Origin of the sequence: Legionella jordanis (assembly GCF_900637635.1) — a bacterium.
Lineage (GTDB): Bacteria > Pseudomonadota > Gammaproteobacteria > Legionellales > Legionellaceae > Tatlockia > Tatlockia jordanis.
The window spans coordinates 2725343-2783013 of sequence record NZ_LR134383.1 but is presented as its reverse complement, the minus strand read 5'-3'; the positions used below and the strand labels follow the sequence as shown (position 1 = coordinate 2783013).

Sequence of the window (57671 nt, the reverse complement as noted above, 5' to 3'; positions counted from 1 at the left end):
GTATTTAGAGTCTTGTCAAACACTTTTATTAGCTGAATCGCTCTTTTCTATAAAATAATTAAAGTTACAGATTGAAGCCAAGCTTAAGTCTTTCGGATAGAGTAGACGTTTAGGACTATTTACGTCAAGTCAAGTATTCAGATGCGACTATTTCAATAGGATTAATTGCAGGAATTGACAATCAATTCCCGCAAAATCCAAAGTGGCTAGATTTTCCAACGTTTAATAACCAACTTAATAAAAACCCCATTACCTTGCAGCTTAATATGTGTAGGTAAAACAGCATTGCCGACACGAGTGTATTGGCCATATTCAACCAGGTAGCCCCCTTGTTTCAGAAGTCTTAGGTGATTGGTCTCATCTCGTTGTGCGAGCTGAACATTGCCTGGTGCGGGCAATCCTCTGACCCAGTAATAAAGATTGTTAACTGGCAGGCGGATCCCGGTTTGCCTTTTGAGCAGTTCTTCAGCATTTGAAGAGGACGCCGTTTTAGGGCCATCGCGGAATGTGACGACACCCCCTTGTTTATTAATCAATACAGTGCCACTGCCTAGAGGACCAAACAAACGAATTTGATAAGCGCCAAGACCTCTCTGTGCCCAATTGATGGCAGCATTCCAGCCTTTATTTTTATTCCTTGCCGCCATGGCACCGGAAATTTCCCAGGAAGAAATGGCGCTGGCAGAGGCTGTGGCTGCATTTTTAGCTGTATCACTGCCTAAACTATTTTTGCTTGCTTTATTCTTTATTTTTGAACCAGCAATAGCCATGGTATTGTCATTAGACAAGTTTTCTTCAGACATCGAGAGTGCTTTCTTGGATGATTTAGACTTTCCTTCTGCTAACGGCACGTTTGTCATGCTGTTATTGCTAAAACCAGATTTGGCGGTGGGCATGGTCATTGATGAAGGCGGGGCATAACCCCTTTTTCCAGGATAGCTATCAGGTACATCCATTGAGGGGCGCGGTGCACAAGCCGTGAGTAAGAGAAAAGATCCCATTAAAGTCGTTTTTATTGCAGTCATCGCATCTCCTAATTCCATTTAAGGTAGGGTTTCATTTTATAATAGTCCAGAAAAAGAAAAATTCCTGCCTAAGGGAAAAAAGCTTTTGTCGCCGCTGTCATTTTCGCAGTACAATAGGCAAGACTGCTAAAGTTTGCAAATAATAGTTAATAATAATGAAACAAAAAGCAATTTATCCTGGTACCTTCGATCCGGTAACCAACGGGCATGTAGATATCATCAAACGCGCTTCGAACATATTTCCGGAGCTGGTGGTGGCCGTAGCCAGCAACGCTACAAAGCAACCTTTTTTTCCTTTGGAAACGAGAATAGAACTTATTAAAGATTCTTTGGGGAGTTTACCTGGAGTTTCGGTAATTGGTTTTGACTGTTTACTCATTGATTTCGTTCATCAACAGAAAGCAGGCATTATTTTAAGAGGGCTCAGAGCCGTTAATGATTTTGAATACGAATTCCAGTTAGCTGGAATGAACCGCAAGTTATCACAAGAAGTAGAAACATTATTTTTAACTCCATCCGAACATCTACTATTCATTTCCTCCACACTGGTGCGTGAAATTGCCCAACTTTCTGGGGATGTGTCTCAATTTGTTCCATTAGCTGTGGTGAATGCATTTGAAGAACGAAAAAATAAAAAATTATGAAAAAATTTGTTATCTTATTTTTTTCAATTATTTCTTCTATTAATGCACAAACAAATCAGATTTTTCCTCCCGGTTATGCGGTAGCAACGGCTCATCCCCTGGCAACCAATGCAGGATTAGAAATACTTGCCGCCGGCGGTAATGCATTTGATGCAGCAGTAGCAGTGAGTGCTGTTTTGGCTGTGGTTGAACCTTATCACTCGGGGTTGGGTGGCGGCGGTTTTTGGTTATTGCACCTTGAACGGGAGCAGCAAGACATTTTAGTCGATGGTCGCGAGGTTGCCCCTTTGGCTGCTCATAAGGATATGTTTCTTGATGCAAATGGAAAACCTGTTCCTGGCTTATCTTTAAATGGTGGATTGGCAGCAGCAATCCCAGGAGAACCTGCAGCTTTAAGCTATATTGCAAAACATTATGGTCGTCTTCCTTTAGCAACCACATTAGCCCCGGCTATACGCTTGGCAGAGAATGGTTTCATTGTTGATGAGCAATTTCATTATTTTTCAACCATGGCCGATAGGCTATCCATGTTGAAACGGTTTCCAGCCACAGCAGCAGTATTCTTGAACAAAGGTAAACCCTATGAGATTGGCCAAAGGCTAAAACAGCCGGACTTAGCCAATACATTAAAACTGCTAGCAAACCAGGGCCATGATGGCTTTTATCGTGGAAAAGTAGCTGAGCAACTGGTTAAAGCAGTAGCCGATGCAGGAGGGGTTTGGTCTCTTAATGATTTGGCCCAATACCAGGTTAAACTCAGAACGCCGTTACACGCCAGTTATCATAATGTACTCATCACTACAGCACCACCTCCTTCAGGCGGGGGTGTGGCGTTAATTACGATGTTAAATATTCTTTCTCCTTATCCTCTAGAACAATTTACAGAGGCAAAACGAGTGCATTTTATAACGGAAGCCATGAGGCTTGCTTATTGGCAGCGAGAGAGGATTGGTGATCCAGATTTTAGCGAAGTCCCTCTAGAGCAGTTGCTTTCTGCTGAAAACGCAGGGAAGTTGAGGCAATACATTCGTGAAGACAAAGCAACAGCAAGCATAAAGCTCCCTAAAAAGTCTGCAATCAGTGAACCGCAACATACTACCCATATTTCCATTCTGGATAAGGAAGGCAATCGTGTGTCTGCAACAATGACCGTCAATTTTATATTCGGTTCAAGTGTTGTGGCCGCGGGCACAGGGGTCTTACTGAATGATGAAATGGATGATTTCTCAAGCAAAGTTGGTGAGAAAAATGTTTTTGGTGTGGTAGGCAGTCAGAAAAACAGTATTGCTCCTGGGAAAAGGCCAGTTTCTAGTATGACCCCTACATTTCTGGAAACGCCAAATCGTCTTGCCATTGTGGGAACCCCTGGAGGTAGTCGCATACCGACAATGATTCTGCTAGCTACCCTGGTTTTTGAGCAATTTAAAGGAGCAATTTCCATGGTTTCGGCGATGCGCTTTCACCATCAATACTTGCCGGATGTGTTGCAATTTGAACCCGAAACATTTTCTCCTGCTGTGCAAGAGGAGCTTAAACGAATGGGCTATCAATTAATGGCATTGACGGAGTATTTTGGGGACATGCAAGCCATAAGCTGGGATAAGAACAACAATGTCCTTACCGCAGCGTCTGATCCAAGGCATATGGGACTGGCTGCAGTCCTATCGAATCAATCCGGTGGGTATGGAGTGAATTACTAAATTTGAGACGGTGTATGACGAAGTGTTCTTCTACTGCCCCTCACCTATCAAAATTTGGATGGCATCATGCACACGCTGAACCAGTTCTTCCCGATTTTCCATGCTGTATTTGGAAGCATCGATAGGTTCGCCTATATGGATTTCAGCTGTTTGATTTAGATTGAGTCGAGTGGTTCTGGCAGGTAAAATATTGTAAGCGCCACGAATACCAATGGGAATAATGGTCGCTTTGGAACTAATTGCAGTGATAAATGCCCCTTTTTTAAAAGGCGCAAGTTTCCCATCCTTTGAACGTGTGCCTTCTGGCGCAATCCAAATTACAATACCGCTTTCCATCAATTTTCGTGCAGATTCCAAATCTCTAATGGCTTGGTGGCGATTTTTACGATCTATAAAAGGAAATTCTGCCGCTTCCATTCCTTTTCCTAAAAGAGGGATCCTGGATAATTCAACTTTGGCAAGCATCCTTATGGAATGATGGGGAAAGGCTTTAAAGCTAATTGGAATATCATAGAGGCTGCTATGATTACACATAATAAGGGTAGCTTGTCCAGGTTGGGGTTCAACCCCATAGGGATTAACAATTTTGCATTTTACGCCAACCAGATTCAATAATTTATCGGTCCAGCGATGAATCATCATATTGACCCAGGTTCGGTTTGTTTTACCCGTCATGGATTTAAGAATTGAGCGGATGCTAATATAGGCCGTATATGAAACGGATAGAAAAATAATCCACTGGGTGCGAATCTTACTGATTTTCATAAAAGTGATTGTTAAATAAATATGCGAAATAATACTTCATGTTTCTTGCCTTTCACAGCATAAAGTCAAAGGCTTTCAGCTGGATTGTTGTTAAGACTAAAAAACGCAGGTTGGCAAATTGGGCAAAAAGCTGAACTCCGCCCAGCTATAATTAGGGTTTGGATCCGATTGCGACATTGGTAGCACAGTAAATTTTTTCTGCCATAGACTTGTAAATTATGGGTAAAGTAACCCGGCTTACCATCTGCAGCATAAAAATCTCGCAATGTAGTGCCTCCCGAATGGATGGCTGCCAGCAAAACCTGCTTTATCGCTGTAACCAATTTATCAAAATGAATTTTTTGCAGCATTCCTGCAGGAGTAAGAGGATGAAGACCTGCTAAAAATAGGCTTTCTGTTGCATAAATATTGCCAACTCCAACAACAATCTCATTGCGCATGATCAATGATTTGATATTTTGTTGTTTTTTATAAGCTTGTTTCTCAAGATATTCGGCGTTGAATTCTTCAGATAATGGCTCAGGCCCTAAATGCATTAATAGCTGATGCTGAAAGGGGGCATTAACAAACAGCCAAAGCCCGAAGCGTCTAGGATCGTTGTAGCGCAGCATCGTTTCATTCTCTAGCAAAACATCAATGTGATCGTGTTTTCCTGCTGGTGTATCCGTTGAAACGAGACGAAGATGTCCAGACATCCCTAAATGTATAAGCAGGCAGCCTGTGCTCAGCTGAATCAGCAAGTACTTGGCACGTCTGGATATGGACAAAATTGTCTTTCCGGAGCAAAGCTCATCCAAGGGGGGGACAGGATAACGCAATCTAGCCTGCCTTATAATGATCCTTGTAATGGTTTTATCAGTTAAAAAAGGGGTTATGCCTCTCTTTATCGTTTCAACTTCGGGTAATTCTGGCATTAGTCTTTGTCATTGTGGTCAATAATGCGTCCCTTTGTCGTCATTGATTTACTGGAACGCGAGAAAAAATAACTTTTAATAAACGCGATTAACCAAAGAATAGCACCAATGATCACTCCCCAGACAAACACATATGAGAATAATATAAACAGTCCAATTATTAGTGCAATGGCAATTCCGATCATCAGAAAAGGAATTAGCTGTTGCAATAGACGCTCGAGTTTCTGGTTCATGGGCAGTTCCTAGTTTGCAAAAATTTTTAACACAATTTATCCTGAGAACAACCTAAAGTGGCTGAAGTCTGGATTTATTTAAAATTATCGTCCACAACCACGGTTGATGCAATGTGAATTGTTCAATTTATGTTATGATATAAACAAGGCATCCTACGAATCGTCGTAAGAGCCTTTGTCGTAATCTATCTGGAGTAACCATATGATCTATGGGATTCTTAACTTGTCCTTTTGGGGTTATGTTATAGCAACTATCGTACTAACCCAAATTACTATTGCTGCTGTTACTATTTATTTACATCGTCATCAAACGCACCGTGCATTAACTTTACACCCAATCGTTAGTCATTTTTTCCGATTCTGGTTATGGTTAACTACCGGTATGATTACTGGGGAATGGGTGGCCATTCATCGCAAACACCATGCCTACAGTGATGCTGAAGGCGATCCTCACAGTCCAAAAGTATTTGGCTTGAAGAAAGTATTTTGGGAAGGTGCAGAACTTTATCGAGCAGCCACAAAAGATAAAGAGATGATTGCCAAATATTCCCATGGCACACCAAATGATTGGATTGAGAGAAATCTCTATTCTCGCTTCTCCTCAAAAGGGATTTTATTAATGCTCCTGCTGGACCTGCTGTTCTTTGGCTTGCCAGGGATTAGCATTTGGGCCATTCAAATGATGTGGATACCCATCCATGCGGCGGGTGTTATCAATGGAATAGGTCACTTCTGGGGCTATCGCAATTTTGAATGTCCAGATGCTGCAACCAATATCTTGCCCTGGGGTTTTTGGATTGGCGGTGAAGAACTTCACAACAACCATCACACCTTTGCGTCTTCGGCTAAATTCTCCATTAAATGGTGGGAGTTTGATATTGGTTGGTTTTACATTCGCTGTCTTTCTCTTCTGGGATTGGCCAAAGTTAAGAAATTGCCCCCTAAACTGGCGAGGGAAGAAGGCAAACTGCAGGTCGACCTTGATACGGTTAGAGCGGTAGTCAGTAATCGTTTTCAAGTGATGTCACACTATTATAAAAATGTGATCCGCCCCATTCTCAAACATGAAAAACGACAGGCCATTGAAACCAATCAAGGCAAGGCGCTCTTCCTGCGCGCAGGTCGATTAATGCGTATGCAAGACAGTTTGTTATCACCTCGTGCCAAGGCTAAATTGCAGGCTTTGTTAGCAAGTAGAGAACAGCTTCGTACGGTTTACACTTTTCGCCAATCCTTGCAAAACATTTGGCTAAAAACTGCCAGCTCACAAAAAGAATTGGTTGAATCATTGCAGCAATGGTGTAAACAAGCCGAAGAATCTGGACTTGAGGTACTAAGACAGTTTGCTCAGCAAATTAAGGCTTACGTGCCGAAACCGGTGAAAGTATAAAAAACGGGCTTCGCCCGTTTTTTTTTATTCTAAATTCAGACACAATGAAAATTCTTAAACACTCTTTGATTAAGCCTTATGCGGAGTGGTACTGCTACAATATAAATGTAGAACATGCACTAGGTTGACAATCATCTCCTTTTGCTTTGAAGTAATAGTTTCCAATCACATATTTTAGGAGATGTTATTTATGGAAAAAATGACGGCCGTGGTAACCGGTGGAACAGGTGGGATTGGTACAGCCATTTGTCAGCGCTTAGCTTCTGACTATCAAGTCATTGCCTGCTATTTTAAGGATGGTAATCATGAAGAAGCAAAGCGATGGCAAACTGAGCAGCAAGCTGCAGGCTATGAAATCGATATCGTTTATGCTGACATTGTGCATTTCGCAGACTGTGAGAAATTAACCTCCCTCATTTTGGAAAAATACAATCGCATTGATGTATTGGTGAATAATGCAGGCATTACAGCCGACACCAGCTTAAAAAAAATGAGTCCTGAGCAGTGGCAGCAAGTGATAGATGCGAATTTGACCAGCGTTTTTAACGTGACCAGGAATGTTTTGCCGGCTATGTTGGAAAAAGGCTATGGGCGGATCATCAGCATTTCGTCCATCAATGGCCGTAAAGGACAGTTTGGACAGTGCAACTACGCAGCTTCGAAGGCAGCACTGTTTGGTTTTAGCAAAAGCTTGGCACAAGAAGTGGCTGCCAAGGGCATCACAGTCAATACAATTTCTCCTGGCTATATTGAAACAGCAATGCTTACTGGTATGAAAGAGGAAATTCTAAAAAGTATTATCGCCAATATTCCAGTTGGTCGTCTTGGTAAGCCTCAAGAAATTGCGGATGCGGTTGCTTTTCTCGCAAGTCCGTCGTCAGGCTTTATCACAGGTGCTAATTTGGATATTAATGGCGGTCAATATATGTAATACTTTTCTTAGGCAATGACGCCCTTCAATCAATTAGGGAAAATGATGCGAAGAGAAAAAGTTGTGTTAATTACAGGCGGTACCGGTGATATAGGTACTGCCATTGCTAAACAATTAAACCCCCTTTACGGACCTATTATTGCTTTGGATATAATCTCTGAGGCAAAGGCTTCCGAATGGGAGGCACAAGTCAATGAAGGAGAGCAGCAAAATATCCTTTACCGCCGAATGGATGTAGCTGATTTTGAACAATGTAAAGAAGCCATTGGCAACATCATTGCAGAATTTGGCCGTGTTGATGTATTGATTAATAATGCCGGCATTACTCGAGATGCCGTATTCACGAAGATGACCAAACAACAGTGGGATGAAGTGTTAACAGTGAATCTGGATAGCATGTTTAATGTGACTCACCAGGTAGCTGAGCAAATGCGCAATCAGGAGAGTGGTCGAATTATTAACATCTCATCCGTCAACGCGCAGAAGGGACAATTCTCGCAAACCAATTATGCTGCCTCCAAAGCCGGGATTTATGGTTTTACTAAAAGTCTTGCACAGGAGTTGATGTCGAAAAATATTACTGTGAATAGCATTTCTCCTGGTTATGTGAATACGCGCCTTATGAAAGGAATTCGTCCTGATATTTTAGAAGAAATCATTCAACACATCCCGGCAAAGCGTTTGGCAGAACCAGAGGAAGTGGCTTGGGTTGTTGAATTTTTGATAGATGAAAGAAGCCGTTACATCACGGGTGCTAACTTAAGTATCAATGGTGGCCTGCATATGTATTAGAATGCTTTCAAATTTTCGATCTCTGGCAGGATAAAGTGACCATACTGATTAAAAAATATAAAAATCGGCGATTATATGACACTGAAAAGAGTCAATATATTACTATTGAGGAATTACAACACTATGTTGTAGATGGTGTGTCATTTAAAGTAGAAGATGCTGCAAGTGGTAAAGATCTAACCAATGCTACCCTGCTGCAAATTCTGGTTGAAATGGAAAGTGGCGCAACGCAGTTCTTGTCACCTTCGGTATTGCGCCAATTAATCATTTTTGCCGATCACCCAATGAGTCAATCTTTTAAAGCGGTTTTTGAAGAAATGTTCGCCAACATGACTAAATTTCTTCAGTCCAATCCTTATTTAAATGATTATAAAAAAGCCAGCCACTTATGGAATCAGCAAATGGAGCAGTTTTTTAGGCAATGGGAAAATTTTTTTAAACCCTAGGATTTGCTGCACCGCAAAATAATTTCTAAAACTCCTTGACAATATAGGTTGAAGAATAATATTCTTAAATTGTGCAGTGCAACAATTTTAGGGAGAGGTTAAAATGACTCAAGAATATTTCGAAAAGTGGAATGATGTGGCCAAAAGAATGCAAGAGCCTTTTCAAGCTATGGCTGAATTGAATGTTAAGACCTTACAAAGCATGCATTTTTTAAAACCAGATGAGCTCAGCAATGTTAAGAAACCTGAAGAGTTAATTGAAAAACAAATTCATATCGCAATTGAAAATGGCCATAAGGCACTTGATTATCTTCAAAAATCCTTTCAAATTATTGAAAAAACAATGTTATCTTTGGTGCAAGAAGTAAAAAATAAAAGCGATATTAAAAAGTAAATCTCTTTTAGTTTGCCCTTGCCAAGTGACAAGGGCAAAATTTTGCTCCGCAAGAGAAACAAACCGATTTGAACGACCGTAGCATTCATATTTCCAACTAACTTTTGCATACAAAGCGAAGCTAAAGCCATGATTCACCGCTTGAGTTACTTTGAACCTGCGGCAGTGGTGTTTTCAGACGCTGGAACCGGTTTTGATTCCGAATCGTTTAAATCCTTTAAAAACAATACTTCAGCCGGCTGCTCATTATTCTGCATTACATCTTTGTACACTTTACGAACGTATTCACCAGGGGCATCCATAATCCCCTTTAATGGAAGCTGTTTAAAATCGGGGGCAGGGATCACTTCACCCGCTTGTTTTTCAAGCCAGTTTAGCCATTCAGGCCACCAGGAGCCAGGTTGATGCTTCGCATTGGCAAGCCATTCCTCGGCAGACTGATTGCTGCTGCTATTACGGTAAAACCCATATTTCCCACTTGTAGGAGGGTTAACAATACCAGCGATATGTCCAGAGCCTCCCAGCAAGAAACGCTTTTTGCCCTTCATTAATTGAAAGCCCATATAGGTTGTTTTCCAGGGGGCAATGTGATCCTTTTGGGTGGAGACAAAAAAAGTAGGAATATCAATTTGGGTTACGTCAAGGGGGACATGATTTAAATGGATCTTCCCGGGTTTCACCAAATGATTATGTAGATACATCCAGCGCAAATATTGGGAATGCATTTTAGCAGGCATATTGGTGGCATCCGCATTCCAATATAATATGTCAAAGGGTACCGGATTTTTACCTTGTAAATAATTCTTCACGAAGAACGACCAGACTAGGTCATTGGCCCTTAATGAGTTAAACGTGCTGGCCATAAAACGCCCGTCAAGAAAGCCTTTGGCGTGCATTTCTTCTTCAATACGGACGATTTGTTGCTCATCAATAAACACCGAAATATCCCCAGGATCACTAAAATCAATCATGGAAGCGAGAAAAGTAGCCGTACGAATGGGTTTTTCCCCAAGTGCTTTGAGGTAAGCAAGCAAGCAGGCCACCAGAGTTCCGCCAATGCAAAACCCTAAAATGTTGACTTGCTTAACCCCTAATTGCCTTTGAATGGTTTTAATCGCCGTAAGGGGACCTTCATTTAAATAATCAAAAATCCCTTTCCTTGCGTAGCTCGCATCAGGATTAACCCAGGAAATCATGAACACCGTGATGCCTTGTTGGACCAACCATTTCACGAAAGAGTTGTGCGGACTTAGATCGAGGATGTAATACTTGTTTATCCAAGGCGGCACTATCAGTAATGGAATACTCCGCACGCTTTCAGTTTGAGGACTGTATTGAATCAATTCCATCATGTCATTGCGAAATATGATCTTACCCGGTGTCGTTGCAATATTACTGCCGATTTTAAACGCATCGGTATCCGTCATTTTGATAATTAATCTTGAGGAGCCACTTTCCATGTCCGTGAGCAAATTTTTAAGCCCGCGCAACAAATTTTTACCATGGCTTTGGATGGTTTCGGCCATTAATTGGGGATTGGTGTGGAGAAAATTGGCAGGAGAGAGGGCATCCAGATATTGTCTGGTAAAAAATTGAACACGTTTGGCCAGTTGCTTATCACCATAGTCTAAATTTTCAAGGAGACAATTCAGATGTTCACTGGCTAATAGATAATGTTGGCTTAACAAGTTGAAAAAGGGATTATTAACCCACTCATCGCCATTAAAACGCTTGTCTTCAATGGGCATGGGTTTGCCTTCCAGCCAATGCTTAAACTGTTCTTGAGCCAAACTCATGGCATCTTGAAGGTAAGCTAGCTGCATTTGCCAAAGCTTTTCAGGATTTTTTAAAATAATGGTTAACAAATCTTGAAAAGAGGTAGTTAAGTCAAAGAACTGTTTTAACAGAGCTGGAGTTTGGGCGGGTTGTTGTTTAAAGCTGTCGATAAGCTGCAAACTCTTCAGTGCAACGGATTGCATGAGATCGCTAAGTTCGGTGTCCTGGGTCATCCTAGCTCCTACAGGTGAATTCTCAATATTTTTATAGTTATTACTTAAGATTAGCAAGTAAGTCATCAACTCGCTATGTTCCTTGGCATTAATGCATCTAAATTGCTGTTCTTCTCCTTAAGACTATTTGTAAGGTACAATTCCAGCACTTTATTCTTATCGCCTTAGCATGCAACTAAAAGAGTTAAAACTGGCAGGATTTAAATCCTTTGTCGATCCGACAGTAATTCCATTTCCAAGTCAATTGGTGGCTGTTGTTGGTCCAAATGGTTGCGGGAAATCCAATGTCATTGATGCCGTTCGCTGGGTCATGGGCGAAAGCTCTGCAAAGAATTTACGCGGCGAATCCATGAGCGACGTCATATTTAATGGCTCTACCAACCGCAAGGCAGTTGGTCAGGCCTCCGTGGAACTGGTGTTTGATAACAGCCTTGGTCGTTTAACGGGGCAATTTGGCAGCTACCAGGAAATTTCAGTAAAACGAGTAGTCAGTCGTGATGGTGAATCCAGCTATTATTTAAACGGTACTCGTTGCCGTCGCAAAGACATTACGGATATTTTTTTAGGTACAGGAGCCGGTGCTCGCGGATACTCCATCATTGGTCAAGGAACAATTTCCCGGATTGTTGAGGCACGTCCAGAGGAGTTGAGAACTTATCTTGAAGAAGCCGCAGGGGTCTCCAAATACAAGGAGCGCCGGCGAGAGACACTGCTTCGCATTTCCCATACACGCGAAAATTTAGCACGGGTGGCTGACATACGCGATGAGCTGGATAAGCAATTGCAACGCTTGGAGCGCCAGGCAAAAGCTGCCGAGCGCTATAAAATTTTAAAAACGGAAGAGCGCTTGTATAAAGCACAAATTATGGCCTTGAAATGGCGAGATTACAGTGCAGAGCAAGCAATTAAAAAACAAGAAATTGCTGAACTTTTGGCCGCTTATGAACAACATCAAGCCAATGCCGCTGAAACTTATAAACAAAGCATCATATTTCGTGAGAAATTGCATGAGGACAATGAAGGATTTCAGCAGATTCAGAGTCATTTTTATCACTTGGCCACTGAAATTGCGCGACAAGAAGAAGCCATTCAACAAAATCAACGAGAAAAAATACGCCTGCAAAAAGACCAACAGCAAATTCAAAACGATTGGCAGGCCGCACACTACCAAATTGCCCAAGACAGTGAATTTCTAAATCATAGTGAAACAACCATTCGAGAGTTGGGGGGAAATTTACTGAGCTTGCAAGAGGAATTACTTGCACAGGAAAAGAGCTTACAGGCCTTTGAAGCAGAAAAAGCCAATTGGAACTCGAAAAATGAAGCACTACAAGCGCATTTGAATCAATCTGTAAGGGAGCTCCAACTTAAGGAGATGCGCTCCAGGCACCTTGCTGAGCGCCGCCAACAGATCCTCCTTCGGCTTGAAAAAATAAATGAAGAAGACAAGGTGGCTGAGTTGGATTTACTGACTGAGCGCCTAAATGGCCAAAAAGATCTACTCTCTTCTTTAGTTGAACAGCTGAAGCAAAAAGAAAACAATTATCAGATCAGTTTTCAGGAACTCGAAAGCACACGGCAAAAGCTTAGCGAGGTTCAAGTAAATCTTCATCAAATGCAAGATGAATTATATGAGTTAAGTACAAAACAAGCTTCAATTTCCGCATTGCAGCAAGCTGCTTTAGGCCAGGTTAACCAACAAGAAGATCTCACCGAGTGGCCTGAAGCGAAACGCGTTATTGAAAGCCTGCAAGTCGATAAAGAATGGCAATATGCTTGCGAATTGTTACTAGGGGAGGTGCTTCAAGGATTGCTTTTCGATTCCCTGGATGAAATATGGCCCCAACTTAAAAATATTGAACTGAACACAGCATTGTTTCTAAGCCCAACGAGCAGGCAAGAAAATCAAGGAAGCTTTCCTCGCCTATTGGATAAAATTTCAGGAAGTTATCCAGCTTGCTGGCATCATCTCGAACATGTATATGCCGCAATGGATTTAACGCAAGCCCTTTCCTGGCTCCCTCAGTTAAATGAACAGGAATCCATCATTACGCCTGATGGTTATTGGTTGGCCAAAAACTGGATTAAGATTGCCAAATCAAACCAGCAAAACCCATCTGGATTGTTAGTGCGCCAGGAGGAATTAATTCAGCTGAATGAAAAATTGTCCGTTACCCAAGCCCGTCTCGATGAGCTTAAGAGCAGTCGTGATCGATTGCAGGCTCAATTGCAAGAGAGCGAACAAATTCTGGAAAAACAAAAACAAGAACTCTCAAAGGCTCGCGAAGAATTTCGTATCCTTGAGCTGGATATTGGCAACAAGGAACAGGCTTTCCGCCAAGCTCAACAAAGAAGAACTCTATTATTAGAGGAAAAGCAGGCACTACTGTCTGATTTAGAGGCATTGGCCGAAGAAGATGAAGAACTGGCGCAAGAGTTGCAATCTCTGCAAGAGAGCAGCCAAGGGTATGAAGTAGAACATCAACGTATGTTGGTGGAAAAAAAAAGCTGGGAAGACTCTTTGCACGAGCAGCAACAGCGAGTGCGTGAGAACCGTGCTCTTCTTCATCAAACCCAATTAAATTTCGATCGCGAAAAAATTAAAATTCAACAGCTCAGTGAGAATATAAAACGAGATCGCCTGCGCTTAAACACTTTGGAAGAGCGCCTGGAAGAACTGAGCCAACAATTAACGTCCATTGATGAGCCGGCAGAACGTTTAGTGCAAAATTTGAACGATAAAATTGCAAAACACCGGGAACTGGATGAACATTTGAATCATGCCCGAGACAACCTCAATGCATTAAACAAGCAAGTCGAAGAGTTTGAGGCGTTATCCAGAGCAGAGGAAAAAAGAGCTCATGCCCTCCAAGAGAAAATCCAGCAAATTCAAATGCAAGAGCAGGCACTCGCTGTACGTGCCAATGGAGTCATTGAATCATTAACTGAGTTAGGGCTAAGTCTTAAGGAGGTTCTAGACCATTTGCCAGAACAGATGACTACTCTCGTGCGTGAACAAGATTTAGCAGAAATCAATGAAAAAATTAAACGGCTCGGTGCAATTAATCTTGCCGCCATTGAAGAGTATGAGGTTGAATCGAAACGCAAACAGCACCTGGATGAACAATACCGGGACTTAACAGAAGCGTTGGCCACGTTGGATGCCGCCATCGAGAAAATGGATAAAGAAACACTGCAGCTCCTTAAAACAACTTTTAATGACGTTAATGCAGCCTTCCAGGCGCTTTTCCCTCGTCTTTTTGGCGGGGGGCGTGCCATGTTAGAGTTAACTTGTGATAATCTTTTGGAAGCTGGAATTGTTGTGATGGCACAACCTCCTGGTAAAAGAAATAGCACCATTCATTTGCTGTCTGGTGGCGAGAAAGCCATGACTGCAGTGGCTTTAGTTTTTGCAATATTTCAGCTAAACCCTTCGCCTTTCTGTATGCTGGATGAGGTGGATGCGCCGCTCGACGACGTAAATGTTGGCCGATTTTGTACTTTGGTCAAGGAAATGTCACAATTCGTACAATTCCTGTTTATCACGCATAATAAGGTAACCATGGAATTGGCTGATCATTTAATTGGAGTGACTATGCGTGAACCAGGGGTTTCGCGTATTGTTGCAGTTGATGTTGAACAAGCCTTGTCAATGAGCTCGTCTTAAACCAGAGCTCGAAATAGAGGAGTTAAAAATGCAGGCAAACTGGAGTCTTATCCTTAATGTTCTGTTACTCATTGGAGTAGTTGTTGCCATTGGACGGCTTATGAAAGCAAGGCGTCAAAGTTTAAACCCGATTAACTATCAACCTTCACTAGGTTCGCAAAATCCTCTCGGACCGCAAGTTGAAAGCAAAAATTTTGACGACATCATTGCTATTCGCAAGGTCAATCACGGTCATGCAGAACAACAGGAATCCCCCTTTGAGCCAATTTCAAGGCCTGTAAAAAACAGTTCCAATCCGAATGAGAATGAGGAGGCGCAACTACCGGTGGAAAAAAAAGGGGCAGCCAAATCATTAATGATTTTTTTATTAGCTAAAGGAAATCGGCAATTGGCCGGTTATGAATTACTGCAAACAGTTCTTGCTGCTGGTTTGCGCTTTGGCGATGGTCAATTGTTCCATCGACATCAACATGCCAATGGCCAAGGTCCCGTGTTGTGCAGTTTGGCTGCGGCTACCGCAACGGGTGTGTTTGACTTACAAAATATTGGCGCTTTCAGTGTTCGAGGACTATGTCTTTTTATGCATTCTTCAGGTAATCCAACCATTGATGCGGAACGATTAACCATCATGCATGAGACGGCTAAACAACTTGCCGATGGTTTAGACAGCCATTTATTGGATGATCAGCGACAGCCATTTACCGATGCCAGTTTGTCGCGTTATTACCAATTGCTAAATATTCCTGAACAGCATGAATTGTCTGCCTTGGCTTAGACAAAATCCAACTGAAATCAGGTTGGAAGTTAAAGTAAAGCCTGGTGCAAAACAAAACAAAATCAACCTGGTTGATGAAGCTGGCTTGCAAATTAGTTTACAAGCCAGCCCACAAGAAGGTAAGGCCAATAAAATGCTGATTCAGTATTTATCCAAATTGTTGGCTGTTCCGCAAAAACGTATTCTTATTCTTCGCGGTAATACATCACGAAATAAGCTTCTTAGCATTGAAGTAGAGGGACGAGAACAGGAAAGGGTAAGGGCTATCCTTCTCGGCAATGTTGAAGATTAGCTGCCATTTTGCATAAATTGAAAGTTTTTTGGCCAATTTCATCCGGCTAACCATATCTTCAACCGTTCTCAAACAGTCGCAGCAGATATGCATTCAAATGACATGTATATAATTAGATCACTTACTGGTGAGTTGCTGTAATAATCAGTACACTAAGCTTTTGAACCGCAATAATTGACTATGAACCTAAATCAAATCGCAAAATTATTGGATACCGACTGCTCAAAAAATGATTCTATTTCAGGCGTTTGCATTGACAGTCGCAAAGTTCAGCCTGGAAATTTATTTATTGCTTTAAAAGGGGAGCGTTTCGATGGGCATGATTTCATGGAGGAAGCTGCCAGCAAAGGAGCGATAGCTATTGTTTGTAGTCAGGCAAAAAATAATATCACTATTCCACAATTCGAAGTAGCCGAACCAATACAAGCTTTGGCGATTATTGCAAAGAAACATCGGCAAGGGATCCATTGTCCAATCATTGCTCTTACCGGAAGCAATGGCAAAACCACAGTCAAGGAAATGATAGCTTCCATTCTTCCCAAGCCCTCCCATGCGACGCCTGGAAATTTAAACAACCATATTGGAGCTCCTCTTAGTGTACTGCAGTTAAATTCCGAGCACCGCTACGCTGTGTTTGAATTAGGTGCCAATCACATCGGAGAAATTGCCTATACATCGGCTATTGTTCAGCCTGAGGTTGCTCTGATTAATAACATTGCTCCAGCACATATTGGAGAATTCGGCTCAATTGATGGCGTTGCCAGAGCAAAAGGTGAGATATATCAATCACTTTCGACAGATGGCATCGCAGTAGTTAATGACGATGATGACTATGCCCATTTTTGGGACGGTAGTCTGATTAATAAAAAGGTACTGCGTTTCTCATTAAATAAACCCAGGGACGTGTATGCCTATAATGTATCGTTCAATGAAAATGGTTGTGCGAGCTTTACTCTGGTTCTGCCTTCCGGTGAAGCCAACCTCATTTTGCAAGTACCAGGAGAGCATAGCATTCGTAATGCTTTGGCGGCGGCAAGTTGCTGCTATGCAGTAGGCATTCCCTTGGCTGATATCGTTGAAGGCTTATCGCGGTTTCACGGTGTTCCTGGTCGGATGACTTTTTTAATGGGTAAAAATCATTCCCTGGTGATTGATGACACCTACAACGCCAATTTGCGCTCGGTACTTACGGCTGTTGCTGTTTTATCAAAGCGTCCTGGCCGTCGCATTTTAGTTCTAGGGGATATGGGGGAGTTGGGAGATTGGACTAAGGAACACCATGAAGAGGTTGGTCACGCGGCTTTGCGTCAGGGAATTGATATGTTATTTACCTGTGGCCATCATAGTGAGCATAGCAGCAAGACTTTTGGTTCCAGCGCCAAACATTATAAAAACCAAGAGGAGTTGGCCCAAGATTTGCTCAATAAACTCGATAAGAATACAACAGTTTTGGTGAAAGGATCGCGTTCGGCGGCAATGGAAAAAATTGTGCGTCAACTGGTGGGTTGATGCAAGCAGAATATGGTATGCTTGGCAACTTTTTGCTCGACCCTGGGAGTTGGAGTAACCCCAACTCGTGGTTTTATCTCTGTTTGAGAGCGGCTGATTAGATGTTTTCCTTGGGTCATTGAGTAAAAGAACTTTAGAAATAACCTTTAACATTACGGGGTATAGAAAACATGCTTTACTGGTTAACGCAGCTATTACAGGGACAATATCATGCGTTTAGAGTATTCCAATACTTAACCTTTCGTTCCATTTTAGCTTCTTTAACTGCTTTATTGGTTGGCCTATTTTGCGGTCCCATTATGATTCGTTGGTTGCGAAATCTTCAAATAGGTCAAATGGTTCGCGACGATGGGCCTAAAACTCATTTATCCAAGGCTGGCACCCCAACCATGGGTGGCGTTTTAATCCTTTTGGCCATTATGGTGAGTTGTTTGCTCTGGGGAGATTTGCGACAGCCAGCTCTGTGGTTGGTTCTTCTGGTGACCAGTGGATTTGGTATCATTGGCTGGGTGGATGACTACCGCAAGCTGGTGCGTAAAAACAGCAAGGGCTTGCCTGCACGCTGGAAATATTTCTGGCAATCCATCATTGCACTAACTGCTGTATTTTCTCTTTATTGGACGGCTGCTGGTGTTCCTGTGCAAACTCAACTGACTGTGCCGTTTTTCAAAGACTTATTGATTGAGCTGGGGCCATTCTTTCCAGTGCTTGCCTATTTCGTTATCGTCGGAAGCAGCAATGCAGTCAACCTAACCGATGGCTTGGATGGCTTGGCTATTGTGCCAATTATTATGGTGGCAGGAGCGCTCGGTATTTTTGCCTACGCCAGTTCCAATGCCATTTATGCTCATTATCTGGCTATCCCTTTTGTGCCAAATACCGGTGAATTAACTATTTTTTGCTCAGCCATTGTTGGAGCAGGACTTGGCTTTCTTTGGTACAACAGTTACCCGGCTCAGGTTTTTATGGGCGATGTGGGCTCTTTAGCCTTAGGTGCGGCTTTGGGGATGGTCGCTGTCATGATAAGACAGGAACTGGTTTTGCTCATTATGGGTGGATTATTTGTCCTTGAGACCATTTCTGTTATTTTGCAAGTTGGATATTTTAAATACACTGGGGGTAAGCGGCTATTCCGTATGGCACCGTTACATCATCATTTTGAGCTGAAAGGATGGTCTGAGCCCAAGGTAATTGTTCGATTTTGGATTATGACGGTTGTGTTTGTGCTTTGTGGTTTGGCAACCTTAAAACTACGTTAGGGCATCACTATGAATCAAGCACTCTATTTGGTCGCAGGATTAGGTAAAACGGGTCATTCCATCGCCGGATATTTACACCGGCGCAATCAACCGTTTGTAGTCTTTGACACTCGCAAGGAAGTTGCCGGACTTGCCCATTTTCAAACCGAATTTCCTGGAGTTGATGTATTTCTAGGGGAGTTGCCTAAAACCATCTATAGCCAATTGACCGCCATTATTGCGAGTCCGGGCGTTTCGCTTGATGAACCATTCACGCAAGAAGCGTTTAGGCAGAATATTCCGGTTTATGGAGACATTGAATGTCTGGCACGTGAAATCACTAGCCCAGTCATTGCCATCACCGGCACGAACGGCAAATCCACAGTCACCACTTTAGTGGGTGAAATGGCCAAAATGGCGGGCTTATCAGTTGCTGTTGCAGGTAATATTGGGTCACCCGTTCTGGATTTGTTAGACGATGGTTACCAATATGATCTCTGGGTCTTAGAACTGTCCAGCTTCCAATTGGACTTAATCCAATCCTTAAAACCGATTGCATCCACCATTTTGAATATTACCCCAGATCACCTGGATAGGCATCACAGCCTTGAAGCTTATGCCGAGTCCAAACAACGAATTTACCGAAATGCCGCTTTTCTTTTGTACAACCGCGAGGATCAACTCACTTACCCTGCGGCATCATCAATAACTGCGGTCAGCTATGGTTTGGATGCTCCACAAGCAGGCCAATGGGGAATTATTGAAAAAAATGGCATTTATTACCTTGCTCATGGGCAGGATTGCTTTTTAGATATTGAGAAAATGCGCCTAAAGGGCAAGCACAATTGGCAAAATGCCTTAGCCGCCTGTGCCTTGGCTTTTGCAGCGAATATCCCTAGGGATTGTATGATAAAAGTATTGCAGTCATTTCAAGGCTTGGCGCATCGATGTCAATGGGTTAGAACATTGGAAGGGGTTGAGTGGATTAATGATTCAAAGGGAACAAACATTGGCGCAACCATTTCTGCCATTTCTGGAATAGGAGGTTCCATGCAAGGCAAAATAGTTTTAATCGCAGGCGGACAAGGTAAAGGTGCCGATTTTAATGAATTGCGTAAGCCTGTGGCTGATTATGTTCGTTCCGTTGTGCTCATTGGTGAGGACGCGGACAAAATTGAAAGGGCGCTCGCGGATGTTGTGCCTGTGCTGCGAGCTCCTTCGCTGGATGGCGCCGTTTTGTTGGCTAAACAACAGGCAAAGCCAGGCGATGTGGTTTTGCTATCTCCTGCTTGTGCAAGTCTTGACATGTTTCGCGATTTTAATCATCGCGGTGAGGTATTTGGCAATTTAGTAGGAAAATTGTGAGTACTATGCATCCACGTCATTACAATTTGCGAGGCAAGCCTGTTAGCAAGCCCATTGCCTTATATGATAAATGGCTTATGGGCGCTGTGCTGGGTTTAATCATCATCGGCTTGATGATGGTGGCATCCAGTTCCGTTATGGTTTCCACCAAATACTATCATCAACCATTTCATTTCCTAATTAGGCAAATTTGCTATTTGATGGCGGGTTTTGCCGCTGCTTTAGTGGTCATGCGAATTGACAGCAGTACCTGGGAGCGTTTAAGTGTCCCTTTATTACTCATTTGTTTGCTCATGCTAATGCTGGTATTAGTCCCAGGCATAGGGCGCGTGGTTAATGGCTCTCGACGCTGGCTTGCTTTGGGACCGATTGGTATTCAAGTGTCCGAATTGGCTAAATTAACTATGATTTTCTATATGTCGGGTTATTTGGTGCGGCAGGAGGAAAGCGTTCGCCACAGTATTTTTGGCTTTGTTAAGCCAATGATTGTACTTGGCCTAGTTTCAATGCTGTTATTGATGGAGCCTGATTTTGGGGCCACCGTGGTTATTTCAGGAACCATTATGGCCCTCCTTTTTTTAGCTGGCGTTCGCTTACGCTACTACATTGGTTTATTGGTGGTGGTTAGTTGTTGCCTTGCGGTCTTGGCGTTTTCATCTCCTTACCGAGTAGCGCGCTTAACTGCATTTCTTGATCCTTGGGCTGATCAGTTCAATAGCGGCTATCAGCTTACTCAATCGCTGATTGCTTTCGGCCGAGGCGGCTGGTTGGGCACAGGTTTAGGCGATAGCGTACAAAAGTTATTTTACTTGCCAGAAGCGCATACGGATTTTCTTTTCGCGGTATTGGCTGAAGAATTAGGTCTTGTTGGCGTTCTTCTGGTATTAATCTTGTATAGTATTTTAGTAATAAGAGGCATGTCGATAGGTTTTACAGCTTACAACCAAGAACGCTTGTTTGCTGCTTTTACGGCTTACGGTTTAACTTTTTGGCTTGGGCTGCAAGCTGCCATTAACATGGGAGTGAATTCTGGATTGCTGCCTACTAAAGGATTAACGCTGCCTTTGTTGAGTTATGGTGGCGCCAGTATGGTGGTGAATTGTGTGGTGGTTGCTCTGCTCTTGCGCATCGACCATGAAAATCGTTGGCAATCTCTGGGACTGAGAGCGCCAATCTCATAATGAAAGGGGAATTTTGTGAATAATATAGGGGAGTTTCTATCACCAAGGATGGGTCGGGTAGAACAAATTCATTTTGTTGGCATTGGTGGCGCTGGGATGTGTGGTATAGCCGAGGTGCTGCATAACCAAGGTTATCGCATCACAGGTTCAGATTTGTCAGAAAGCCGCTCGGTGCAAAGACTCCAATCCTTAGGCATTAAAGTCTACATCGGCCATCGTATGGAAAACATCGTCGGGGCGGATGTCGTTGTGCGTTCAAGTGCTGTCGATCAGGACAATCCAGAAATTGCCGCCGCGAATGCGCAATTAATTCCAGTCATCCCACGGGCGGCTATGCTGGCGGAGCTGATGCGTTTTCGTCAGGGAATTGCGATAGCTGGCACGCACGGTAAAACAACCACAACCAGTTTGGTCAGTAGCCTATTGGCCGAGGGAGGATTTGATCCCAGTTTCGTCATCGGCGGGAAATTAAACAGCTGCGGCTCCAATGCCCAATTAGGAAAATCAGCTTACTTTGTAGCAGAAGCCGATGAAAGCGATGCATCATTTCTTTTTTTAAAGCCGATGATGGCGGTAGTAACCAATATTGATGCCGATCATATGGGCACCTACGATGATAATTTTGACAAATTGCGCAACACGTTTGTTGAATTTTTACATCACTTGCCCTTCTATGGCTTGGCTGTTCTTTGCATTGAAGATGATGAAGTACGAGGTATTTTGCCTTCAGTGCAACGTCCTACTAAAACTTATGGTTTCCGTGAAGAGGCTCATTATCGCGCCATCAACTGGACCCAAAATGGTCTTCTTAGCGAGTTCACCGTGCTAAGACCCGCTCCTTACAAGCCGCTGACCATCAAATTTCAATGGCCGGGACGGCATAATGTACTGAATGCCCTAGCGGCTATAGCTATTGCTACCGAAGTAGGAGTCGAAGATGAGGCCATTATAAACGGCTTGCTCAAGTTTCAAGGGGTGGGCAGGCGGTTTCAAATGCTGGGGGAGAAACGGTTTGAGCGAGGTTCAGCCATCATTGTTGATGATTACGGTCACCATCCAAAAGAAATTATCTCCACTATTGATGCGTTTCGCCGTGTTTGGCCTAATAAACGTCTGGTGCATGTTTTTCAGCCCCATCGCTATACAAGGACCCAATCTCTGTTTCAACAGTTTGTGGACGCGCTAAGCTTATCAGATGAATTATTGCTGATGGATATTTATGCGGCCGGTGAGCAAGCCATCCCTGGTTTAAGTAGTGAAATTCTATTGCAGCAAATTAGTCAACGTCATCCCCATGCCAGATTGGTTAATGATAAAAATCTTCAGCAGATTTTAGATGAATTGGTAACCGACGATAGCGTTATTTTAATGCAGGGTGCCGGTAACATTGGGCAGTTGGCACTCAATCTTGTGCAATCAACCGTGCGAGAATCAGCATGAATACCTTAACCCCAAACCCAACACAAAGCTATGAGGGACAGTTGCTGTTCAATGAACCGTTAGCTGACTATACGACCTGGCGCGTTGGCGGACTGGCTAAACGTTTATACAAACCGACAAGCATTGCTGATTTGGCCATTTTTTTAAAGCAATTGCCCAAAGAAGAGCCTATATTGTGGCTGGGTTTAGGAAGTAATTCACTGATTAGGGATAAAGGGTTTTCAGGCACGGTCATTTTGACTCAAGGCTGCTTAAAAGAAATCAAATTGCTTGGGGATAATCTGGTGCATGTTGAAGCCGGTGTATCCTGTGCCAGTATGGCGAGATTCTGCGCGCGAGCTGATCTTGCTGGAGGTGAGTTTTGGGCGGGTATTCCTGGCACTATGGGCGGTGCCCTAAGAATGAATGCCGGTTGTTTTAATGGCGAAACTTGGCAACATGTAGTTGAAGTAGAAACTATAACTCGTAGAGGTGAACTTCGGGTCCGTAAGCCTGAGGAATTTGAAATCGCCTATCGCCATGTCGCGGGCTTGGACGAGGAATGGTTCGTTGCTGCCACCTGTCGGTTGGTTAAGGGCGAGAAAGAAAAATCCCTGCAACTCATCAAGGAGTTGTTGGCGCACAGGGCCAATACCCAGCCAACCAATGAATACAACTGCGGTTCCGTGTTTCGCAACCCACCTAATAATTTTGCGGCGAAGCTGATTGAATCTTGTGGGCTTAAAGGCAGGCAAATTGGCGGTGCAGTCGTATCGCAGAAGCATGCAAATTTTATCATTAACCACGACGGCAATGCTTGCGCTAGCGATATTGAGTCATTAATCGAATTAGTACGTGATACTGTGCATCAACAAACTAAGATTGAGCTGATGCGTGAAGTGCACATCATCGGAGATTTTTAATGTCGAAACAGATTAATTTACTAGTGGTCTATGGTGGTAAATCCGGGGAACATGAAGTTTCATTAGTGTCTGCTGCTTCCGTCCTCAGAGAGTTGGATGCTAAAAAATATCACATTATTCCAGTGGGCATGGACAAGCAGGGGCGGTTTTTTTTAAATGATTATCAAGAATTATTGAATTTTAAGGATCGGCTTCCGGTTAGTACTTCCCGTTCACGTCCTTTGCCAAGTTTGTTGGTCGATGGGCGCCTTGCGGTTGATGCCGATGTTGTGTTTCCTGTTGTGCATGGACCTCTCTATGAAGATGGCTGCCTTCAGGGTTTACTAAAATTAGCAGGGGTAGCATTTGTTGGTTGTGACGTTTTATCTTCGGCAATTGGCATGGATAAAGATGTGGCCAGACGGCTCGCTTGCACGGGGGATATTCAATCAGCCCGCTATCGACTATTGTCCTGGCACAGTACTGCAGCTGAGAAACAGCAGTTTTGCCAGCAGGTGGTTGCTGAATTTGGTTGGCCATTATTTGTAAAACCTTGTTCCTTAGGCTCTAGCGTTGGCATTCACAAGGCTAGGAATATGGAAGAATTAAATGCAGCTATTGCTGATGCCTTACGTTATGATGAGGCCATTCTGGTTGAAGAATTCATCGTTGGCCGTGAAATTGAGTTGGCTGTATTGGAGAATACTACACCTGCTGCTGCACCACGGGTGAGCTTAGCAGGTGAAATCCGTGTTCATCATAATGATGGTTTTTATTCATACACAGCGAAATACCTTGAGAGTGAGCAAACCGAATTGCACGCTCCTGCGCAGCTCAATCCCGAGCTGGTTACTCGGCTACAAACCCTTGCTGCTGAAATTTTTAATAAGCTTAAATGTAAGGGCATGGCGAGAGTTGATTTTTTTGTAAACGACGAAAGTGGGGCCATTTACTTCAATGAAATCAATAGCCTTCCGGGATTTACTCCAATTAGCATGTACCCCAAGCTTTGGCAAGTAAGTGGTCTCGCCTACCCCTTGCTGCTTGATGAGTTGATCAATTTGGCCCTAAGCCATCAACGTTGCCGTCAGCAACTGGTCACCGATTATCAATAGCATAAGAAGGTAATGAATCGCTTAATAAGGCAATATTAGATGGGTAAGCAGATGGCGGCGGATACGGGACGATTACGCTACGCAAGCTTTTTAACATTATTAATTATTTGTGCGCTTTGCTTGGCGGCCAGGTTGGTTTATTTATTCATTGCCGACCCGAAGCGCTTTCCCATCAGCACGGTGAAAATCGCTGCGTCATACCATCATATCAGCCACAAAGATTTGGAAACTGTATTAAACAAATATTGGGATTCCAGTTTTTTTTCTCTCCCAGTAGGGAAGTTGTATACGGATTTGGCTGCTTTAGAATGGACTGATCGCGTGCAAATAGAACGTGTATGGCCGGACACCCTAAAAATTACTTTGGTTGAGAAAATTCCAATTGCAACATGGAACAATGCCATGCTGACTGCGGATGGCGAGCTGTTTAATAAAGGGGGGCGGCTGGATTCATCCTTGCCACACTTAACAGGGCCAGCGAATCAACAGAATGAAGTCTTACAAGTTTACGAAAAAATGAGTAAGATATTATCAATCTATGGTTTGCATGCGGCTTCATTAGATTGGCGTGATAATCATGCCTGGGAAGTTACGTTGGCTAATGGTGTTCAGTTACACTTGGGAAAACGGGATTTAGAAACCCGAATTACCCGATTCTGTAAAGCATATCCTGCTGTTTTTGCAGATAAATCGGACCAATTGGCCAGCGTTGATTTACGTTACCCTCATGGTATGGCGGTGCAATGGAAAAAATAGCGGGAAGATAATGGCAAAAAAATTAGAAAAAAACATCATCACCGGTTTGGATATTGGCACGTCAAAAGTGGTTGCACTGGTCGGCGAAATTGCTGCTGATGGTGCAATTGAAATCATTGGTATTGGACGTCATCCCTCTCGCGGCTTGAAGCGAGGGGTGGTTGTCGATATTGAAGCCACAGTAAACTCCATTCAACGAGCAGTCCAGGAAGCTGAGTTGATGGCAGGTTGTGAAGTTAGGACTGTATATGCAGGTATCGCTGGCAGCCATATACGCAGCTTAAATTCCCATGGAATTGTTGCCATAAAAGATCAGGAAGTTTCCAAAGCTGATGTAGAGCGTGTTCTTGATGCAGCTAAGGCTGTAGCCATACCCGCTGATCAAAAAATTCTTCACATTCTTCCCCAGGAATTCATTATTGATAACCAGGGAAGTATTCGCGAGCCTGTTGGTATGGCGGGTGTGCGTCTGGAAGCGCGGGTACATATTGTCACCGGTGCTGTGAGTGCGGCTCAAAATATAGTGAAATGCGTCCGGCGTTGTGGCTTGGAGGTGAATGACATCATCCTTGAACAACTGGCGTCAAGTCATGCAGTTCTTACTGAAGACGAGAAGGAGCTCGGAGTGTGCTTGATTGATATTGGTGGTGGCACGACAGACATCGCCATTTTTGCTGAAGGAGCAATTCAGCACACTGCGGTGATACCAATTGCAGGCGATCAAGTCACCAATGACATTGCCATGGCTCTTCGAACACCCACGAAAGCCGCTGAGGCCATTAAGGTTAAGCACGCTTGTGCAATGCCTGAATTGTCCAATCCCAATGAAATGATTGAAGTATTAAGCGTCAATGAGCGACCAGGTCGAAAAATATCGACCAAAGTTCTGTCGGATGTGGTTTCAGCTCGCTATGAAGAATTATTTTCTTTAGTAAGAAATGAGCTTCGACGAAGTGGTTTTGATCAACGAATCGCTGCAGGCATGGTCATGACCGGAGGTGGCTCTTGCGTACAAGGCGCCATTGAATTGGCCGAAATGTGTTTTGAAATGCCTGTCCGCCAAGGGCGGGCTGGGCAAGTCTCAGGTTTGATTGAGGCTACGGGCAATCCCTCCATGGCTACGGGAGTGGGCTTATTATTGCATGGGTTCCAACAGCAATATGAAGGTGGTTATAATGTAGCTACCTTAAGTGATAATGGTAAAGGGATGTGGGCTCGGATGAAAGAATGGTTTAATGGTAATTTTTAAGGCTCTATTCTGTTTATAATTTTAATCTGGTTTGGATAGAGCTCATTATTGGCAGAATTTTTGAGGGGAGAGGTCTAATGTTTGAATTAACGGAAAGTCAACCAGACAATGCCGTAATTAAAGTAGTTGGCGTAGGCGGCGGTGGTGGTAATGCCGTTCAACACATGGTGGCTGAAAATATTGATGGCGTGGAATTTATTTGTGCCAATACTGACGCTCAAGCACTCAAAAATTCGAATGCGAAAATACACATCCAACTCGGTGAGGAATTAACCAAAGGGTTAGGCGCTGGAGCAAACCCGCAAATCGGTCGTGAGGCTGCTGAAGAGGATAGAGAGCGTATTAAAGAAGTTCTCGCAGGTGCTGATATGGTTTTCATTACCGCAGGAATGGGAGGAGGAACAGGTACTGGAGCTGCCCCTGTATTTGCTGAAGTGGCCAAAGAGCTTGGTATTCTTACTGTGGCTGTGGTGACCAAACCCTTCTCATTCGAAGGCAAACAACGCGCTTTGGCGGCCGAGGAAGGCATCCGACGTTTGGGCGAGCATGTTGATTCTTTAATCACCATTCCCAATAATAAGCTTCTTAGTGTTTTAGGCAAAAACATTAGCCTTTTAAATGCCTTTAAAGCGGCCAATAATGTGTTGCTGGGTGCAGTTAAAGGCATTTCTGATCTTATTACTCGGCCAGGCTTAATAAACGTCGATTTTGCTGATGTTCGAACAGTAATGTCTGAAATGGGCATGGCTATGATGGGAACAGGAAGCGCCTCAGGCGAACAGCGAGCCCGTCAAGCTGCTGAAGCTGCGATTGCCTCACCTTTGCTTGAGGACGTCAACTTCTCCGGCGCCCGTGGAATACTGGTCAATATTACGGCCGGACTTGATATGTCCATCGGTGAGTTTGAAGAAGTCGGTGATGTGGTTAAAGAGTTCATTTCAGATGACGCCACCGTGGTTGTTGGTACTGTAATTGACCCAGAAATGACCGATGAAATGCGTGTTACAGTGATTGTTACAGGTCTTGGCGATCATCGGGGACGAACTCAGCAACAATCAAATCAAAACACAACCAGAGCGCGCATCGCAGAGTCAACTCGCAGTGATGGCTCTTTTGATTACCAACAGTTTGATAGACCCGCTGTGATGCGAAAACAAGCCTCAGCAGTCAAACCAACCAACGAAGCTTCGATACCTGATGTTGATTACTTGGATATCCCTGCCTTCTTGCGCAGACAAGAGGAGAGCGTCGAATAACATATTCTCAAGCGCATTTGCGATACATATCTTGAATTAAGATCTTAACAGTTGCTGCTCAGTTTGCATTTCTATTGTTTAAGTAGAGGTGCATTCTGATGGTTGCATGTTGTTAATAAAATTAGACTATTCAATGAATTGTTGATATGATTTCGTGGTTTATTGTTTGTAAAAAATGGGATAGCAAAAGGTGATTACTGAATGATAAAACAAAGAACTCTGAAGAGAGTTATTCAAACAACCGGTGTTGGTTTGCATTCTGGAAAAAAAGTTTTACTCACCTTGCGTCCCGCTCCTATTAATACTGGCATTGTTTTCAGGCGTGTAGATTTAAATCCGGTTATCGAAATTCTGGCGCTGTATGATCAAGTTGGTGATACGATGTTGTGTACCTCCTTGCAGCGTGATGGAATCAAAATTGCAACGGTTGAACACCTTCTTTCGGCTTTTGCCGGTCTTGGGATTGACAACGCCTATGTGGATCTCAATTCTGATGAAATCCCGATTATGGATGGTAGCTCCGCACCTTTTGTCTTTCTCATTCAATCTGCTGGAATTCGAGAGCAAAGTGCTGCAAAACGGTTCATCCGCATCCTCAAGCCTACCCGCGTGGAAGATAATGGCAAATACGTGCAGTTCCTGCCTTACAATGGCTATAAAGTTTCCTTTACCATTGATTTTGATCATCCTGTTTTCAATGATAAACCCCAAACTGCATGTTTTGATTTTTCAAATACCTCCTATGTAAAAGAAGTCTGTAGAGCGAGAACGTTTGGTTTCCTCTCGGATTATGAGCAACTTCGCGAAAATGATTTGGCTAAGGGAGGAAGTTTAGATAACGCCATCGTTGTCGATGATTATCGCGTGCTGAACGAAGATGGCTTACGTTTTGATGCCGAATTTGTAACCCATAAAGTATTGGATGCCATCGGTGATCTTTATCTTTTAGGTTGCGGTCTGATCGGCGCTTTTGAAGGGTATAAGTCCGGGCATGGTTTGAATAACCGTCTGCTCCGCGAATTGATGTTGCGTCAAGATGCATGGGAATACACTTACTTTGATGCTGAAAATTATCAACCCACGTTGGCTTCTGATCTCCAGCCGGCTGAAGCTTAAGATTAATTAAATTTCGACCTTAGCTAATCCAGTAGATAGCTGTAAACGTAATTATTCTTGTAAATTTCCCAAATTCATATACAGTCAGATGATTTCTGACCTACCGGAGAAATCATGCAAGCTAAAGTCGAAGCAGTTGGCAGTTATCTCACCCAAGCTACGGGTAATCGAGTCGATTTTTTTAATATCGGCGGTCTGGCCAAGCAGCGCACTCGTGAAAGCCTCATGGGCCTTTGGTCCCATTACAGTTGGCGCGAACTTTTTATTCGTGGTGGCATGCTGTCATTTACTTTCTTTTGCGCTTGGGTTGCGGCCAATAGTTGTGAAGATGAACAATGCAGCAGCTTAGAAAGAGGAGCGGCTGGTGCAGCTTTTGGTTTTGTTTCTTCGCATTTGCTGGCGATGGGACCCACTTTATGGCGTCGGCACAGGATAAGCATTGAAACAGATGTCATTAAAGGACAAGTAGAAGTTGTTTTAGGAGTACTCAACCAAAAATTCAATCCCGAAAGCATTTTGTTTGAAGATTCAATAAAATTAATCGCTTCGGCGAGACGAATAGCAGAAAGCATCAGCAACTTGCAACTGCCGGTTCACAAACGTGGTGATGCAATACAAAATCTCATAAAAAAGAAACAACTCATGCGAGAATTGTATAATTCTGTTGAGGATCTTCTGAACCTTGATGCTGTGGAGATAGCCGTTGCCAAGGATAAATTTGAGCAAACAACAACCGCACTGGGAAATTTGAAAGAAAAACTCAGTGTTCTTGTGGAAGCTGAAACTCCGAAACCTAAAAATCTTTGATGACTAAACGCTTCAGCGCGCGTTTCAGTGGCTCGTACTGACAACCTTCACTGGCATCCATAATGGAAGTACGGGCTGATTCTGACAGTATCCTGCCGCTTTTTGACTTGTTGTGGCTGTCAGCTGCCAGGGGTGGCGACAGAGAAATTTTAATCCCGGTTAGCTGATAGAGACCAGCGTCTTTTCTTAAGCGATCACGTAATTCAGGGCAAAGATATCTTAACTCAGTGGCCCAGGCAGCATGGGTCACCTGAATGGTTAAATTACCCTTGGTGAAACTGGCTACCTGGCAATGGGCAATTAGGTGCTGGGGTAAATACCCTTTAATTAGAACATTCAAAGCTTCAAGTTGCAGCGCATTTTCGCAAATTGCCGAGAGTTGTTTGTTAAGGCAGGCATTTACTCGACGCATGGAGAATCCGGAGGAAAAAAAGGTAGCATAGCAAATTTAGCTTATCTACAATATGATATAGAACCCTTTTTTAGATTAAAGAATTAGAATGATTGACAGAGATGTCGTATATTTTGCAAGGCTTCATTGGATTTTATTTTTTTGGCCTTTACTTCTTGCCATTTTTGCTCTGTTCCTTGGAACAAATGTGAATCAACTGCATTATGTTGCTCTGCTTTTTTTTGCGGTTGCCTTAATTTGGACATTGATGACTTGGGTCACCTATCATTTTTCCTCCGTCACCATCAAAAAAAAACAGGTGATACTGCGCACAGGAATGCTCGTACGACAAACCGTCGATATCCCCATGTCAAAAATTGAAACCATAGACATTCGTCAGTCCATATTAGGTAGCATTTTTCGTTATGGCTCTTTAGTGATTACTGGCACAGGCGGCACTCGGCACATCATTAATTTTTTAGCAAATCCATTAACCTGTAGAAGATACATTGAACAACTCATGCACGATTGATGAACACATTTTTCAAAGATTCTTTTCCAAGCAGATTGTTTCAATAGAGTGTTTAAAAGGAGCGTTCCAGCATCAAACCAATCTGATCATCCTTGAGGATGACAGCAAATGGGTTTGTAAAATTTTTTCTCATAGGACGTGGTTGGGAACGCTCGATCCTCTGCAAATTGTTTCTAGCAACCTGCTGGCTGAAACCATTTCGGCCAGGATTGCTTGTACCATTGCCGGTAAACCCACGGCCATGCCCTCACAGGCATTGCCAGCGCTTGTCATTCCCTATTGTGAAGGCGAGGTGTTGGCAAAATTGAATGGCCAACAAGCTTTTAAACTGGGTTATCTTTTAGCTCAATTGCACGCATTAAACTTGCCGCCTCTTAAGGAAAGCAAAGCCTTTCCCAAGATCCATTTGCCTAAGGGAAAATCCGTTCCCATGTGGGTATTGAAGATGATGGAGCAATGCAATTCCAAATTGCAGTTCGAGGAAAATTGCTGGGTTGTGAGCCATCGTGACATGCATTTGAATAATATTATATGGCAAGATAGCAATACTCCTCACTTAATTGATTGGGAAAGTGCCGGTTTAATTCATCCTTTTGTTGAACTTATAGGCCTTGCGAGTAATGCTTCAGGTCTAGCTCAATGCCAATTTGATGCTGATTTATTTCGTTCTACCCTTGAGGGTTATGGCAGCTTGAACCAGCGATTGCCTCCTGCGCAAATGCCTTTGTGGGAACTGAGTGCTTACAGCTGGTTATTATGGTATGTTTTTGTACTTGAAGAAGGGCAATTCAATGAGGCTGAACGAACGCTTCAATCTCTTGATTTTATCATGAAGAAGACCAAAGACCTGATAGACATTTACAAACAAATGGAATGTCATTTCCACAGAAAACAGGTGAATACACGATGAAACTGATTGATTACCGAAGTGACACAATGACTAAGCCCAGCCAAGGCATGCTGCAAGCCATGATTCAGGCTGAGGTTGGCGATGATGTTTGGGGGGAAGACCCCACGGTCAGGAAGCTCGAGGAATTACTGGCTGACAAAGCACACATGGAGAATGCTGTATTTGCCCCATCCGGCACCCAGTCGAATCTCATGGCCATTATGGCGCACTGCACCCGGGGTGATGAGTACATCGTGGGGCAAACGGCACATACCTACATGTGGGAAGGCGGTGGCGCTGCTGTACTGGGCAGTGTGCAACCACAACCTATCGAAGCAAACGTTGATGGAACTCTTCCGCTCACAAAGATTGTTGAAGTCATTAAACCCCTGGATGATCACCATCCACGAACAACACTGCTTTGTCTTGAAAATACCATTAATGGCAAGGTGCTACCCTTAACTTATTTGGCCAATGCCAAAAAATTGTGCAAAGAACATCATTTGCAAAGTCATCTTGATGGCGCCAGGGTATTTAATGCAACGGTCAAACTAGGGGAACCCCTGTCTGCCATCAGCCAACATTTCGATTCCATTTCAATTTGTCTTTCTAAAGGGCTTGGAGCTCCTGTTGGCTCAGTATTGTGTGGCACAAATGAGTTGATTAAAAAGGCCCGCCGCTGGCGAAAAGTATTAGGCGGTGGCATGCGGCAAGCCGGTATACTTGCCGCCGCGGGTATCTATGCTTTGGAACATAACATTGAGCGTTTGGCTGAAGATCATGAACATGCTCAGCACTTGGCAAAATTCTTGACTGAAATAGATGGTGTTGATGTACTTGAGGAAGGGCTGCAAACCAATATGGTTTTTCCTAAATTTCCGAAAAACCTATACGCGGACTTAGTCCATTGCCTTAAGCAAAAAGGAATTTTGTTCCCTAAAAATCAGAATAAAAATGGGGTGGTTCGTTTAGTCACGCATCTTGACATCAGCAAAGAAGATATCCATTACACCATTAGAGCAGTAAAAGATTTTTTTACACACCATAAGCTTACTGGTGAACAGCTCTAGATGGTTTTAGCAGTCAAGCGGCCAGAAAATTGCTTAGCTCTTAAAACCACAGCGCAGATAGGAAAATAAATCCATTGAAGAATAGACTTGAACCAATCAAAAGCCTATTCTTCGCTCGCGGTGTAACCGCAACCCTCATGAGGACAAAGAATTTGTCTTCCGGAGCGCTTTGTTTCTTTTACTGTCAATATAGGCCAGGAACATTTTGGGCAAGATTGATTGATGGGTTCGTTCCAAAGCGCATAATCGCATTTGGGATAACTACCGCAGGAATAGAAAATTTTTCCTTTGCGTGATTTTCTCTTCAAAATGGTAGCCTGATGACATTTTGGGCATTCAACGCCGGTATCAGCAGGTTTTTCAATGGGTTCAATGTGCTTGCATTGCGGGTAATTGCTGCATCCAATGAAGCGACCATATCGTCCAGTTTTGATGTGTAATGCCCCACCGCAATCAGGACAAGTTCGTCCTTCGACTACGTCAGGTTCGGTTTTTTCCCCTTCCTGACTTTTTAAGTCCTGCGTGTAATCGCAGTCCGGGTAAGCCGTACAGCCTATGAAACGTCCACGTTTTCCAAGACGAATGGCTAAAGGTTTGCCGCATTTTGGACAAGCCTCATCCAACATTTCGCTAGTGATGTCTTTGCGCTGGACACCGCTGTCTGTTTTTTCAATTTGATTGATAAAAGGTTGCCAAAATTCTTCAAGAACAGGGACCCATTCTTTTTCGCCCCGTGAAATGGCATCGAGAGTGTCTTCCAAGTGGGCTGTAAATTGATAATCCACGTAGCGGGTGAAGTGACCGGTTAAAAAACGATTAACAATGCGTCCAACATCAGTCGGGACAAAACGTTTTTTATCAACAATGACGTATTCACGCTGCTGCAGGGTATGAATAATAGTGGCATAAGTAGAAGGGCGGCCAATATCATATTCTTCCAGGGCTTTCACCAGCGAAGCTTCCGAATATCGTGGAGGCGGTTCCGTGAAATGCTGTTTGGCAAGAATATCCTTAAGCTCGACCTTCTCCCCAATTTTTAGTGTAGGCAGCAAGACGGAACCTTCATCCTCGTCTTGCACATCATCACGCCCTTCCTCGTAAACAGATAAAAAGCCCGGGAAAACAACGGTTGAGCCATTGGCCCGAAACATGTTGCTTTCACCGCAACGCAAATCGACTGCAACGGTGTCAATGACTGCATCGGCCATTTGGCAAGCAATGGTTCGCTTCCAGATAAGACTATATAATTTAAACTGATCAACCGTTAATGATTGCTGTACCATCTCAGGTGTACGCTTAATGGAGGTCGGGCGAATGGCTTCGTGAGCTTCCTGAGCATTTTTCGACTTTGTTTTATAAAGACGAGCCGAGCTTGGGCAATTATTGTCGCCGTAGCGTTCGCGAATGAAACTGCGGATTTCATCAATGGCTTCTGCAGCCAAATTCACTGAGTCAGTTCGCATGTAGGTGATAAGACCAACGGTACCTGTTCCAATATCGATACCCTCATAGAGCTGTTGCGCTACCATCATGGTTTTTCTTGCGGTAAAACCTAGCTTACGGGCTGCTTCTTGCTGCAAGGTTGAGGTAATAAAAGGAGACGCTGGTTTACGCTTCCTTTGCTTTTTATCGATGTTATCAACAACTAAAAGACCTTGGGATTCCTTAAGCAACTGCTCGCGAACGGCATGGGCTTGATTGGTCTCATTGATGCTGAATTGTTGCAGCTTGGTCTTATCATAATGGGTTAATCTGGCCTGAAATGCCGTATGTTCGTGTTGGCACTGCGCCAGAATTTTCCAATATTCTTGTGGAACGAAGCGCTCAATTTCTTCTTCTCGCTCGACAATCAAACGCAATGCTGGACTTTGGACTCGACCGGCAGAAAGACCACGACGAATTTTTTTCCACAACAGTGGCGATAAATTAAAGCCTACTAAATAGTCCAAGGCGCGTCTGGCTTGCTGGGCATTGACCAGGTCCATTGAAATGGCGCGAGGACTGCTAATGGCTTCCTGAATGGCTGATTTGGTAATTTCATTAAAAAAAATGCGATGTACGGGTTTATCTTTTAATAAATTGCGCTCCTTCATGAGCTCATACACATGCCAGGAAATGGCTTCTCCTTCACGATCGGGGTCAGTTGCCAAAAACAAGGAATCAGAGTTTTTCAAAGCCTTGGCAATGGAATCGATGTGCCTTAAATTTTTTTCTATGGGCTTGTATGTCATGGCAAACTGATTATTTGGATCAACTGAGCCCTTACGTGGTGGCAAATCCCGGACATGGCCATAGGAGGCTAAGACATCATAGTCTTTGCCCAAATATTTTTGTATGGTTTTAGCTTTCGCGGGTGACTCCACGATAACCAAGTGTTTGCTCATAAAAAATAACCTTTCCTTTTGGTAAATATTAATGCAATGATAGCTTGTCTTCTGTTTGATATAGCACAAGATCAAGAAAAGCTAGCTGATTAACATCAAGGTTATCGGCAAGTGTGTTGCGAATGGTCCATTTGGTTTCTTCGATACCGACAAAGCGTGATTCAGAAAATAACAATTGATTAATAATGAATTCCATGGTTTCTTCAGCAATAATTTCAAGTCGCATGAGTCTGGCTAAAAACTGATAACTTGCTTTGGTGAGTTTTCTTTGCTCGTCCACAGTGAATACGCGTATCGCGGTTTTTTGGGCGTCGCGAATGAAAAGGGTGCGGCTTCCCAAGCTATTATTTTCCACGGCCTCATCGTTATCTTCACTATGGGCGGATTGACTCTCCTTTAATTGTGCCAAGCTTTTTTCAAAAAAACTCATTAACATTTCAAACAAGCTGTCTTTCATTTACGCACACCTCATGTAGCCACCGGGAACTGCTTTAATAATCCCCTGTAATTCTAATGTAGCCAAGGAGCTGACTACTTCTTCAATGCCTAAACCACTTCGTGTAAGGATTTGATCCACAGATGTTATTTCAAAGCCAATGCACTTTACTAGGTTTTGGTTATCCGTGGCAAGGGATAGTGATGCGTTTGTTTGTTCGACTTGCTTACTATCCAGTCTTAACTCTTCCATAATATCCTGAACGGAAGTCACCAACTTCGCTCCCTGCTGCAGAAGAAAGTGACAGCCCCTGGCTTGTGGATTAAGAATTGAACCTGGTATGGCCAACACTTCACGATTTTGCTCCAAAGCCAGTCGCGCCGTTATCAAGGAACCACTCTTAATTGCTGCTTCAACAACCAAAGTGGCTAATGATAAACCGCTTATTATACGATTCCTACGTGGAAAATGTCCAGCTGCAGGGGGTGTTCCCAAAGGAAATTCGCTTAAAATCAATCCTGTTTGCCTAATATCATTCGCCAAAGATCGATGTTTTCGAGGGTAAATTAAGTCGATTCCTGTGCCCATAACAGCAATTGTTTTTCCTTTTGCCTCCAAGCATCCGCCATGGGCTTGAGCATCAATCCCTAAGGCTAGTCCGCTGACAATGGTTAAGTCACTCTTTGCCAAAGCAACCGCAAAACGCCTGGCCGTTTCACTCCCTGTGACTGATGGTTTGCGGCTACCTACAATGGCTATAGAAGGTTGCTTAAAGCAGGATAGCTGGCCTAAGCCATAGAGAACGGCTGGAGGGTCTGAGATTTCTTTCAGTAAACCCGGGTAATCGCTGTCTTCCCAGGTGAGTAAATGGTGCTCGGGATGTTCTTGCCAACGCAAATCGTTTTCAATGCTGGCTAAAGAACAATTGGAAATTGCCTCGGCCAGTCGTAACGGTAAACCGGCTTTTTCAAGCTTTGTCTTCGATAAATTGAATAACTCCTCCAGATTTGGCCAATGTTCTAACAATTTTGCGATGGTTTTAGGTCCAACAGACAGCATTTTATTAAGCGCGATTAAATAATGTTTATTTCTCATCCTGAAATTTCCATAGGCGTTCTTGCAGGGCTGGGGTATCCATCTGTTGTTTAAAAATGGACATCTTGCAGCAATACGAGGTATTGGCGATAATACCACGTATTATTTGTACCAAATAGAAAGTTATGGCTATTCGGAAAATCCTGTACCTGCCTGATGAAAGGCTTCGCTTGATTGCTCAGCCAGTTGAGCATTTTGATGAAAATTTGCAAGTCCTTATCGAGGACATGTTTGAAACCATGTATAGCGTGAATGGCGTCGGTTTGGCTGCGCCGCAAATCGGCGTGAGCCTGCGGTTATCTGTCATTGATGTGGTGGGCGATAAAACGCAGCAAATTGTTATTGCAAATCCAGAAATTACTTCATCAGAAGGTGAACAAGAATATCAGGAAGGTTGTTTATCTGTCCCTGGAGCTTATGATACGGTCGTGCGTGCACAGAAAGTTACCATTAAGGCACAAGATCGCTTCGGTAAACCATTTGAGATGAGTGCTGAGGGTTTATTGGCTGAGTGCTTCCAACATGAAATTGATCACATGAATGGCAAATTATTTGTTGATTTACTCTCCCCCCTAAAGCGAGCCATGGCCAGAAGAAAGCTTGAAAAATACAAACGTATGAAAGCGCGCCGTTAAGTTCGTGAAGCGAGATCAATCCGGAGAATTCCTAATTTTTGCCAATAGGAGCGCAACTTGAATATTGTTTTTGCCGGAACTCCGGAGTTTACCCTTCCTGCTTTGGATGCTTTAGCCAAATCCCGACATCCTATTATGGCAGTCTATACCCAACCGGATAGGCCTGCAGGTCGAGGGCGCAAATTGCAACCATCAGCAGTTAAGTCCTGGGCAATCTCTCATCAGTTGCCTATTTATCAACCCCTTAATTTTAAAAGCGAAGAAACCGTTGGGCAACTTGAAGCATTAAAACCAGATGTAATGATTGTCATTGCTTACGGCTTAATTCTACCAAAAAAGGTTCTGGGAATCCCTAAACTTGGCTGCATTAATGTACATGCCTCCTTGCTTCCGCATTGGCGTGGGGCCTCGCCCATTCAACATGCTATTTTGCATGGTGATAATGAAACAGGGGTTACCATCATGCAAATGGATGAAGGGATGGATACAGGGGCAATGCTGGCCAAAGCGCGCTGTCCCATATTTCCAGAGGACACAGCAGGGACGCTGCATGATCGCTTAGCCGAGCTAGCAGTCGAACCTTTGCTTCGCACCCTGGACGATTTGGAAAACAATCGTGTGCAGCCACAGCCGCAAAATCATAGCCTTGCGAGCTATGCCGGTAAAATCAGCAAAGACGATGCGCAAATTGATTGGCAGCAATCTGCATTGGATATCCATAATAAAATTCGTGCTTTTAATCCTTGGCCAATTGCCTATACCAGAGCAGGGGATGACTTGATAAGAATTCATTATTCCCACGTCGAAGATTGCTCTTTTGAAGCAGTGCCTGGAACAATACTTAGTTTGGACAGAAAGGGGATGCTTGTCGCAACTGGCAAACAGGCCTTAATGATTGAAAAAATCCAATTTCCCGGGGGTAAAATCCTTTCGGTGGCTGATTATTTAAATGCCAACCGCTCACAATTACAGGTTAATGTCGTTTTAAAATGAAAAAAAATGACCGGTTAGAAGCCCTTCGCATTCTAAAAAAACTTTTTGAAGAAAAAATCCCCCTGTCTCAATTGCTGCAAAGCGCAAATGAGCTGTCGCCCTTTACCAAGGAAATTTGCTTTGGCGTATTACGCCATTATGTTCGTCTGCAAACAATGGCTGAGCAACTGTTAGATAAAAAGCCAAAATCACTGGAAGTCTGGCTGATTTTGCTCATTGGCCTTTATCAATTGCACTATATGCAAAAGCCAGATTATGCTGTGGTTAAGGAAACAGTGGCTTTACTTGATCGCAGTAAGAACAGCTGGGCTAAAGCATTAATCAATGCGGTGTTGAGAAAATTTTGTCGAGAGCATTCGACTATTCAAGCAACTCTTGAGCAAATTCCAGCTTTCCATTTCGGACATCCGCAATGGTTAATTGATGAAATCCAAAAGGATTGGCCTAATGAATGGCAGCACATTTTAACAGCCAACGACAGCCATCCCCCCATGAGCCTTAGAGTGAATGAACGTAGTAACAGTCGAGACCGCTATATGCAACGGTTACGGGAGGCAGGCATTGAAGCTTACCCCCATGAGCATTCATCGGTGGGTATTCGCTTGCAAAAACCTTGCAATGTGCATGAGTTGCCTGGTTTTGAACAGGGGGAGGTCTCCGTGCAAGACGAGTCAGCACAACAAGCTGCAATTTTGCTGGATTTACACCCAGGTTTACGGCTGCTGGATGCGTGCTGCGCACCCGGTGGTAAAACTTGTCATATTTTGGAAGTAGAACCGCAATTAAAAGAATGCCTTGCGCTGGATGTGGATGAGAAACGCTTAAAGCGCGTTCAGGAGAATTTGTCGAGACTTCATTTAAGCGCTACTTTAATAAAAGGCGATGCTTTGGTTCCTGACACGTGGTGGGATGGTCAAGCCTTTGATCGCATTCTCCTGGACGCCCCTTGTTCTGCAACGGGTGTTATACGTCGACATCCTGACATTAAGTTATTGAGGAGCAAAGAGGATATCCTGGCGATTAGCCAACTGCAGGCAGATTTATTAAATAGCTTGTGGCCCCTTCTTGCCAAAGGGGGTTTACTGGTTTATGCAACTTGTTCCATCATGAAAATAGAAAATGAAGAGCAGATTCAAAAATTTGTTTTAAGCCATAGTGATTGTTCTTTGGTTGATTCGCAGGCATGGGGGCAGAAAAGACCCTATGGTTGGCAAATTTTTCCTGCAGAAAAACAGGGAGATGGGTTCTTTTACAGCATTCTTAGGAAGCATTGAGACATGATTATCAATTGGCCGATTGTTATTGTTTTATTTTGTTTGAGTTTGCCAGGTGTATTAATCGCGGTACCGCGCCTTTTGGCCGTATTGCTTCCGAATAACAGCGAAGAACTGAGGAAACGGGTCGGTAAACTCGCCATTGGACAAACCTTGTTTATGCTGATGTTAATGAACATCGCTGGTAGTGTTTTATCCCTGCGGACCGGCTTTACAGCGCCAATTCTGGACAATTTATTATTGGGCAGGTCTGTTGTTGGTCCACTTGTCGAAATGCTACCCCCTGTTTTATTCGCCACCCTGGTGGGCTTGCTGATATTTTTCATTCTTTATTATGCAGTTGTTGCCAGTATTCTGGATGAGCAAAGCCTAAAGATTATGTGGCGTATTCGTGCTGCTTTAAGTCTCGACGGATGCATTCTTTATGGAGCGGTTGTTGAAGAAATAATTGCACGCTGGGGCTTAATGAATGTGATTGCCTTTTTTGCAATATTATTTGCCGGCCAGCTAAGCGAATTTACAATCTGGATTTCCATTATTACCAGCGGGATATTGTTGGCTTTGCTGCAGCTCCCCGCCTATTTTGCTGCGGGTTGTCTCCCTGGTCGCCGTTTTATTTATGCCGTTTTAATCCTGACCATTTGGCAAGCCATTATTTTTGGCTGGCTGTTTTGGCATTACGGTTTAGTGGCGGCAATAATCAGTCATACTCTTTTTCATCTCGGCTGGTATTTATACGATAGAACGTAAAAATTTTGTAAATGCTACGTCACTTAAGCTTGACTTAATTTGAATCAATTATCTTTAGCTCATCCAGTCTTTTATTCAGTGATTATGGTCGAGAAATTAGAACAAATGAAAAGCCCCCTAGGTTTTGCCGCACAGAAAACCAGTGGCTTTCAAGTTAAAACAGAAACCCTCCAAAGGTATAAGCAATTAAAGGCATTGGCTCTGCAAGGAAATGCCATGGCTGCCTATCGTCTCTCCAAAATGCATCCTGAACACTCTGCGGAGCAGTTAAAATGGCTAAAATTGGCAGCGGATGAGGACTTAACCAATGCCATGCTGGATTTAGCCAAAGCTTTAGCCCAAAGCAATTCCATTACAGACTTGCAGGAGGCTGCCAATTATTTGGTAAAAATTTTTCACTCAAACGATAGCTTCATCAAAGAACAAGCTGATGATTTTCTTAATTCCCACCGCTGCTTGCGCAGTGAAGTGGCGCGACAATTGAATGGAAATAAAATATCGCACATCAGCATGAATTTCTTTGCCCGCTCTGGCAAAGAAGAGCCAGTTCCTCAATCTTCAGTTTCCTTAGAGTTATGATTGCCAAAGACTGTATTGTTGGTTCATACAGCACCATCCGTTAAATCCATCTAGGTAATTTTTTTATCCTGTGAAACAATTGATAAGTTTCTTTTAATCTATCCCGAATATGCAAACTGAATTTAAACTCATTCCCATTGAATACCTGCAACGAGGTCGCTACCAGCCCAGGCGCAGCTTTGATGCAGCAAGCTTACAAGAGCTCGCCGATTCGATTGTTTCTCAGGGCTTAATTGAACCGTTGGTGGTTAGGAAAAATGGCAAGGACAGTTATGAAATTATTGCCGGTGAAAGGCGTTGGCGAGCTGCTATGCTGGCTCAAATAGCGCAACTTCCCTGTTTGATTTCCGACTACTCTGATGAGCAAGCCGCCGCCGTTAGCCTGATTGAAAATATTCAGCGACAAAATTTGAATTTGATTGAAGAAGCGCAAGGTTACCACCGCCTTATCACTGAATTTCATTTTCATCAGGATGAAATAGCAACTTTATTAGGTAAATCCCGCAGCCATGTTGCCAACATACTTCGTTTGTTGAGTTTATGTGAAACGGTGCAAGACCTCATTAAATCCGGAACGTTATCCATGGGACATGCCAAAATGCTCGTTGGCTTACTACCAGCTCAACAACAGGCTTTAGCCAGGCAGATTGAAGAGCAGCAGTGGAGTGTTCGACAACTGGAGCAAAAAGTCAGGGAAATCAAGCAGGGAAAGGTTTTGCAAAATCCTCGAAAAGATCGGGATATTGAGCGTTTGGAAACTAAAATTGCCGAGCAAATTGGTGCGCCCGTGCAAATTATTGCAAATGATGCAGAAGGTGGTGTTTTGCAAATAAAATTTTTTAACAATGATACACTGGCAGGGCTTCTTGAGCGATTGGGCTTAAGTTATGATTAGCAATTATTTCAAAGCTAAAGTATAAAGGAAAATTAGGAATGAAAAGGACGTTATCAACTGCCTTGCTGACCCTTGCTGCATTATCTTCCTATGCCAGTTTGCAAAGTGGTGCGGATCAAATCATCAACCAGGTTTCGCCCTCACTCAACATTGGCGTTGAAGTGGTTGATTTAACCACGGGAGCAACTTTATTTCGTAGAAATCCCACCAAGGCTTTTGTACCTGCGAGCAACATGAAATTGTTTTCAGACGCTGCTGCCTTAATGGTTTTAGGTCCTGACTATCGTTTTAGAAATGAATTGAGTACCAACTCAGCTCAGCTGCAGCAGGGGGTGCTTAAAGGATCATTGTACTTGCATCTCACAGGGGATCCCTCCTTCAGTCACGATCGTTTGGCCAATCTGTTCGCCGGCTTAAAAACCTGGAAAGTAAACCGCATACAAGGGAATGTTTACATAGACAGCAGCCACTCCGCAGTAAGCCCCTATCCACCGGGATGGATGGCAGAAGATCGTGTCTACAGCTATGGTGCACCTTTAGCACCAGTCATGATTGATACAAACCGCCTCACGGTAACCGTAAACCCCTCGGGAAAGGTGGATGAATTGGCCATTGTAGAAACCAATGATGCCAGTCACAGCATCAGCATTAATAATCAGGTCAGGACGAAACCCAAGGGCAGTCGCTGCGGGGTTAGCTTTAACCTGGATCAGAACAATCATTTAACGGTAAATGGTTGTGTTATTGTGGGTCAATGGGCAGTGCAGCAGCAGATGGCCATAAGAAATCCTCTTGCTTTTGCCCAGGGTTTAATCAAACAGCAATTGGCTGAGGCAAATATCAGCCTTGAAGGGAATGTCTTGTTAGGCAAAACGCCCGCCGGTTCTCTTCTCATTGCCAGTGAAACGTCAAAACCTATTTCGCAATTGATGGCCGATACGTTAAAACCCTCTGATAATTTATATGCCGACAGTTTATTTTTACACGCTGCGGAAAAATTACATGGCTCTCCAGTTAATTGGCCAGAAGCACAAATCCTGGTAAAGAATTTCATTCAACAACAAACCGGCATTGAATTAAAAAATGCAGTTTTGACGGATGGTTCCGGTTTATCACGCCATGATTTAATCACTCCAGCTCAAACTGCGGCTCTACTGCGTTTCCTTCATGATAAATTCCCTCTTTCTTATGAATACATTGCAGCTCTGCCGGTTTCGGGTCGAGATGGAACTTTGCAGCGCCGCTTTAAAGGCCCGATGCAACAAGACTTGGTGCGCGCTAAAACCGGTACGATGAGAGGCATTGTCAGTTTGTCTGGTTATTTGTACACTGCAAACGCTCATACCTTGGCATTTGCGATTTTTATCAATCACGTCCCAGGAACAAAATCTTCAATTTCTGGTAAATACCGTTATGTGGTTGATGCTTTATGCAGTTATTTTTTACAGCAAAAACCAGGAAATAACACTTGGGCCAAAGTATTTGCCCCGCATGGGCGACTAAAATTTCAACAAAATCCAACGCAGGCCGAAGTACAAAAAAGTAGGCAAGCGAGATGGCGCCGTTTGGAAACTGTGGTTAAAAATGCCCTACGCGGCCAAGCTGTTACGGTTATTTACCGTGGAAACGAACTTGTGCTTAAGGATAATCAACCGGATACCAATTCCGTGCTAAACGCTCTAAAGGTCCTCAGGAACAAATATTCCTTTGCCGTAGCTCTAACCTCTAAATCCATTCCGAGTGGATTGGGAATAAGGCCTTTGGTTTTATGGATGCAAGACAGTGGTGCGGCCATTGGTGCACAGCGGGTTTGGACGATTCGCGAATCAGTCGCTTAGTACATGTAGACAGCAAGCAAGACTTGCTGTTTAACTTTTTTACAGCTCATGCCGAGCTGAGATTCCTTGATAGTCTTTACATTCAGATGCGCAGGCATGATGTTATGCAACTGGAAAATTGAAGTAGCTATTAGGAAAGGGTTCGTGTTTTAAGGTAAAATGCCACCATTCTTCCGGGTAAGGTGAAAAGCCAAACCGAACCATAAGATTTTGCAATAACTGCCGGTTTTTAAGCTGTTGTTTCGTCAGATTGCGGTAGGTAATGTGAGCCGTCCTGTCCATGCAGTCAAAACGCGTTCCAGTATCCATCGAATTATCATCTTGATAACTTGGGTTTTTGCCATAGCAGGGACCGCTTGTTTTTCTGGATGGGGTGAAAGGGTTTGGCCATTTGACCAGAGTCAAATCCACAGTGCTGCCGCGAGTATGCCCTGAAGCTTTGGCGATGTAACCTTTTTCAAACAGCTTTGCTTTTTCTTCACGGGGATAAAAGCATTCTTTCATTTTATTGTCCCTGGGGTTTTGGCTCCAGCGATAGAAAGCATCTACTGCCTTCTGAGGGCGATAGCAATCGTACACCTTTAGTGTGTAACCGCGTTTAAGGGCTGCTTGTTCAACTTTTGCTAACTGCAAAGCGGCTTCTTTCGTTAAAATGCAGCGATTGGATGTGTAGCCGGGAATGGGGTGGCCAATAAAGTTGTTTGAGCCCAAATAACGAAGATCTTCTATGATGAGGGGGGCTAAATCATGCAGGTAAACAAAGTCCTTAGGTAAGGCATAGAGGTTTGTGGCTAAGAAATTGAGCGTAAACACTGTTATATAAGGCTTCATAAGAAGAATTGGATTTTATTGTTTAAAACAGAATAACTTGTTCCTTCATCCCCGCCTATAGAGGCCATTAGCGGCGATAAAGAAACAAATGTAAAATATTCGTAAAAATATGGCAAAAAACTAATTCAATAAGGCTGTCTTAATCTTAATTCTATACTTTGTAAGTATTAGCTATGGTTGTTGGAAGCGCGTCATGTCTCTTGAAAAATTAATAGAAGAAATAAGTAAATACGCGAATAGTAAGGGCACTTCGGCACACGATGAGCAGAAAAAAAATTTTTTCAGTTTAATCCTTGACTCCTATCACGAAAAAACACTTACCGTCGCTAATTTAACCTTCTTTTTAATGCAGTTGGATCCTGAAGACCATCGCAATCTGTTTTGGTTATCACGCTCTCGCTCTGCGTCTCCAAATTCCCAGGCAGCACAATTGATTGCCAAGCTTTATCGGGAGTTGGGTGTTCCAATTACCGATCAGTATTTAGCACATTTGGTTGCAGCCAACTCTGGTCAAAAAGATGCGATTGGCAAAGTTCTCAGTACTTTCCCATATCGCTACTGGCAACGGGATCCTTGGTCAAAACTGGCAAGAAAAAACCTTGATCGTGAGCTAAAGGTTTCTTTAGGTTTGCACACTTTTGCGGATAAAAGCCTGGTTGAAGCTTTAGACGAAAAACCTGCTGATTTACAAAATAACTTATTAAAGCTCTTCCAAAATACTCCCGCTTATTTTCCGGAGGTGGTCAAACAGCTTTACGATATTCAAAAGAACAAGGAAAAGAACTCTGAGTTAGGAGTATTGGTTGCATTAGGAGAAGATTCTCCTGTAGAGGATCTTGAGAAAGAATTGCTGGCGCTGGTGCAGGAAAAACCTGAGCTTTTTAATGCCGTTTGCGACAGTGATCCTGAAATCGCTACCGCAGTTATTCAGGGTTTGATCAAAGAAAATCCGGTTCATGCTAAATACTTCTTCGATTTACCTCAAGCTCTGCAAGAAAGAGTACAAACGCTTCTGCAAGAAAGGTTTGATTTTACAAGCCTGGGTGCCATTTCTGAGTTAACAACATCCATTCATTTTGTACTGCAAAAACCAGAAGGCGTAGAACCTTTAACACATATGGTAACTGTTTTAGCCAAATCACTTGAGGCAGAACAAACCCATCTCATTGCTGATTTTCAAAAGAAACAGGCTATAGAAATAATTGATGCCTATCTTGCACAAGAGCCAGGCTCTTATAAATCTAATTTTTTCAACCAGTTAAAAAAAAGAATTGAAAGCGATGGTCTAACCGTTGATGTCTTGCTCGCAGAGCTTCAGGGTAAAGACAAGGGCCAATTATTTGCAAAATGGAGCGGCGCTAGTCAGTCACGTGCCATGAAGGTTCTTTTTGATCTATATAAAATGGCTAATTTTGTGAGTCCAGCGGAAGAAAAACTCTATAGGCAAAGCATTCACTTTGACCCTGTTAATGACGTTCTTGCAAAAAGGCATAACATTGATGCAAAGCGCCAGGAATACATTCAAAGAAAGGTAAGGCAAGCTTTACGTGCTGAGACGCGTTCAGCCTCTGAGCTTGCAAATAAGTCAGAATTGGAAAAACGAATCGTCCCTATTGTGAATGACTATAAAACCTATAGCCCTTTTGTCTACCGTTCTCATGCCTTTATGCAAAGGCAAGTTGAAGCCCGCTATCAGGCACTGTTGATTGAAAAAGCCTTTGAAAAAGTGGGGGACGGACGGGACGCCCTATTTGATCCCCAAGGACATATCATTGTCGTTGTAGATGCCGATGATTTTGAGCAAGAGGATTATGATTTAATTTTTCAAGGGATCCCGGGCTTAGAAGCCAATAAACACACTTTGGAAAAGATGCTTGGCAGGTCCATCAATGCTAAAACCCTTTGCAACCTTGATATAGCTGACTCCGAAGGACTTAAGCAGAAATTTAAGGAACGCCTTCATGCCCCCGAGCTGGATGAGGCTTTGGATCAATATCTTGCTTCTGATGAGCGAAGCAGCGTGGTTGCCTTGCAGGAAGAAATGATGATGCACATCTCCTTAAGCCTGCGAGGTTTGGAAAAAATGCATGGTGCCCCTTTATTAACGGAAGAGCAACGCTGGGCGGTCATGCGGGAAGTCAATAATGGGGTTTTGGTTAAATTTGCAAACATACTTAAGCAAGTCAAAGATGAAGAGGATGAAATTGATTTTGTGCGTTTAAATAAAGAGCTGGATGAAGCCAGGAAAGATTTGGCACCAGGATTTAGAGAACTTCTGGTTGATGCCATTAAAAAAGCTAAACCGGATGATTTCGAGTCCTTAACCGCCAAAATGGCTGCGGAACTCAACAAAGAGCATTTTACTGAAACGACCGCAACCGGTTGGGACTACCTTCGTACGGACAACGCTAACCAAAGCGTCACCCACATCAGCGCCACTGAAAAAACCGCCCACGGTAAACAATTAGGGGCTGAAGAACAAGCTGTGCGTGTAGTGAGCCGCAATCAATATATTGCTAATGGCCATCAGGTGAGAGCCTACCAGGATGCCACGGCAGAACTTCGTGTGCCTTCCATTGCGCAAAACTCAGGCCCTCACTCTGATGCGGTAAGGGATGTAAAAGAAAAATTAGCCAGGGATGTCAGACAATTGCGGGCGAAAAATGGCTATTACTCAGGACCGATAATTTACAATTTACTGACCTCCTTGCACAGCAAGGCTTACGACAATCTGCCAATACTGGAGTTGCAAAATAAGCAGCGTGCCAGTGCCGCCCGTATTTTAAAGGGTTCTCATTGGTTTAATTACGAACAACTTTTGACTGGTGAAACCCAGGCTTTTGTCTATGTGCAAAATATACCTGTGAATCAACACACAAACGAGCTGAACTACTATGCTTCAGATAATGCCACCAGCGAAGCTGCACTGATGGCCGATATGGCAATGCTTGCAACCTTTGAGAGGCAGGCTGCCCACTTTCCGCCACAATTGCGGGAAAGCATCTGCACGACTTTCCGTGCTGCCCATGCCAAATACATTAAATTTTTGCCGCAAGCAGAATATGGAAATAAATATTTTAAAGATTCGCAGCAAGGGAATGAGACAATCAAAGATTTCACGGCTAAAAAAGAAAAATGGAAATCGGCATTACCCATGACCCCTGCTGATAATTTGCCCGCCTTGGCTGTGCAAGCATTATTTAGCATTATGGTTAATGACCACCATCACAATAAGCAGTTTGGCATGTTAACTCAAGCGCTCTCCGTTTATGTTGAAGAAATGTCCATGGCTGGATGTAAAAGTGCCAATGAGCGCTATCAAGCTGTTTCTTCCCGCGCCGGTTTGCTCAAAAGCATTGCTCAAAATGAAGGTCCTTTCAGCCATGAAAAGCAGGCTGTCCTCGACACCCTTAAGCTATTTGTGTCTGGCAAGGCAAGCATTGAACAATTGCAAGAGAAACTGGATATTGCCTATAACAAGCACAACTTACACGGGGCGGTAGCAGCAATTAGTGAAGAGGATCAAGGTGCTTCTTCAAAAGTACAAGCCACAAGCAATAAGGAAAATAAAGGGGTGGTTTCCGAATGGAATACCAATTACGCGGAATCAGGGTATTTATCGCGTCTCTTTCAAAAATTCAGTTCTAAATTACAGGCTCACAAAGCCCAATTAACCGAGAAGTTTATTGAGCTCTTTAAAGCCAGAACAGCAGAAGCTTCGCCAGAGGAACCAAAAATGTCCTCTATCCCATTAGTGCACTAGATCTTTTTATACTGCCTGCTGTTAGGCAATAGGATAGTCCATAGAGGGAACTTAGCCCCCTATGGAACAGTATTTTCTTAATAGTATTCAACATTCGTGGTGGTTACATCCACAGGTTCCGTATCCACAATGGTAGTGCCGCTATAGACGGCTGGGGTTGTAAATACTGCTGAAGTGGAACCACAACAGCTTGGCGTTCTAATCACTGCAGTTGTCGCTGTTGGGCAACATCTCCTTGGAACCGTTACAACGGAGCTGCAGCAACTGTTTCTTACGACGGGAGTAGTAACGACACGGGTTGTTACTACCGGAGTGACACTGACTTGTCGATATTCAACAAGCTCAGCGCTGGTGTACCCACAAGCTGTCAAAAGAGCTGACATAGGTGCTAATGCTATCCATTTCATAATTAACCTCTAGTCTCGGCTTTAGGTAACCAAAGTGTAGAATATTTGATCAATATTTGCCAGTTGGTTGCGTGGATTGAATTTCTAGATCAACTTCCATCTGCGTCTTCCTCATCAGGAATTTTGCCATCCAGGAAGTATAAAAAAATTAAAATTTGGGCCACAGCACGATACAATTCAGGAGGTATTTCTTTTTTTAATTCTACCTTTGCCAGCAAGGCTGTTAGCTCTTTGTCATGATGAAGTGGAATCCCATGTTCTTTGGCCGTTTTAATGATTTGTTCGGCAATGCCCCCTTCACCCTTCGCAGTGACGATTGGCGCAGAGTGGCCATCATAATGTAAGGCAACGGCTTGTTTTTTTTCAGTCATATTTTAATGTCCAAAAGGCGGAATGATGTATTGGCTTCATTTTCCTTAAGTCCCGCTTGCAAACTCCATAGTTTCAGAGTTAAACCCAGGGCACTGAGAAGTTGAGCAACGGTTTGCTCATGACTTTCAAGAAGCGTAGCCGTTTCTGGCAAGTCGCTATGAATTTGAATGTGAATGTTTTTATGCTCCAGAATGACTTTTGCCTGAATATCACCAAGATTATCCAGATGAAGAGCGAAATCCATAGACCAGATCGAATCTGATTTTTGCGTTTTATGTTGTTTGAGCATCATTGCAATGACTTCGGCACCCTGATTCATGTAAAGAGGTAGTTCCATCGAAATGGTGTAGTTGTTCTCTTGCCCGTCCAATAAATGCAAGAGCTGGTGACTTTCAATTCTTGCCAGGGTCTGATTGGTTTGCTCCCGCAAGAGTGGCAGAATATGTTCAATTTCTTGATTTAAAAAAGAAGGGAGAGGTGAGCGAGCTAACGGCTTGGGAATCATACCAGGTATAGGTAATTCATAAAGAGCGGAAGAGTGGCCTGTTGAGGAATTTTGAACATTTTCCAGCAGGGCAGCTATCCGCAAGCATTGACCTTTAAAATCAAGCATCAAGGGATGGTTTTTGTTTTGTGAACCCTTGGCAAGCAAGTTTTCCAGAAATAGGCCGCTTGCTTGCATCGCTTGGGCGAAGTGAGCCGATAATTGTTCCAATGTGGTCATAGAAGACCAAATGCTTTGAATTGGCTGCTGCAAACCGGTAGGCAAGTTAGGATGATTCTGTAGAGCAAATAAAGAAGCTAAAAACTGTGTAGCAGGAGCTTGTTGCGGCAAAATTCTTAGTAAGGCTGAGTGCAATAAGGGCAGGGGTGGCTCTTCTCTTAAAATTTGCAAAACGATTTCACCCTCTGTTTTGACGACTTTAACGTGCAGCAATTCTCCTGCTGCCAAATGCTGGGAGGTTCTTGCATTCAGGTTTTGACCGTTGATGTTAATTAAAACCTGGTTGTCATTCAAAGTCTTGAGGACGACCGCTTTCAAAACCTGGCCAATATACAGTTCGCTATCCGTTTTAGTAAGCTTCAATTCCTGTTGCGGTTCAAGCCTGACTAAGGGTGTTTGCGTCGAAATAGGCACAACCATATTTATTCCTTAATTTGCTTGTCATTTACAAAGGCATTTCACTATACTGATGCCCATTGTATCGGCTGTCATCCCAATTGCTTAATGCTGATCATGGAAAGCGGACTACGACTGGGATTTTCTACAGCAGTTATACTGAAAGGATATCTCCCCTAATGGGACAATAAAACAGGGTGTAAAAATGCTAGACAGAGCAAGCGTAGTTGACGAACAGTTTCTTCGTCGTGTAAAGGAAGCTGATTTCCCCCCCGGGATAACCTCCACTTCACCAGCCGAAGTTGGCTTAGATAAAATAACCGCCATTGAATTGTTCGATTCTCAAATCAAATCGCGACTATTGGATTTAATCGCCCGGCAATTAAAAGAAAAAGGCTTGTCCTATTACACCATTGGCAGCAGTGGCCATGAGGGCAATGCGGTGCTGGGCAAACTGTTTCGAGCCAGTGACATGGCTTTCCTGCATTACCGCAGTGGTGCTTTTTATTTGCAGCGTGCCAAACAACTATCAGGCTCAGATGGGGTAAGAGACATCTTACTGTCTTTAGTTGCAGCAGCAGAGGATCCAATTGCCGGTGGGCGGCATAAAGTGTTTGGCAGCGTTGCTTTAAATATCCCGCCGCAAACATCAACCATTGCCTCTCATCTGCCGAAAGCCCTGGGTGCTGCTTTATCCATCACTCGCGCTAAGGAATTAGGCATTCACAGTAAATTACCTGTTGACGCAGTCATCTTATGTTCTTTTGGGGATGCCTCCACCAATCATGCTTCGGCACAGACCACTTTGAATGCTTGTTCGTGGATGGCCACCCAATCTTATCCGGTGCCATTAATATTTATTTGTGAGGACAATGGCATTGGTATTTCTGTGCCAACTCCAAGCAAGTGGATTCAAATGTCTGTTCAATCACGTCCGGGCTTACATTATATAGCCTGCGATGGTCTTAACATTGCCGACATTTACCAAAAAACCATAGAAGCTGAGTACTTGGCGCGAGTAAAAAAACAACCGGTTTTTTTGCACATGAAATGCACCCGTTTATTAGGCCATGCGGGTTCAGATATAGAGTCGCAATACAATAATCAGGCTGAAATTGAACAACGGGAAGCCAATGATCCTTTGCTCCATACTGCAAGAATTCTGCATCAGCAAGGTTGGATGTCCCTGCAAGGAATGATTGATCTCTATCAGGCGAATCGTGCCTTGATTGAGGCTAAGGCCATGGAGGCGGTTCATCTGCCTAAAATGACCAGTGCAAAACAGGTTATGTCGTCCATTTTGCCAAAGAGCCGCAATAAACGGGGTTACTTACTTCCCGATGAAAACCGTCGGAAAACTGTATTCGCAGAGGCTTATAATCAGCTCTCAATAAAACGTAACTTAAGTCAGCACATTAATTTCGCTTTGACGGATTTAATGATGCAGTATCCCAATATGCTTATTTTTGGTGAGGATGTGGGTAAAAAAGGAGGGGTGTATCGAGTGACGGCTGACCTTCAGGCACGTTTTGGCAAGCGACGCGTGTTTGATTCCTTACTCGATGAGACTACGATTTTAGGAACGGCGATCGGACTTGCCCATAATGGCTTTATCCCAGTCCCTGAAATACAATTTTTAGCTTATTTGCACAATGCCGAAGATCAATTGCGAGGCGAAGCTTCCACCTTATCCTTCTTTTCAAATGGGCAATACCAAAATCCCATGATCATTCGCATTGCCTCACTCGCTTATCAAAAAGGGTTTGGCGGCCATTTTCACAACGACAATTCCATTGCCGTTTTGCGAGATTTGCCAGGTGTGTTGGTTGCTTGTCCTTCCAATGGCCCTGATGCAGCAATGATGCTAAGAACTTGCATGAGGCTTGCCCATCAAGAAGGACGAGTTATCGTATTTCTTGAACCCATTGCATTGTATATGACGAAAGATTTGCACCAGCCGGGAGATAATGGCTGGTTATTTGAATACCCCCCGTTGGACAAAACCATTGAGCCTGGAGAGGTCGGAGTATACGGGGAGGGTGATACCGTTATCCTAACCTATGCCAATGGTTATTATTTATCACGGCAGGCGGCTAAGATCCTTAAAGAGAAACATGATGTGGCGGTGAAAATCATTGACCTGCGCTGGCTAAGTCCGTTACCCGCCGAAGCCATTTTGCGCGAAGTGGCCAAAGCAAAGCGGGTTTTAATCGTTGATGAAGGCCGGCAAAGTGCATCCCTCAGTGAGGGCTTAATCAGCTTGCTGGTGGAGCAAGCCAGCAACCGCATAAAAATAAAAAGAATTACAGGGGAAGATTGCTTCATACCATTGGGCACAGCCTGGCAGTATTTATTGCCAAGCCGCGACTCGATAGTTTCGGCTGTTTTGGCATTGCATTCAGTTAAAAGGGAGAAGGAACGTGGACGATTTGTTATTTCTTGACGAGCAACTGCACGATGATGAGCGTATGATTCGTGATAGTGTGGCGCGTTTTGTGAGTCAAGACGTTATCCCATTTATGGGAGACGCTTTCGAACAAGCGGAATTTCCAAAAGAATTGATTCGAAAATCAGCTGATTTGGGTTTATTGGGTTTAACTCTACCGGCCGAGTACGGAGGGGCTGAAGCATCCTACGTCGCTTATGGTCTGGTTTGCCAGGAATTGGAGCGTGGTGACAGCGGTTTACGAAGTTTTGTTTCAGTACAAAGCTCATTATGTATGTATCCGATATTCCGGTATGGCACTGAAGAACAAAAAAAACGTTGGTTGCCAGCGATGGCTGCAGGCGAGGTGATAGGTTGTTTCGGGCTAACGGAACCCGATTCAGGGTCAGATCCTGCGAGCATGCGTACCCATGCCAAAAAGGTAAATGGTGGCTGGCGGCTAAATGGTTCTAAAATGTGGATCACCAATGCCCCCATTGCTGACATTGCCATTGTTTGGGCAAAAACAGAGGAAGGAGTCCGGGGATTTATCGTTGAAAGAGAGGCAGAAGGCTTCCTCACCCCTGAAATTAAACAAAAAATGTCTCTACGTGCTTCTCTCACAGGCGAGCTGGTTTTTGAAGATGTGTTTGTCCCTGATGAAAATTTTTTACCTGGTAGTGAGAGAGGCTTAGGCGCTCCACTCAGTTGTTTAAGTCAGGCGCGTTATGGCATAGCCTGGGGGGCTATGGGAGCGGCTATGGCTTGCTTTGACATCACCCGCAATTATCTACTTGAACGAAAGCAATTTCACAAGCCACTCGCTTCCTTTCAATTGATCCAAAAAGATCTGGCGCAGATGTATACGGAAATCATCAAAGCACAATGTTTAAATTTACAAATCGGCCGACTTAAGGATGAGCAGCGTGAGACTCCTGTGATGATTTCTCTGGCCAAAGGCAATGCCTGTCGTGAGGCTCTCAACATCGCCCGCAGCTGTCGCAATTTATTGGGAGCTAATGGGATAAGTCTCGAATACCACGTCATAAGACATATGTTGAATCTTGAGTCCGTATTTACCTATGAAGGTACGGATAATGTCCACACACTGGTACTTGGCCGACACATTACCGGCATTAATGCTTTTGGCTAATTCCTTCTTGGCCTTGTCAAAATTTCACTCAGTTGACAAGGCTAGCCTATAATTAAAGCAAACTTATTCTTTGAATTATGCCATGAGTATTCTGGAAAAAGAGACTGAAGATAGCTTAATAGAACCTGAACTTGATTTAAGTGAGGATCTTAAACTGTCTGGGACATCCAATGATTTTAATCAAAACCAGTTTCAAGGTGGCGATATGGTTGATTTATTGGGTGACGGTGTACCGGGTTATGAAACAACGGGTGAAGACGAAACGGATGATGACATTGCTTTAAATGTGCTAAATAAAAAGCCAACTCCTTAATGGCTTTTTATTAGCAAAGGATGCATGTGAGGTCTAGATCCCACACTTACTCAAGCTGCTGATTTCTGTTGCTCTCTCTGTGCTGTTTATATCACGGATGATGACATGCGGCCCTTTCTCACCACGGCCAGGGGGGGTAATCGCCTGCACTTCACAGCCTAATTTCATTAATGTTGCGCCAAATTGCCTAAAGAAGCGGCCTGGGTCGGCGCTCTTTAACGGCACAAGGGCATCAACGCGACTTTGGCCATCCGCGCGAAGGTAGGATGAGACTTCATCGCCAAATAAATCTTTAAGCCTTAAGGCTGAAACAGTTTGAAGTTCTTCTTGTTCGTAGTTGTAACATTCGGCGCTCACTTTGTCCCAAAAAACCAATTCGAGTTGCGGTTCATCATGGAACATAATTTGAACACCTAGAGGGAAATAGTAGCGATACCCTTTAATTTCATATTTTTTGACCATGTATTCATAAGCTTGTGTTTCATAAGCGGGGTTTTTAATGTGGAACCAAAGGTATTGCCGCGCATTTAAATCTTCCTTTTCAATCAATTGTTGAAACGTAGCATGACCAAAGCCAAGTACGAAAAGGACAGCCCCGTCATTGTCTTCCACCGCCTTTCGTCCTTGTGTGACAAGGAATTGTTCTCTTTCTAGGGAATCAATACCAACCCTCATTTGTTCGGGGGCGGTTAAATCAAAACCTATAAGTTCAAGCCCGTTGTCACGAATGGCTTCAAGAAGTTCAAGTTTTGAATAAACGCTTCGCATTTTTTCAATTTCGGAACGGAATTGTTCACTCGCTGGGCTCATGCTGGCGATCACATGGGATTGCCTGGCTACAATAAATTGAAGCATGCGGATTTTTTCAGTTAAAGAAGCACCGACTTCCATACCATCAATGCATAAGGCTTTGTAACCTGCTTTTTTTAATAAAGGAAGTTGTTTAACTATAAAATTAGTGACTGAGCGGTCAGCATGGCTTTCATAAAAAACAATTGGTGCTAAAGCGTATTTACCCATCATTAAACTCATTGTTCGGTTATTTCCGTTGATTTTACTGGATAAACCTTAAGAAATTGTTAAAAACCAGCCTAAATAGACTTTAATTGACCAAAAAGAGCAATAATTTGCTAGAAACGGCAGGGTTTTGGTTGAATTTTGTATAAATTCTGATATTCTGTCGCAAATTTGACTTTTATTTGGACAAAATGGAAAAAATTATATTTATGCTTAATCTGGCTTTGTTATCAGTAAACAATGCAGTGGGAGCAGAAAAGACCGTTGCATTTAGTCCTTATGCCGACATCACCATCAATACCCATTGGGATGCAGAAACTCAAGACATGGAGCCGATGGATTTAACCCAGATCGCCCTGGATAATAACATAAGACAGTATCATTTGGCTTTTATTACCGACAGTGGAAGTTGTCAGCCAGCATGGGGTGCACAAGCCACTTATGGTTTGGAAAATAATTGGGGAAAACATTTGACGGACAAGCTGGCTCAAAACGGCATTGATGTAACCATCTCCTTTGGAGGTGCAAGCGGGACTGATATTTCTTTAAACTGTGATAAAGATAAGTTAAATGAAATTTTTGAGAAAGTGATTAGCGCTTACCAGGCCAAGGGACTTGATTTTGATATAGAAAATGGCACGGCCGACGTCAACAAACTCATTCAGGCCTTGCAATCTTTCCAGCAAAGACACCCCAAAATACGCTTGAGTTTTACATTGCCAGTTCTGCCAGAGGGTTTAACCTTTGAGGGCAAAGAAGTCCTTAACACAGTCAAGGCCGCAGGCCTTAACTATCAAGTCAATATCATGGCCATGGATTATGGTCCTGCTTATGCTGGCGATATGGGTTCCTATGCGATTAGAGCCAGCAACGCTTTGCACGATACCTTAAAGGAATTGTATCCGGAAAAAGACGATGCATCCCTTTGGCAGCAAATTATGGTGACTCCAATGATTGGCGTGAATGACGTCAATATTGAGCAATTTACCCTGGATAACGCCGATGCATTAAAACAGTTCGCCGACAGCAAACGCTTAGGTGCCTTATCGATGTGGTCTATTGCCAGAGACAAACCCTGCGCTGAAAAATGGGCAAGCCCAACCTGCAGCGGTAAAAATCTACAAAAAAGTGATTACGAGTTTGTCCAACATTTTCAAAAACCCGCTTCAGCAAGCGACAAGACGGACAAAAACAGTAAAACTCCGAAGTGATTTAACCCAATAACTTAAATGGGCTATGCTAAATAGCAAGCCCATCTTGTCATTTGGATAAAGACAAGTTATTATTCGCTTCCAATCGGGGCGTAGCGCAGCCTGGTAGCGTACTAGCATGGGGTGCTAGTGGTCGAAGGTTCAAATCCTTCCGTCCCGACCAAGCCCAGTAAGAGTTTTAACGAACCCCCATCCCCTAAAATAAATTCTTGGCTACACTTCTGGCTACACTTTCTGGAAATGGTTCAAATGAGCGTAATAAATATTAAGCCTATTTCTGAGATTTATCTTCGGGTGAGAGGGGAGTTAAAATTATTAAAAATTGCTCTAGTAAAAAAAGACTTAAAAAAAATTATGCGACATAGAACCACCTTGCATAGTTTAACAACAGATTTCGAAATTAGTTTAAAGAATAATGAAAAAGATTTACTTATTCATTATAGGATTAAAGAAGCATCTAAGAGTTTATTGATGCTTGTGCAATCCACTCTTCATACCGCATCTCACTACCTCTCGATGAATTTAAGCTGTCTATGAGTGGCTTCCAAAGTTGCTTTCGAATTTTTTCATTATATGTTGAATTTGTTGCATGTATCAGAATTGACCACAAATGCCATTTATAGGCATCTTTTCTCATAGAATTAATCAATCCAAGTCTATGTAATATGTTTTTGAACTGATTTAGAGGCTTTCCGGTTAAAAGAGATTTAGTTTGTGGTTGCAAATTAATTGAAACATTTGCATTGAATTCTTCAACAGCTGTTTCAAAAATAGTTTTTACTATTTCTGAGTAATCTGAGGTAGTTCGATATTTTTGGAATAGTTGTGCGGGACTTCCACTAGCCAGAATTTTATATTCAATCTTGATGTTTTGAGGGTTTAAACTAATTAATTGCTCGAAATATTCCTGGACAGTTTTTTGCACGTTATTTTTAAAATCATTCAAATTCATATCGAGTTGTCTTGGTTCAACAAGCAAATTAAATTCATTTTCAGTAAAATCGTATATTAAATAGTGTATGCTTTTACTTTTGGCATCCCAATAAAATGAAGTTCTTATGTCCATATTTTTCTCCAAGAGTTAAATATAGTGTAGAGCAATAATTGATCACTTTGTTGTTAAGTTTCGGAATTAAGCCCCTAAGAAAGGCTTAATGATAAAAAACGAGGATAAATTCCAAATGCATCTTGAATCCAACCAAATTGTTTTCTCACCATCAGATCTGACTCAGTTTATGGAAAGCCCCTTTGCATCATGGATGGAACATCTTGCAATAACTCATCCAGACCTATTGCCGGCTTCTGATGAAAAAGATGAATTGCTCAGCGTGTTGCATGATATGGGAAATCAACATGAATTAGAAATATTAGCTGCATATGAAGCTAGCGGATTAACTGTAGCCAATTT

Annotated in this window: 53 protein-coding genes and 1 tRNA gene (1 of these 54 cut by a window edge); 39 read left to right on the top strand and 15 right to left on the bottom strand. The window is 43.2% G+C overall.

The window, feature by feature from the left end; genetic code table 11:
- Nucleotides 1-206: 206 nt before the first annotated feature.
- On the bottom strand, nucleotides 207-1025 hold the full coding sequence (lolB, locus tag EL203_RS12660; RefSeq protein WP_232003958.1) for a lipoprotein insertase outer membrane protein LolB: 819 nt from the start codon (nucleotides 1023-1025) through the stop codon (nucleotides 207-209).
- 155 nt (nucleotides 1026-1180) lie between these two features.
- Here lolB and coaD point away from each other — a divergent pair, with 155 nt between their 5' ends.
- Nucleotides 1181-1669 (top strand): pantetheine-phosphate adenylyltransferase, encoded by a 489-nt coding sequence (gene coaD, locus EL203_RS12655; protein ID WP_058471871.1) that lies wholly within the window; start codon nucleotides 1181-1183, stop codon nucleotides 1667-1669.
- On the top strand, nucleotides 1666-3369 hold the full coding sequence (gene ggt / locus EL203_RS12650; protein ID WP_058471872.1) for a gamma-glutamyltransferase: 1704 nt from the start codon (nucleotides 1666-1668) through the stop codon (nucleotides 3367-3369). The genes coaD and ggt overlap by 4 nt, the downstream gene beginning before the upstream one ends.
- Nucleotides 3370-3399: 30 nt before the next feature.
- On the opposite strand, the gene EL203_RS12645 is transcribed toward ggt, so the two are convergent.
- From EL203_RS12645 to EL203_RS12635, 3 genes are all read right to left on the bottom strand, one after another.
- Complete coding sequence (locus EL203_RS12645; protein ID WP_058471873.1) at nucleotides 3400-4134, bottom strand: lysophospholipid acyltransferase family protein; 735 nt, start codon at nucleotides 4132-4134, stop codon at nucleotides 3400-3402.
- Between the two features lie 65 nt (nucleotides 4135-4199).
- Nucleotides 4200-5048 carry a bifunctional DNA-formamidopyrimidine glycosylase/DNA-(apurinic or apyrimidinic site) lyase gene (gene mutM / locus EL203_RS12640; RefSeq protein WP_058471874.1) on the bottom strand — a complete coding sequence of 283 codons (849 nt, stop codon included), beginning with the start codon at nucleotides 5046-5048 and terminating at the stop codon, nucleotides 4200-4202.
- On the bottom strand, nucleotides 5048-5281 hold the full coding sequence (locus EL203_RS12635) for a hypothetical protein (RefSeq protein ID WP_058471875.1): 234 nt from the start codon (nucleotides 5279-5281) through the stop codon (nucleotides 5048-5050). Before EL203_RS12635 ends, mutM begins: the two co-directional genes overlap by 1 nt.
- A 202-nt stretch (nucleotides 5282-5483) precedes the next feature.
- Between EL203_RS12635 and EL203_RS12630 the strand changes: the two genes are divergently transcribed.
- From EL203_RS12630 to EL203_RS12610, 5 genes are all read left to right on the top strand, one after another.
- On the top strand, nucleotides 5484-6671 hold the full coding sequence (locus tag EL203_RS12630; RefSeq protein ID WP_058471876.1) for a DesA family fatty acid desaturase: 1188 nt from the start codon (nucleotides 5484-5486) through the stop codon (nucleotides 6669-6671).
- Nucleotides 6672-6861: 190 nt separating this feature from the next.
- Nucleotides 6862-7602, top strand: a complete 741-nt coding sequence (gene phbB / locus EL203_RS12625; RefSeq protein WP_058471877.1) for an acetoacetyl-CoA reductase — start codon at nucleotides 6862-6864, stop codon at nucleotides 7600-7602.
- A gap of 45 nt (nucleotides 7603-7647) precedes the next feature.
- Nucleotides 7648-8394 carry an acetoacetyl-CoA reductase gene (phbB, locus tag EL203_RS12620; RefSeq protein WP_058471878.1) on the top strand — a complete coding sequence of 249 codons (747 nt, stop codon included), beginning with the start codon at nucleotides 7648-7650 and terminating at the stop codon, nucleotides 8392-8394.
- Nucleotides 8395-8429: 35 nt separating this feature from the next.
- Entirely contained in the window at nucleotides 8430-8840 is a 411-nt protein-coding gene (locus EL203_RS12615; RefSeq protein ID WP_058471879.1) for a polyhydroxyalkanoate synthesis regulator DNA-binding domain-containing protein, read from the top strand.
- 103 nt (nucleotides 8841-8943) lie between these two features.
- Nucleotides 8944-9234, top strand: a complete 291-nt coding sequence (locus tag EL203_RS12610) for a phasin family protein (protein ID WP_058471880.1) — start codon at nucleotides 8944-8946, stop codon at nucleotides 9232-9234.
- A gap of 146 nt (nucleotides 9235-9380) precedes the next feature.
- Here EL203_RS12610 and EL203_RS12605 read toward each other — a convergent pair whose 3' ends face one another.
- Nucleotides 9381-11243, bottom strand: a complete 1863-nt coding sequence (locus tag EL203_RS12605) for a PHA/PHB synthase family protein (protein ID WP_082647198.1) — start codon at nucleotides 11241-11243, stop codon at nucleotides 9381-9383.
- A gap of 169 nt (nucleotides 11244-11412) precedes the next feature.
- Here EL203_RS12605 and smc point away from each other — a divergent pair, with 169 nt between their 5' ends.
- The 15 genes from smc (at nucleotide 11413) to EL203_RS12530 (ending at nucleotide 29890) form a co-directional block, all read left to right on the top strand.
- Entirely contained in the window at nucleotides 11413-14910 is a 3498-nt protein-coding gene (smc, locus tag EL203_RS12600; RefSeq protein ID WP_058471881.1) for a chromosome segregation protein SMC, read from the top strand.
- Between the two features lie 28 nt (nucleotides 14911-14938).
- Nucleotides 14939-15685, top strand: coding sequence for a cell division protein ZipA C-terminal FtsZ-binding domain-containing protein (locus tag EL203_RS12595; RefSeq protein ID WP_058471882.1), 747 nt, complete (start codon nucleotides 14939-14941; stop codon nucleotides 15683-15685).
- Nucleotides 15663-15977, top strand: coding sequence for a DUF167 domain-containing protein (locus EL203_RS12590; protein WP_058471883.1), 315 nt, complete (start codon nucleotides 15663-15665; stop codon nucleotides 15975-15977). Before EL203_RS12595 ends, EL203_RS12590 begins: the two co-directional genes overlap by 23 nt.
- Nucleotides 15978-16157: 180 nt before the next feature.
- Nucleotides 16158-17486 carry a UDP-N-acetylmuramoyl-tripeptide--D-alanyl-D-alanine ligase gene (locus EL203_RS12585; protein ID WP_058471884.1) on the top strand — a complete coding sequence of 443 codons (1329 nt, stop codon included), beginning with the start codon at nucleotides 16158-16160 and terminating at the stop codon, nucleotides 17484-17486.
- Nucleotides 17487-17656: 170 nt separating this feature from the next.
- The gene (gene mraY / locus EL203_RS12580; protein ID WP_058471885.1) at nucleotides 17657-18745 is read left to right on the top strand and encodes a phospho-N-acetylmuramoyl-pentapeptide-transferase; all 1089 of its coding nucleotides are present in this window, start codon (nucleotides 17657-17659) and stop codon (nucleotides 18743-18745) included.
- A 9-nt stretch (nucleotides 18746-18754) separates the two neighbouring features.
- On the top strand, nucleotides 18755-20089 hold the full coding sequence (murD, locus tag EL203_RS12575) for a UDP-N-acetylmuramoyl-L-alanine--D-glutamate ligase (RefSeq protein WP_058471886.1): 1335 nt from the start codon (nucleotides 18755-18757) through the stop codon (nucleotides 20087-20089).
- A gap of 5 nt (nucleotides 20090-20094) precedes the next feature.
- On the top strand, nucleotides 20095-21270 hold the full coding sequence (ftsW, locus tag EL203_RS12570) for a putative lipid II flippase FtsW (RefSeq protein ID WP_058471887.1): 1176 nt from the start codon (nucleotides 20095-20097) through the stop codon (nucleotides 21268-21270).
- A gap of 15 nt (nucleotides 21271-21285) precedes the next feature.
- Nucleotides 21286-22710, top strand: coding sequence for a UDP-N-acetylmuramate--L-alanine ligase (gene murC / locus EL203_RS12565; RefSeq protein WP_058471888.1), 1425 nt, complete (start codon nucleotides 21286-21288; stop codon nucleotides 22708-22710).
- Complete coding sequence (gene murB / locus EL203_RS12560) at nucleotides 22707-23612, top strand: UDP-N-acetylmuramate dehydrogenase (protein ID WP_058471889.1); 906 nt, start codon at nucleotides 22707-22709, stop codon at nucleotides 23610-23612. Before murC ends, murB begins: the two co-directional genes overlap by 4 nt.
- Nucleotides 23612-24706, top strand: a complete 1095-nt coding sequence (locus EL203_RS12555; protein WP_058471890.1) for a D-alanine--D-alanine ligase family protein — start codon at nucleotides 23612-23614, stop codon at nucleotides 24704-24706. The genes murB and EL203_RS12555 overlap by 1 nt, the downstream gene beginning before the upstream one ends.
- A gap of 51 nt (nucleotides 24707-24757) precedes the next feature.
- Nucleotides 24758-25462 carry a cell division protein FtsQ/DivIB gene (locus EL203_RS12550; RefSeq protein ID WP_082647221.1) on the top strand — a complete coding sequence of 235 codons (705 nt, stop codon included), beginning with the start codon at nucleotides 24758-24760 and terminating at the stop codon, nucleotides 25460-25462.
- Between the two features lie 10 nt (nucleotides 25463-25472).
- The gene (gene ftsA, locus EL203_RS12545; protein ID WP_058471892.1) at nucleotides 25473-26711 is read left to right on the top strand and encodes a cell division protein FtsA; all 1239 of its coding nucleotides are present in this window, start codon (nucleotides 25473-25475) and stop codon (nucleotides 26709-26711) included.
- A gap of 77 nt (nucleotides 26712-26788) precedes the next feature.
- Nucleotides 26789-27967 carry a cell division protein FtsZ gene (gene ftsZ / locus EL203_RS12540; RefSeq protein WP_058471893.1) on the top strand — a complete coding sequence of 393 codons (1179 nt, stop codon included), beginning with the start codon at nucleotides 26789-26791 and terminating at the stop codon, nucleotides 27965-27967.
- A 201-nt stretch (nucleotides 27968-28168) separates the two neighbouring features.
- On the top strand, nucleotides 28169-29083 hold the full coding sequence (lpxC, locus tag EL203_RS12535; protein WP_058471894.1) for a UDP-3-O-acyl-N-acetylglucosamine deacetylase: 915 nt from the start codon (nucleotides 28169-28171) through the stop codon (nucleotides 29081-29083).
- Between the two features lie 114 nt (nucleotides 29084-29197).
- On the top strand, nucleotides 29198-29890 hold the full coding sequence (locus tag EL203_RS12530) for a hypothetical protein (RefSeq protein ID WP_058471895.1): 693 nt from the start codon (nucleotides 29198-29200) through the stop codon (nucleotides 29888-29890).
- On the opposite strand, the gene EL203_RS12525 is transcribed toward EL203_RS12530, so the two are convergent.
- On the bottom strand, nucleotides 29877-30302 hold the full coding sequence (locus EL203_RS12525) for a DUF721 domain-containing protein (RefSeq protein WP_058471896.1): 426 nt from the start codon (nucleotides 30300-30302) through the stop codon (nucleotides 29877-29879). The genes EL203_RS12530 and EL203_RS12525 overlap by 14 nt on opposite strands.
- An 88-nt stretch (nucleotides 30303-30390) precedes the next feature.
- On the opposite strand from EL203_RS12525, the gene EL203_RS12520 reads away from it, so the two are divergent.
- From EL203_RS12520 to ltaE, 3 genes are read left to right on the top strand one after another with little or no spacing between them, the layout of a single operon-like run.
- Nucleotides 30391-30813: a PH domain-containing protein gene (locus EL203_RS12520; protein ID WP_058471897.1), complete on the top strand. Its 423-nt coding sequence runs from the start codon at nucleotides 30391-30393 to the stop codon at nucleotides 30811-30813.
- On the top strand, nucleotides 30791-31723 hold the full coding sequence (locus EL203_RS12515) for a phosphotransferase enzyme family protein (RefSeq protein ID WP_058471898.1): 933 nt from the start codon (nucleotides 30791-30793) through the stop codon (nucleotides 31721-31723). The genes EL203_RS12520 and EL203_RS12515 overlap by 23 nt, the downstream gene beginning before the upstream one ends.
- Nucleotides 31720-32772, top strand: a complete 1053-nt coding sequence (ltaE, locus tag EL203_RS12510; RefSeq protein ID WP_197723116.1) for a low-specificity L-threonine aldolase — start codon at nucleotides 31720-31722, stop codon at nucleotides 32770-32772. Before EL203_RS12515 ends, ltaE begins: the two co-directional genes overlap by 4 nt.
- Before the next feature lie 104 nt (nucleotides 32773-32876).
- Here the strand turns inward: ltaE and topA are convergent, their stop codons facing one another.
- Genes topA through dprA form a run of 3 tightly spaced genes read right to left on the bottom strand, consistent with a single transcriptional unit; the run spans nucleotide 32877 to nucleotide 36687 of the window.
- Nucleotides 32877-35156, bottom strand: coding sequence for a type I DNA topoisomerase (topA, locus tag EL203_RS12505; RefSeq protein ID WP_058471899.1), 2280 nt, complete (start codon nucleotides 35154-35156; stop codon nucleotides 32877-32879).
- A 28-nt stretch (nucleotides 35157-35184) separates the two neighbouring features.
- Complete coding sequence (locus EL203_RS12500; protein WP_058471900.1) at nucleotides 35185-35613, bottom strand: DUF494 family protein; 429 nt, start codon at nucleotides 35611-35613, stop codon at nucleotides 35185-35187.
- Nucleotides 35614-36687, bottom strand: a complete 1074-nt coding sequence (gene dprA / locus EL203_RS12495; RefSeq protein ID WP_058471901.1) for a DNA-processing protein DprA — start codon at nucleotides 36685-36687, stop codon at nucleotides 35614-35616.
- 125 nt (nucleotides 36688-36812) lie between these two features.
- On the opposite strand from dprA, the gene def reads away from it, so the two are divergent.
- From def to dacB, 7 genes are all read left to right on the top strand, one after another.
- Entirely contained in the window at nucleotides 36813-37322 is a 510-nt protein-coding gene (def, locus tag EL203_RS12490) for a peptide deformylase (RefSeq protein WP_058471902.1), read from the top strand.
- 57 nt (nucleotides 37323-37379) lie between these two features.
- Nucleotides 37380-38315, top strand: a complete 936-nt coding sequence (fmt, locus tag EL203_RS12485) for a methionyl-tRNA formyltransferase (RefSeq protein WP_058471903.1) — start codon at nucleotides 37380-37382, stop codon at nucleotides 38313-38315.
- Entirely contained in the window at nucleotides 38312-39589 is a 1278-nt protein-coding gene (gene rsmB, locus EL203_RS12480; protein WP_058471904.1) for a 16S rRNA (cytosine(967)-C(5))-methyltransferase RsmB, read from the top strand. The genes fmt and rsmB overlap by 4 nt, the downstream gene beginning before the upstream one ends.
- Nucleotides 39590-39592: 3 nt before the next feature.
- Entirely contained in the window at nucleotides 39593-40339 is a 747-nt protein-coding gene (locus EL203_RS12475) for a CPBP family intramembrane metalloprotease (protein WP_058471905.1), read from the top strand.
- A 39-nt stretch (nucleotides 40340-40378) separates the two neighbouring features.
- Entirely contained in the window at nucleotides 40379-40918 is a 540-nt protein-coding gene (locus tag EL203_RS12470; protein ID WP_126320125.1) for an SEL1-like repeat protein, read from the top strand.
- A gap of 109 nt (nucleotides 40919-41027) precedes the next feature.
- Nucleotides 41028-41813, top strand: coding sequence for a ParB/RepB/Spo0J family partition protein (locus EL203_RS12465; protein WP_058471907.1), 786 nt, complete (start codon nucleotides 41028-41030; stop codon nucleotides 41811-41813).
- Between the two features lie 38 nt (nucleotides 41814-41851).
- Entirely contained in the window at nucleotides 41852-43651 is a 1800-nt protein-coding gene (dacB, locus tag EL203_RS12460; RefSeq protein WP_058471908.1) for a D-alanyl-D-alanine carboxypeptidase/D-alanyl-D-alanine endopeptidase, read from the top strand.
- Between the two features lie 102 nt (nucleotides 43652-43753).
- On the opposite strand, the gene EL203_RS12455 is transcribed toward dacB, so the two are convergent.
- Nucleotides 43754-44464, bottom strand: a complete 711-nt coding sequence (locus EL203_RS12455; RefSeq protein WP_232003956.1) for a M15 family metallopeptidase — start codon at nucleotides 44462-44464, stop codon at nucleotides 43754-43756.
- A 211-nt stretch (nucleotides 44465-44675) separates the two neighbouring features.
- Between EL203_RS12455 and EL203_RS12450 the strand changes: the two genes are divergently transcribed.
- Nucleotides 44676-48245 carry a hypothetical protein gene (locus EL203_RS12450; RefSeq protein ID WP_058471910.1) on the top strand — a complete coding sequence of 1190 codons (3570 nt, stop codon included), beginning with the start codon at nucleotides 44676-44678 and terminating at the stop codon, nucleotides 48243-48245.
- A 77-nt stretch (nucleotides 48246-48322) separates the two neighbouring features.
- On the opposite strand, the gene EL203_RS12445 is transcribed toward EL203_RS12450, so the two are convergent.
- The 3 genes from EL203_RS12445 to fliK all read right to left on the bottom strand — a co-directional run bounded on the left by EL203_RS12445 (nucleotide 48323) and on the right by fliK (nucleotide 50168).
- On the bottom strand, nucleotides 48323-48652 hold the full coding sequence (locus EL203_RS12445) for a hypothetical protein (RefSeq protein ID WP_126320124.1): 330 nt from the start codon (nucleotides 48650-48652) through the stop codon (nucleotides 48323-48325).
- Nucleotides 48653-48741: 89 nt separating this feature from the next.
- Nucleotides 48742-49023: an EscU/YscU/HrcU family type III secretion system export apparatus switch protein gene (locus EL203_RS12440; protein WP_058471911.1), complete on the bottom strand. Its 282-nt coding sequence runs from the start codon at nucleotides 49021-49023 to the stop codon at nucleotides 48742-48744.
- The gene (fliK, locus tag EL203_RS12435; RefSeq protein ID WP_058471912.1) at nucleotides 49020-50168 is read right to left on the bottom strand and encodes a flagellar hook-length control protein FliK; all 1149 of its coding nucleotides are present in this window, start codon (nucleotides 50166-50168) and stop codon (nucleotides 49020-49022) included. Before fliK ends, EL203_RS12440 begins: the two co-directional genes overlap by 4 nt.
- A 181-nt stretch (nucleotides 50169-50349) precedes the next feature.
- Here fliK and EL203_RS12430 point away from each other — a divergent pair, with 181 nt between their 5' ends.
- The 3 genes from EL203_RS12430 to EL203_RS12420 all read left to right on the top strand — a co-directional run bounded on the left by EL203_RS12430 (nucleotide 50350) and on the right by EL203_RS12420 (nucleotide 54035).
- Nucleotides 50350-52587, top strand: a complete 2238-nt coding sequence (locus EL203_RS12430; protein ID WP_058471913.1) for a thiamine pyrophosphate-dependent enzyme — start codon at nucleotides 50350-50352, stop codon at nucleotides 52585-52587.
- A complete protein-coding gene (locus tag EL203_RS12425) occupies nucleotides 52565-53722 on the top strand; it encodes an acyl-CoA dehydrogenase family protein (protein WP_058471914.1) in 1158 nt (385 codons plus the stop codon). The genes EL203_RS12430 and EL203_RS12425 overlap by 23 nt, the downstream gene beginning before the upstream one ends.
- Nucleotides 53723-53804: 82 nt before the next feature.
- Complete coding sequence (locus EL203_RS12420; protein WP_058471915.1) at nucleotides 53805-54035, top strand: hypothetical protein; 231 nt, start codon at nucleotides 53805-53807, stop codon at nucleotides 54033-54035.
- Nucleotides 54036-54068: 33 nt separating this feature from the next.
- On the opposite strand, the gene EL203_RS12415 is transcribed toward EL203_RS12420, so the two are convergent.
- Entirely contained in the window at nucleotides 54069-55058 is a 990-nt protein-coding gene (locus tag EL203_RS12415) for a hypothetical protein (protein WP_064108423.1), read from the bottom strand.
- Between the two features lie 185 nt (nucleotides 55059-55243).
- Between EL203_RS12415 and EL203_RS12410 the strand changes: the two genes are divergently transcribed.
- A complete protein-coding gene (locus EL203_RS12410; RefSeq protein WP_058471917.1) occupies nucleotides 55244-56263 on the top strand; it encodes a chitinase in 1020 nt (339 codons plus the stop codon).
- Nucleotides 56264-56349: 86 nt separating this feature from the next.
- Nucleotides 56350-56426, top strand: a tRNA-Pro gene (locus EL203_RS12405).
- 294 nt (nucleotides 56427-56720) lie between these two features.
- Here the strand turns inward: EL203_RS12405 and EL203_RS12400 are convergent.
- Nucleotides 56721-57329, bottom strand: a complete 609-nt coding sequence (locus tag EL203_RS12400) for a hypothetical protein (protein ID WP_058471918.1) — start codon at nucleotides 57327-57329, stop codon at nucleotides 56721-56723.
- Nucleotides 57330-57444: 115 nt separating this feature from the next.
- Between EL203_RS12400 and EL203_RS12395 the strand changes: the two genes are divergently transcribed.
- A protein-coding gene (locus tag EL203_RS12395) for a TM0106 family RecB-like putative nuclease (protein WP_058472266.1) crosses the window boundary here: on the top strand, nucleotides 57445-57671 show its start. The gene runs 3172 nt beyond the window's last position; 227 of the gene's 3399 nt are visible here — the first part of the coding sequence; it begins with the start codon at nucleotides 57445-57447; its stop codon lies beyond the right edge, outside the window.

What these genes read in the sequence shown, in the direction of transcription:
- rsmB (WP_058471904.1), top strand. Translation starts at nt 38,312, where the DNA reads ATGAAAAAAAATGACCGGTTAGAAGCCCTTCGCATTCTAAAAAAACTT.
- EL203_RS12430 (WP_058471913.1), top strand. Translation starts at nt 50,350, where the DNA reads ATGCTAGACAGAGCAAGCGTAGTTGACGAACAGTTTCTTCGTCGTGTA.
- EL203_RS12415 (WP_064108423.1), bottom strand. Translation starts at nt 55,058, where the DNA reads ATGATGGGTAAATACGCTTTAGCACCAATTGTTTTTTATGAAAGCCAT.
- EL203_RS12525 (WP_058471896.1), bottom strand. Translation starts at nt 30,302, where the DNA reads ATGCGTCGAGTAAATGCCTGCCTTAACAAACAACTCTCGGCAATTTGC.
- EL203_RS12635 (WP_058471875.1), bottom strand. Translation starts at nt 5,281, where the DNA reads ATGAACCAGAAACTCGAGCGTCTATTGCAACAGCTAATTCCTTTTCTG.
- EL203_RS12475 (WP_058471905.1), top strand. Translation starts at nt 39,593, where the DNA reads ATGATTATCAATTGGCCGATTGTTATTGTTTTATTTTGTTTGAGTTTG.
- EL203_RS12530 (WP_058471895.1), top strand. Translation starts at nt 29,198, where the DNA reads ATGCAAGCTAAAGTCGAAGCAGTTGGCAGTTATCTCACCCAAGCTACG.
- ftsA (WP_058471892.1), top strand. Translation starts at nt 25,473, where the DNA reads ATGGCAAAAAAATTAGAAAAAAACATCATCACCGGTTTGGATATTGGC.
- fliK (WP_058471912.1), bottom strand. Translation starts at nt 50,168, where the DNA reads ATGGTTGTGCCTATTTCGACGCAAACACCCTTAGTCAGGCTTGAACCG.
- EL203_RS12585 (WP_058471884.1), top strand. Translation starts at nt 16,158, where the DNA reads ATGAACCTAAATCAAATCGCAAAATTATTGGATACCGACTGCTCAAAA.
- mraY (WP_058471885.1), top strand. Translation starts at nt 17,657, where the DNA reads ATGCTTTACTGGTTAACGCAGCTATTACAGGGACAATATCATGCGTTT.
- ltaE (WP_197723116.1), top strand. Translation starts at nt 31,720, where the DNA reads ATGAAACTGATTGATTACCGAAGTGACACAATGACTAAGCCCAGCCAA.
- lpxC (WP_058471894.1), top strand. Translation starts at nt 28,169, where the DNA reads ATGATAAAACAAAGAACTCTGAAGAGAGTTATTCAAACAACCGGTGTT.
- EL203_RS12440 (WP_058471911.1), bottom strand. Translation starts at nt 49,023, where the DNA reads ATGACTGAAAAAAAACAAGCCGTTGCCTTACATTATGATGGCCACTCT.
- EL203_RS12465 (WP_058471907.1), top strand. Translation starts at nt 41,028, where the DNA reads ATGCAAACTGAATTTAAACTCATTCCCATTGAATACCTGCAACGAGGT.
- ftsZ (WP_058471893.1), top strand. Translation starts at nt 26,789, where the DNA reads ATGTTTGAATTAACGGAAAGTCAACCAGACAATGCCGTAATTAAAGTA.
- ftsW (WP_058471887.1), top strand. Translation starts at nt 20,095, where the DNA reads ATGCATCCACGTCATTACAATTTGCGAGGCAAGCCTGTTAGCAAGCCC.
- EL203_RS12595 (WP_058471882.1), top strand. Translation starts at nt 14,939, where the DNA reads ATGCAGGCAAACTGGAGTCTTATCCTTAATGTTCTGTTACTCATTGGA.
- ggt (WP_058471872.1), top strand. Translation starts at nt 1,666, where the DNA reads ATGAAAAAATTTGTTATCTTATTTTTTTCAATTATTTCTTCTATTAAT.
- lolB (WP_232003958.1), bottom strand. Translation starts at nt 1,025, where the DNA reads ATGACTGCAATAAAAACGACTTTAATGGGATCTTTTCTCTTACTCACG.
- EL203_RS12420 (WP_058471915.1), top strand. Translation starts at nt 53,805, where the DNA reads ATGAGTATTCTGGAAAAAGAGACTGAAGATAGCTTAATAGAACCTGAA.
- EL203_RS12500 (WP_058471900.1), bottom strand. Translation starts at nt 35,613, where the DNA reads ATGAAAGACAGCTTGTTTGAAATGTTAATGAGTTTTTTTGAAAAAAGC.
- EL203_RS12555 (WP_058471890.1), top strand. Translation starts at nt 23,612, where the DNA reads ATGTCGAAACAGATTAATTTACTAGTGGTCTATGGTGGTAAATCCGGG.
- EL203_RS12645 (WP_058471873.1), bottom strand. Translation starts at nt 4,134, where the DNA reads ATGAAAATCAGTAAGATTCGCACCCAGTGGATTATTTTTCTATCCGTT.
- dacB (WP_058471908.1), top strand. Translation starts at nt 41,852, where the DNA reads ATGAAAAGGACGTTATCAACTGCCTTGCTGACCCTTGCTGCATTATCT.
- EL203_RS12550 (WP_082647221.1), top strand. Translation starts at nt 24,758, where the DNA reads ATGGCGGCGGATACGGGACGATTACGCTACGCAAGCTTTTTAACATTA.
- coaD (WP_058471871.1), top strand. Translation starts at nt 1,181, where the DNA reads ATGAAACAAAAAGCAATTTATCCTGGTACCTTCGATCCGGTAACCAAC.
- EL203_RS12520 (WP_058471897.1), top strand. Translation starts at nt 30,391, where the DNA reads ATGATTGACAGAGATGTCGTATATTTTGCAAGGCTTCATTGGATTTTA.
- phbB (WP_058471877.1), top strand. Translation starts at nt 6,862, where the DNA reads ATGGAAAAAATGACGGCCGTGGTAACCGGTGGAACAGGTGGGATTGGT.
- EL203_RS12630 (WP_058471876.1), top strand. Translation starts at nt 5,484, where the DNA reads ATGATCTATGGGATTCTTAACTTGTCCTTTTGGGGTTATGTTATAGCA.
- EL203_RS12610 (WP_058471880.1), top strand. Translation starts at nt 8,944, where the DNA reads ATGACTCAAGAATATTTCGAAAAGTGGAATGATGTGGCCAAAAGAATG.
- EL203_RS12400 (WP_058471918.1), bottom strand. Translation starts at nt 57,329, where the DNA reads ATGGACATAAGAACTTCATTTTATTGGGATGCCAAAAGTAAAAGCATA.
- EL203_RS12450 (WP_058471910.1), top strand. Translation starts at nt 44,676, where the DNA reads ATGTCTCTTGAAAAATTAATAGAAGAAATAAGTAAATACGCGAATAGT.
- EL203_RS12605 (WP_082647198.1), bottom strand. Translation starts at nt 11,243, where the DNA reads ATGACCCAGGACACCGAACTTAGCGATCTCATGCAATCCGTTGCACTG.
- murB (WP_058471889.1), top strand. Translation starts at nt 22,707, where the DNA reads ATGAATACCTTAACCCCAAACCCAACACAAAGCTATGAGGGACAGTTG.
- EL203_RS12590 (WP_058471883.1), top strand. Translation starts at nt 15,663, where the DNA reads ATGAATTGTCTGCCTTGGCTTAGACAAAATCCAACTGAAATCAGGTTG.
- EL203_RS12410 (WP_058471917.1), top strand. Translation starts at nt 55,244, where the DNA reads ATGGAAAAAATTATATTTATGCTTAATCTGGCTTTGTTATCAGTAAAC.
- murD (WP_058471886.1), top strand. Translation starts at nt 18,755, where the DNA reads ATGAATCAAGCACTCTATTTGGTCGCAGGATTAGGTAAAACGGGTCAT.
- mutM (WP_058471874.1), bottom strand. Translation starts at nt 5,048, where the DNA reads ATGCCAGAATTACCCGAAGTTGAAACGATAAAGAGAGGCATAACCCCT.
- EL203_RS12445 (WP_126320124.1), bottom strand. Translation starts at nt 48,652, where the DNA reads ATGAAATGGATAGCATTAGCACCTATGTCAGCTCTTTTGACAGCTTGT.
- dprA (WP_058471901.1), bottom strand. Translation starts at nt 36,687, where the DNA reads ATGAGAAATAAACATTATTTAATCGCGCTTAATAAAATGCTGTCTGTT.
- smc (WP_058471881.1), top strand. Translation starts at nt 11,413, where the DNA reads ATGCAACTAAAAGAGTTAAAACTGGCAGGATTTAAATCCTTTGTCGAT.
- def (WP_058471902.1), top strand. Translation starts at nt 36,813, where the DNA reads ATGGCTATTCGGAAAATCCTGTACCTGCCTGATGAAAGGCTTCGCTTG.
- phbB (WP_058471878.1), top strand. Translation starts at nt 7,648, where the DNA reads ATGCGAAGAGAAAAAGTTGTGTTAATTACAGGCGGTACCGGTGATATA.
- topA (WP_058471899.1), bottom strand. Translation starts at nt 35,156, where the DNA reads ATGAGCAAACACTTGGTTATCGTGGAGTCACCCGCGAAAGCTAAAACC.